At 73.4% G+C, this 54,402-nt stretch carries 55 protein-coding genes (2 of these 55 running past the window's edge); 30 read left to right on the forward strand and 25 right to left on the reverse strand.

The window, feature by feature from the left end; genetic code table 11:
* The 5 genes from ACK8OX_RS14240 to ACK8OX_RS14260 all read right to left on the reverse strand — a co-directional run.
* Nucleotides 1-1,179 carry the 5' portion of an ABC transporter substrate-binding protein gene (locus ACK8OX_RS14240; RefSeq protein ID WP_430664811.1) on the reverse strand. The gene continues 372 nt to the left of window position 1, outside the view, so 1,179 of the gene's 1,551 nt are visible here — the first part of the coding sequence; its start codon is at nucleotides 1,177-1,179; the stop codon falls past the left edge of the window.
* Nucleotides 1,180-1,273: 94 nt separating this feature from the next.
* A complete protein-coding gene (locus ACK8OX_RS14245; RefSeq protein ID WP_430664812.1) occupies nucleotides 1,274-2,800 on the reverse strand; it encodes a trimethylamine methyltransferase family protein in 1,527 nt (508 codons plus the stop codon).
* Nucleotides 2,797-3,789: a betaine--homocysteine S-methyltransferase gene (gene bmt, locus ACK8OX_RS14250; protein ID WP_430664813.1), complete on the reverse strand. Its 993-nt coding sequence runs from the start codon at nucleotides 3,787-3,789 to the stop codon at nucleotides 2,797-2,799. The genes ACK8OX_RS14245 and bmt overlap by 4 nt, the downstream gene beginning before the upstream one ends.
* A complete protein-coding gene (locus ACK8OX_RS14255; protein WP_430664814.1) occupies nucleotides 3,779-3,982 on the reverse strand; it encodes a DUF1289 domain-containing protein in 204 nt (67 codons plus the stop codon). Before ACK8OX_RS14255 ends, bmt begins: the two co-directional genes overlap by 11 nt.
* Nucleotides 3,979-6,396, reverse strand: coding sequence for a GcvT family protein (locus ACK8OX_RS14260; protein ID WP_430664815.1), 2,418 nt, complete (start codon nucleotides 6,394-6,396; stop codon nucleotides 3,979-3,981). The genes ACK8OX_RS14255 and ACK8OX_RS14260 overlap by 4 nt, the downstream gene beginning before the upstream one ends.
* Before the next feature lie 360 nt (nucleotides 6,397-6,756).
* Between ACK8OX_RS14260 and ACK8OX_RS14265 the strand changes: the two genes are divergently transcribed.
* The 6 genes from ACK8OX_RS14265 to ACK8OX_RS14290 all read left to right on the forward strand — a co-directional run bounded on the left by ACK8OX_RS14265 (nucleotide 6,757) and on the right by ACK8OX_RS14290 (nucleotide 13,003).
* Nucleotides 6,757-8,520: a ShlB/FhaC/HecB family hemolysin secretion/activation protein gene (locus ACK8OX_RS14265; protein ID WP_430664816.1), complete on the forward strand. Its 1,764-nt coding sequence runs from the start codon at nucleotides 6,757-6,759 to the stop codon at nucleotides 8,518-8,520.
* Nucleotides 8,521-8,612: 92 nt separating this feature from the next.
* Nucleotides 8,613-10,193 (forward strand): gamma-glutamyltransferase family protein, encoded by a 1,581-nt coding sequence (locus tag ACK8OX_RS14270; protein ID WP_430664818.1) that lies wholly within the window; start codon nucleotides 8,613-8,615, stop codon nucleotides 10,191-10,193.
* Entirely contained in the window at nucleotides 10,190-10,840 is a 651-nt protein-coding gene (locus tag ACK8OX_RS14275) for a GOLPH3/VPS74 family protein (RefSeq protein ID WP_430664819.1), read from the forward strand. The genes ACK8OX_RS14270 and ACK8OX_RS14275 overlap by 4 nt, the downstream gene beginning before the upstream one ends.
* 129 nt (nucleotides 10,841-10,969) lie before the next feature.
* A complete protein-coding gene (locus ACK8OX_RS14280; protein ID WP_430664820.1) occupies nucleotides 10,970-11,947 on the forward strand; it encodes a Bug family tripartite tricarboxylate transporter substrate binding protein in 978 nt (325 codons plus the stop codon).
* Between the two features lie 79 nt (nucleotides 11,948-12,026).
* Nucleotides 12,027-12,680 (forward strand): GOLPH3/VPS74 family protein, encoded by a 654-nt coding sequence (locus tag ACK8OX_RS14285; RefSeq protein WP_430664821.1) that lies wholly within the window; start codon nucleotides 12,027-12,029, stop codon nucleotides 12,678-12,680.
* Between the two features lie 170 nt (nucleotides 12,681-12,850).
* The gene (locus ACK8OX_RS14290) at nucleotides 12,851-13,003 is read left to right on the forward strand and encodes a hypothetical protein (protein ID WP_430664823.1); all 153 of its coding nucleotides are present in this window, start codon (nucleotides 12,851-12,853) and stop codon (nucleotides 13,001-13,003) included.
* Nucleotides 13,004-13,045: 42 nt separating this feature from the next.
* On the opposite strand, the gene argB is transcribed toward ACK8OX_RS14290, so the two are convergent.
* Genes argB through rpmH form a run of 6 tightly spaced genes read right to left on the reverse strand, consistent with a single transcriptional unit; the run spans nucleotide 13,046 to nucleotide 17,280 of the window.
* Entirely contained in the window at nucleotides 13,046-13,930 is an 885-nt protein-coding gene (argB, locus tag ACK8OX_RS14295) for an acetylglutamate kinase (RefSeq protein WP_430664824.1), read from the reverse strand.
* A gap of 52 nt (nucleotides 13,931-13,982) precedes the next feature.
* Nucleotides 13,983-14,648: a ribosome biogenesis GTP-binding protein YihA/YsxC gene (gene yihA, locus ACK8OX_RS14300; RefSeq protein WP_430664876.1), complete on the reverse strand. Its 666-nt coding sequence runs from the start codon at nucleotides 14,646-14,648 to the stop codon at nucleotides 13,983-13,985.
* The gene (gene yidC / locus ACK8OX_RS14305) at nucleotides 14,648-16,456 is read right to left on the reverse strand and encodes a membrane protein insertase YidC (protein ID WP_430664825.1); all 1,809 of its coding nucleotides are present in this window, start codon (nucleotides 16,454-16,456) and stop codon (nucleotides 14,648-14,650) included. Before yidC ends, yihA begins: the two co-directional genes overlap by 1 nt.
* On the reverse strand, nucleotides 16,456-16,767 hold the full coding sequence (yidD, locus tag ACK8OX_RS14310) for a membrane protein insertion efficiency factor YidD (protein ID WP_430664826.1): 312 nt from the start codon (nucleotides 16,765-16,767) through the stop codon (nucleotides 16,456-16,458). The genes yidC and yidD overlap by 1 nt, the downstream gene beginning before the upstream one ends.
* Nucleotides 16,764-17,120 carry a ribonuclease P protein component gene (gene rnpA, locus ACK8OX_RS14315; protein ID WP_430664828.1) on the reverse strand — a complete coding sequence of 119 codons (357 nt, stop codon included), beginning with the start codon at nucleotides 17,118-17,120 and terminating at the stop codon, nucleotides 16,764-16,766. The genes yidD and rnpA overlap by 4 nt, the downstream gene beginning before the upstream one ends.
* Before the next feature lie 25 nt (nucleotides 17,121-17,145).
* A complete protein-coding gene (gene rpmH, locus ACK8OX_RS14320; protein ID WP_230167414.1) occupies nucleotides 17,146-17,280 on the reverse strand; it encodes a 50S ribosomal protein L34 in 135 nt (44 codons plus the stop codon).
* 205 nt (nucleotides 17,281-17,485) lie between these two features.
* On the opposite strand from rpmH, the gene ACK8OX_RS14325 reads away from it, so the two are divergent.
* The 4 genes from ACK8OX_RS14325 (at nucleotide 17,486) to ACK8OX_RS14340 (ending at nucleotide 21,762) form a co-directional block, all read left to right on the forward strand.
* Nucleotides 17,486-18,925 (forward strand): dihydrolipoyl dehydrogenase family protein, encoded by a 1,440-nt coding sequence (locus ACK8OX_RS14325; protein ID WP_430664829.1) that lies wholly within the window; start codon nucleotides 17,486-17,488, stop codon nucleotides 18,923-18,925.
* Nucleotides 18,926-18,990: 65 nt separating this feature from the next.
* Nucleotides 18,991-19,785, forward strand: coding sequence for a 3-hydroxybutyrate dehydrogenase (locus ACK8OX_RS14330; protein WP_430664830.1), 795 nt, complete (start codon nucleotides 18,991-18,993; stop codon nucleotides 19,783-19,785).
* Nucleotides 19,786-19,822: 37 nt separating this feature from the next.
* Nucleotides 19,823-20,932, forward strand: a complete 1,110-nt coding sequence (locus ACK8OX_RS14335) for a patatin-like phospholipase family protein (RefSeq protein WP_430664831.1) — start codon at nucleotides 19,823-19,825, stop codon at nucleotides 20,930-20,932.
* 68 nt (nucleotides 20,933-21,000) lie between these two features.
* Nucleotides 21,001-21,762: a calcium-binding protein gene (locus tag ACK8OX_RS14340; protein ID WP_430664832.1), complete on the forward strand. Its 762-nt coding sequence runs from the start codon at nucleotides 21,001-21,003 to the stop codon at nucleotides 21,760-21,762.
* 40 nt (nucleotides 21,763-21,802) lie between these two features.
* On the opposite strand, the gene ACK8OX_RS14345 is transcribed toward ACK8OX_RS14340, so the two are convergent.
* From ACK8OX_RS14345 to ACK8OX_RS14360, 4 genes are read right to left on the reverse strand one after another with little or no spacing between them, the layout of a single operon-like run.
* Complete coding sequence (locus ACK8OX_RS14345; RefSeq protein ID WP_430664833.1) at nucleotides 21,803-22,228, reverse strand: DUF3293 domain-containing protein; 426 nt, start codon at nucleotides 22,226-22,228, stop codon at nucleotides 21,803-21,805.
* 26 nt (nucleotides 22,229-22,254) lie between these two features.
* Nucleotides 22,255-23,439 carry a class I SAM-dependent rRNA methyltransferase gene (locus ACK8OX_RS14350; RefSeq protein ID WP_430664834.1) on the reverse strand — a complete coding sequence of 395 codons (1,185 nt, stop codon included), beginning with the start codon at nucleotides 23,437-23,439 and terminating at the stop codon, nucleotides 22,255-22,257.
* 19 nt (nucleotides 23,440-23,458) lie between these two features.
* Complete coding sequence (locus ACK8OX_RS14355) at nucleotides 23,459-24,337, reverse strand: DMT family transporter (protein WP_430664835.1); 879 nt, start codon at nucleotides 24,335-24,337, stop codon at nucleotides 23,459-23,461.
* Nucleotides 24,334-25,122, reverse strand: a complete 789-nt coding sequence (locus tag ACK8OX_RS14360; RefSeq protein WP_430664836.1) for an aldolase — start codon at nucleotides 25,120-25,122, stop codon at nucleotides 24,334-24,336. Before ACK8OX_RS14360 ends, ACK8OX_RS14355 begins: the two co-directional genes overlap by 4 nt.
* A gap of 71 nt (nucleotides 25,123-25,193) precedes the next feature.
* Between ACK8OX_RS14360 and ACK8OX_RS14365 the strand changes: the two genes are divergently transcribed.
* Together ACK8OX_RS14365 and ACK8OX_RS14370 are read left to right on the forward strand one after the other, a co-directional pair.
* Nucleotides 25,194-25,763: a peroxidase-related enzyme gene (locus tag ACK8OX_RS14365; protein ID WP_430664837.1), complete on the forward strand. Its 570-nt coding sequence runs from the start codon at nucleotides 25,194-25,196 to the stop codon at nucleotides 25,761-25,763.
* 116 nt (nucleotides 25,764-25,879) lie between these two features.
* Nucleotides 25,880-27,427 (forward strand): hypothetical protein, encoded by a 1,548-nt coding sequence (locus ACK8OX_RS14370; protein ID WP_430664838.1) that lies wholly within the window; start codon nucleotides 25,880-25,882, stop codon nucleotides 27,425-27,427.
* Between the two features lie 42 nt (nucleotides 27,428-27,469).
* Here the strand turns inward: ACK8OX_RS14370 and ACK8OX_RS14375 are convergent, their stop codons facing one another.
* On the reverse strand, nucleotides 27,470-27,841 hold the full coding sequence (locus ACK8OX_RS14375) for a hypothetical protein (protein ID WP_430664839.1): 372 nt from the start codon (nucleotides 27,839-27,841) through the stop codon (nucleotides 27,470-27,472).
* A 131-nt stretch (nucleotides 27,842-27,972) separates the two neighbouring features.
* Nucleotides 27,973-28,722, reverse strand: coding sequence for a VIT1/CCC1 transporter family protein (locus tag ACK8OX_RS14380; protein ID WP_430664840.1), 750 nt, complete (start codon nucleotides 28,720-28,722; stop codon nucleotides 27,973-27,975).
* Between the two features lie 238 nt (nucleotides 28,723-28,960).
* Here ACK8OX_RS14380 and tkt point away from each other — a divergent pair, with 238 nt between their 5' ends.
* The 6 genes from tkt (at nucleotide 28,961) to ACK8OX_RS14410 (ending at nucleotide 34,711) form a co-directional block, all read left to right on the forward strand.
* Entirely contained in the window at nucleotides 28,961-30,907 is a 1,947-nt protein-coding gene (gene tkt / locus ACK8OX_RS14385) for a transketolase (RefSeq protein ID WP_430664842.1), read from the forward strand.
* Between the two features lie 32 nt (nucleotides 30,908-30,939).
* Nucleotides 30,940-31,980: a type I glyceraldehyde-3-phosphate dehydrogenase gene (gene gap, locus ACK8OX_RS14390; RefSeq protein WP_430664843.1), complete on the forward strand. Its 1,041-nt coding sequence runs from the start codon at nucleotides 30,940-30,942 to the stop codon at nucleotides 31,978-31,980.
* 93 nt (nucleotides 31,981-32,073) lie between these two features.
* Entirely contained in the window at nucleotides 32,074-33,273 is a 1,200-nt protein-coding gene (locus tag ACK8OX_RS14395; RefSeq protein ID WP_430664877.1) for a phosphoglycerate kinase, read from the forward strand.
* A 182-nt stretch (nucleotides 33,274-33,455) separates the two neighbouring features.
* Nucleotides 33,456-33,647, forward strand: coding sequence for a hypothetical protein (locus ACK8OX_RS14400; RefSeq protein ID WP_430664844.1), 192 nt, complete (start codon nucleotides 33,456-33,458; stop codon nucleotides 33,645-33,647).
* 108 nt (nucleotides 33,648-33,755) lie between these two features.
* Nucleotides 33,756-34,307: an NUDIX domain-containing protein gene (locus ACK8OX_RS14405; protein ID WP_430664845.1), complete on the forward strand. Its 552-nt coding sequence runs from the start codon at nucleotides 33,756-33,758 to the stop codon at nucleotides 34,305-34,307.
* On the forward strand, nucleotides 34,307-34,711 hold the full coding sequence (locus ACK8OX_RS14410) for a hypothetical protein (RefSeq protein WP_430664846.1): 405 nt from the start codon (nucleotides 34,307-34,309) through the stop codon (nucleotides 34,709-34,711). Before ACK8OX_RS14405 ends, ACK8OX_RS14410 begins: the two co-directional genes overlap by 1 nt.
* Here ACK8OX_RS14410 and ACK8OX_RS14415 read toward each other — a convergent pair.
* A complete protein-coding gene (locus tag ACK8OX_RS14415) occupies nucleotides 34,692-35,510 on the reverse strand; it encodes a creatininase family protein (protein ID WP_430664847.1) in 819 nt (272 codons plus the stop codon). The genes ACK8OX_RS14410 and ACK8OX_RS14415 overlap by 20 nt on opposite strands.
* A gap of 122 nt (nucleotides 35,511-35,632) precedes the next feature.
* On the opposite strand from ACK8OX_RS14415, the gene ACK8OX_RS14420 reads away from it, so the two are divergent.
* The 3 genes from ACK8OX_RS14420 to ACK8OX_RS14430 all read left to right on the forward strand — a co-directional run bounded on the left by ACK8OX_RS14420 (nucleotide 35,633) and on the right by ACK8OX_RS14430 (nucleotide 37,767).
* Complete coding sequence (locus tag ACK8OX_RS14420) at nucleotides 35,633-36,388, forward strand: SDR family oxidoreductase (protein ID WP_430664848.1); 756 nt, start codon at nucleotides 35,633-35,635, stop codon at nucleotides 36,386-36,388.
* 60 nt (nucleotides 36,389-36,448) lie between these two features.
* Nucleotides 36,449-37,420 (forward strand): Bug family tripartite tricarboxylate transporter substrate binding protein, encoded by a 972-nt coding sequence (locus ACK8OX_RS14425; protein ID WP_430664849.1) that lies wholly within the window; start codon nucleotides 36,449-36,451, stop codon nucleotides 37,418-37,420.
* Between the two features lie 68 nt (nucleotides 37,421-37,488).
* Nucleotides 37,489-37,767, forward strand: coding sequence for a hypothetical protein (locus ACK8OX_RS14430; protein WP_430664850.1), 279 nt, complete (start codon nucleotides 37,489-37,491; stop codon nucleotides 37,765-37,767).
* Between the two features lie 15 nt (nucleotides 37,768-37,782).
* Here the strand turns inward: ACK8OX_RS14430 and ftsY are convergent, their stop codons facing one another.
* The 3 genes from ftsY to dapF all read right to left on the reverse strand — a co-directional run bounded on the left by ftsY (nucleotide 37,783) and on the right by dapF (nucleotide 41,059).
* Nucleotides 37,783-38,682: a signal recognition particle-docking protein FtsY gene (gene ftsY, locus ACK8OX_RS14435; RefSeq protein ID WP_430664878.1), complete on the reverse strand. Its 900-nt coding sequence runs from the start codon at nucleotides 38,680-38,682 to the stop codon at nucleotides 37,783-37,785.
* 374 nt (nucleotides 38,683-39,056) lie between these two features.
* Nucleotides 39,057-40,238, reverse strand: coding sequence for a MiaB/RimO family radical SAM methylthiotransferase (locus tag ACK8OX_RS14440; RefSeq protein ID WP_430664851.1), 1,182 nt, complete (start codon nucleotides 40,236-40,238; stop codon nucleotides 39,057-39,059).
* On the reverse strand, nucleotides 40,235-41,059 hold the full coding sequence (gene dapF / locus ACK8OX_RS14445; protein ID WP_430664852.1) for a diaminopimelate epimerase: 825 nt from the start codon (nucleotides 41,057-41,059) through the stop codon (nucleotides 40,235-40,237). The genes ACK8OX_RS14440 and dapF overlap by 4 nt, the downstream gene beginning before the upstream one ends.
* 221 nt (nucleotides 41,060-41,280) lie before the next feature.
* Here dapF and ACK8OX_RS14450 point away from each other — a divergent pair, with 221 nt between their 5' ends.
* Nucleotides 41,281-42,249 carry an ATP-grasp domain-containing protein gene (locus tag ACK8OX_RS14450; RefSeq protein ID WP_430664853.1) on the forward strand — a complete coding sequence of 323 codons (969 nt, stop codon included), beginning with the start codon at nucleotides 41,281-41,283 and terminating at the stop codon, nucleotides 42,247-42,249.
* Between the two features lie 27 nt (nucleotides 42,250-42,276).
* On the opposite strand, the gene ACK8OX_RS14455 is transcribed toward ACK8OX_RS14450, so the two are convergent.
* Complete coding sequence (locus ACK8OX_RS14455) at nucleotides 42,277-42,486, reverse strand: hypothetical protein (RefSeq protein ID WP_430664854.1); 210 nt, start codon at nucleotides 42,484-42,486, stop codon at nucleotides 42,277-42,279.
* Nucleotides 42,487-42,738: 252 nt separating this feature from the next.
* Here ACK8OX_RS14455 and rpmI point away from each other — a divergent pair, with 252 nt between their 5' ends.
* From rpmI to pheT, 4 genes are all read left to right on the forward strand, one after another.
* A complete protein-coding gene (gene rpmI, locus ACK8OX_RS14460; RefSeq protein WP_430664855.1) occupies nucleotides 42,739-42,945 on the forward strand; it encodes a 50S ribosomal protein L35 in 207 nt (68 codons plus the stop codon).
* Between the two features lie 17 nt (nucleotides 42,946-42,962).
* Nucleotides 42,963-43,328: a 50S ribosomal protein L20 gene (rplT, locus tag ACK8OX_RS14465; protein ID WP_430664856.1), complete on the forward strand. Its 366-nt coding sequence runs from the start codon at nucleotides 42,963-42,965 to the stop codon at nucleotides 43,326-43,328.
* An 87-nt stretch (nucleotides 43,329-43,415) separates the two neighbouring features.
* Complete coding sequence (pheS, locus tag ACK8OX_RS14470; RefSeq protein WP_430664857.1) at nucleotides 43,416-44,501, forward strand: phenylalanine--tRNA ligase subunit alpha; 1,086 nt, start codon at nucleotides 43,416-43,418, stop codon at nucleotides 44,499-44,501.
* Between the two features lie 99 nt (nucleotides 44,502-44,600).
* Entirely contained in the window at nucleotides 44,601-47,099 is a 2,499-nt protein-coding gene (gene pheT, locus ACK8OX_RS14475; protein ID WP_430664858.1) for a phenylalanine--tRNA ligase subunit beta, read from the forward strand.
* Nucleotides 47,100-47,153: 54 nt separating this feature from the next.
* Here pheT and ACK8OX_RS14480 read toward each other — a convergent pair whose 3' ends face one another.
* On the reverse strand, nucleotides 47,154-47,594 hold the full coding sequence (locus ACK8OX_RS14480; protein ID WP_430664859.1) for a GNAT family N-acetyltransferase: 441 nt from the start codon (nucleotides 47,592-47,594) through the stop codon (nucleotides 47,154-47,156).
* A gap of 133 nt (nucleotides 47,595-47,727) precedes the next feature.
* Here ACK8OX_RS14480 and ACK8OX_RS14485 point away from each other — a divergent pair, with 133 nt between their 5' ends.
* The 3 genes from ACK8OX_RS14485 (at nucleotide 47,728) to lepA (ending at nucleotide 51,655) form a co-directional block, all read left to right on the forward strand.
* Nucleotides 47,728-48,462: a polysaccharide deacetylase family protein gene (locus ACK8OX_RS14485; protein WP_430664860.1), complete on the forward strand. Its 735-nt coding sequence runs from the start codon at nucleotides 47,728-47,730 to the stop codon at nucleotides 48,460-48,462.
* Between the two features lie 152 nt (nucleotides 48,463-48,614).
* Nucleotides 48,615-49,793: an MFS transporter gene (locus ACK8OX_RS14490; protein WP_430664862.1), complete on the forward strand. Its 1,179-nt coding sequence runs from the start codon at nucleotides 48,615-48,617 to the stop codon at nucleotides 49,791-49,793.
* Nucleotides 49,794-49,849: 56 nt separating this feature from the next.
* Nucleotides 49,850-51,655, forward strand: coding sequence for a translation elongation factor 4 (gene lepA, locus ACK8OX_RS14495; protein WP_430664864.1), 1,806 nt, complete (start codon nucleotides 49,850-49,852; stop codon nucleotides 51,653-51,655).
* 28 nt (nucleotides 51,656-51,683) lie between these two features.
* Here lepA and ACK8OX_RS14500 read toward each other — a convergent pair whose 3' ends face one another.
* The gene (locus ACK8OX_RS14500; RefSeq protein WP_430664865.1) at nucleotides 51,684-52,580 is read right to left on the reverse strand and encodes a serine/threonine-protein kinase; all 897 of its coding nucleotides are present in this window, start codon (nucleotides 52,578-52,580) and stop codon (nucleotides 51,684-51,686) included.
* A 323-nt stretch (nucleotides 52,581-52,903) separates the two neighbouring features.
* Between ACK8OX_RS14500 and ACK8OX_RS14505 the strand changes: the two genes are divergently transcribed.
* Nucleotides 52,904-53,899, forward strand: a complete 996-nt coding sequence (locus ACK8OX_RS14505) for a tripartite tricarboxylate transporter substrate binding protein BugD (RefSeq protein ID WP_430664866.1) — start codon at nucleotides 52,904-52,906, stop codon at nucleotides 53,897-53,899.
* A 54-nt stretch (nucleotides 53,900-53,953) separates the two neighbouring features.
* Here the strand turns inward: ACK8OX_RS14505 and add are convergent, their stop codons facing one another.
* Nucleotides 53,954-54,402 carry the 3' end of an adenosine deaminase gene (add, locus tag ACK8OX_RS14510; protein ID WP_430664867.1) on the reverse strand. 628 nt of this gene lie beyond the right edge of the window, so the window shows 449 of its 1,077 coding nt (coding positions 629-1,077); its start codon lies beyond the right edge, outside the window; its stop codon occupies nucleotides 53,954-53,956.

The following is a 54,402-nucleotide window of genomic DNA, read 5'->3' on the forward strand; positions in this document are numbered from 1 at the left end:
GCGCGCGTCGACCTCCACCGTCACGCCGATCTCGGCCAGCAGCGCGCGCGCCACCAGCGCCATGTTCTGGAAGGCGGGCTGGTTCAGCACCAGCAGCTTCACGCGCGGGTTCCGCACCCCCGCCTCCGCCAGCAGGCGCCGCGCCTCCGCCACGTTGCGGCGATAGACCGGCGCCTCCGCCCAGTGGCCGTCGACCGCCGGCGGCAGCAGCGTGTTGAGCCGCGGCGCGCGGCCGTTGTAGCCGGCGATCAGCATCTGGTCGACATCGAGGCCGAGGCGGATCGCCTGGCGCACGCGGATGTCGCTCAGCGGCGCCTTCTCCATGTTCATGCCGAGCCAGATGTACTGCAGCCCCGGCTGTTCGGAGATGGTGAGCCCCTGCACGCCCCGCAGCGGTTCCGCCACCGATGGCGGCAGCACCGCGAAGTCCAGCTCCCCGGCGCGGAGCGCGAGTTCGGTCGCGCGGTTGTCGGGGATGAAGCGCACCGCCACCTCGTTGAAGGCGGGGCGGGCGCCGGCATGGGCGGGGTTGGCGCGCAGCACCGCGCCCCGCTGCCGTTCCAGCGAGGCAAGCGCGTAGGGGCCGGAGCCGACCGGCCGCGTGTTGTGCTCGACGCCGCGCTGTTCCACCGCGCGGCGGCTGACAATGCAGCCCGAGACGTCGCCGATCGCGATGTTCATCAGCGAGGCATTGGGCCGCGACAGCACGATGCGCCCGGTGTGCTGCCCCGTGACCTCCACCCGTTCCAGCCCCGCCCAGTCGCCGCGATAGGGCGAGGGACGCGCGCCGGCCGCGGGTTCGAGGCCGATCCGCTCGAAGGAGAACTTCACGTCCTCCGCCGTCATCTCGCCGAAGCCGTCGGTGAACATCTGGCCGGGCTTCAGGCGGAAGTCGATCACCGTGGGGGAGGCCTGCGTCACCTCCGCCGCCGCGTCCAGCTCCAGCTCGCCCGAATTGGGCTTGTGGCGCAGCAGGCGCTGGTAGACGACGCGGATGATGTTGCCGTCATGCGGGCCGGTGCGGAACCCGGGATCGATGATCTCCGGGTCGCGCTCCACCCGCACGGCGATGGAGGAACGCGGCGCCGCCTGCGCGAGGGCCTGTCCCCCCGCGCCGGCCAGCCCGGCCGCGGCGGCCGCCCCCGCGAGAAGCCTGCGACGGTCGATCTCGATGGTCATCGGAAGCTCCTTCCCGGGTGCCGCGTCCTGGTCGCGCGACCTGTCGCGGCATGTCAACAAAGCCCGCGGCGGGGCCGGCCGCAAGGCCTTTCCCTCATCCGTCCAGGTCGCGGCGCCGGCGCGCGACGAAGTCGTCCAGCGCCTCCCTCACGGCGGGGTCGAGCGGCGGCGGCTCGTGCTGCGCAAGCGTGCGGTCCCATACCCCGGCTGCCCGCGCCGCGGCGTCCTTCGCGCCCGCGTCGCGCCAGTTCTCGTAGTTCGACCAGTCGCTCACGATCGGGCGCCAGAAGGCGGTCTCGTAGCGGGCCAGCGTGTGCGGCTCGCCGAAGAAGTGCCCGCCCGGCGGCACGGCGAGGATGGCGTCCACCGCCAGGTCGTCCTCGGTGAAGGTCGCAGGCCGCAGCATCCGCGCCCAGGCGCGCAGCATCTCCGCGTCCAGCACCACCTTCTCGAAGGAGGCCGCGAGCCCCCCTTCCAGCCAGCCCGCCGCGTGGTTGACCAGGTGGCTGTGCGACATGACCGACGCCCAGAGCGAGAACCCCGTCTCCCACGCCGCCTGCGCGTCCGGCGCGGGGGAGGCGCAGACGGCCGAGGAGCGGAACGGGATGCGAAGCGCGCGGGCGATCTGCGCGCCCCCCAGCGTGGCGTGGACGTATTCCGGCGTGCCGAAGGCGGGCGACCCCGTGCGCATGTCGACATTCGAGGTGAAGCCGCCCAGCACCGCGGGGCAGCCCGGGCGGATCATCTGCACCAGCGCGATGATGCCCATCGCCTCCGCCGTCTGCTGCGCCAGTGCGCCGGCCAGCGTCACGGGCGCCATGGCGCCCATCAGCGTGAAGGGCGTGATGACCACGCACTGCCCGTGCGCCGCCATGGTCATGATGTTGTCGAGGATCTCCTCATCCACCCGCCGCGGGGAATTCACGTTGGTCACGGTCATCAGCGTCGGGCGCGCGGCCAGGCCCTCCGGCGTGGTGCCGTGCTCGATCGCCGACATCGCGATCGCGTCCTCGGCCTGCACCAGCCCGACGCCGCGCGCGGCCCAGACGATGTCGCTGCATTCGGCATGGGCGCGGTACATCTCGAGGTGGCGAACCGGCACCGGCTGGTCCACCGGTTCGGTCACCACGCCGCCCTGCCAGTGCAGCACGCCGAGCGTGTGGGTGACCTTCAGGATGGCCCTGAAATCGTCGAGCGTGCCGTAGCGCCGGCCGCCGGCGAGGCTGGTGACGTGCGGCGTGCCGTTGACCGGGCCGAAATTCACCACGCGCCCGCCGACATGCAGGTGGCGCGCCGGGTTGCGGGCATGCAGCACGAATTCGGACGGCGCCTTGCCGCAATGCTCCGCCACCACCTCCCGCCCGAGGCGCACCATCCCCGTCGCCTCGTCCACCGCCGCGCCGCCGCGGCGGTAGATCTCCCGCGCGCGGGCCGAGCGGATCTCGAGCCCGCCTTCCTCGAGGATGCGCCAGGCGGCGCCGAGGATGCGCGCCAATTGCTCCGCGTCGAGGATCTCGACCGGTGCCCAGGGGTTCTCGAGCCTCGGCAGCGGCTCGTTGGTGGCGCCGGTGCGGTTGCGCGCCGGGCGTTCGCGCCGGCGCTGCGGCGTGGTCTCGCTCATCCGCCCCTCCTGCGGCCCTGCCGCTTCTCCCCGCCCGCATTCGGCGGCTGCACCAGCGGGCCGAGCGCGGCCACGATGGCCGCGAGGTCGGGCGGCGCGTTGCCGGCGCGGTGGTCGTCCACCGCGCGGCGCATCGCGGCAAGATGCGCGGGCGAGGTGCCGCAGCACCCGCCGACGATCCGCGCCCCCGCGTCGATCGCGAGATGGGCGTAGACCTCCATCGTCCGCGGCGTGCCCGAATAGACCACGCGGTCGCCCTGCACCACGGGGATGCCCGCATTGGCCTTGGCGATGACCGGCAACGCCGCCCCGCCCCCCGCGATGCCGAGGAGCGAGGCGACGAGGTCCGACGCGCCGACGCCGCAATTGGCGCCGATCGCCAGCGGCGGCACGGGCAAGGCGGCGGCGAAGGCCGCGAAGGCTTCCGGCGTCAGGCCCATCATGGTGCGCCCGGCGGTGTCGAAGCTGGCGGTCAGCGTCCAGGGCATCCCCGTTCGGGCGGCCGCGGTGGCGGCGGCCCGCATCTCCTCCGGCGCCGACATCGTCTCGACCCAGGCGAGGTCGGCGCCGCCCTCCCGCAGGCCCTCCATCTGCTCGGCGAAGACCCCGGCCGCCTCCTCCTCGGTCAGCGGGCCGAGGGGGGCGAGCAGGTCGCCCGTCGGGCCGACCGAGCCCGCGACCGCCACGCGCCGGCCGGACGCATCCGCCACCTCCCGCGCCAGGCTCGCCGCGATCCGGTTCAGCTCCCGCGCGCGGTGCTGCATCCCGTGCAGCATCAGGCGCCGCGCATTGGCGCCGAAGCTGTTGGTGAGGATGATGTCGGCCCCGGCCCCGACGAAGGCGCGGTGCAGCGCGCGGATGCGGTCGGGGTGCGCGTCGAGCCACAGTTCCGGCGCATCGCCGTTGGCGAGGCCCATCTCGAACAGGTTGGTCCCGGTCGCGCCGTCGGCCAGCAGCACGCGGCCCCCGGCCAGGAGCTCAGCGAGCATGGCGTCGTCCTCCCCTCGTCGCGCGGCTGGTCATGGCCCGCAGCCGCGCCGGCAGCAGCGCGACCAGCGCCGCGCGCGCAGCCTCGTCCATGGCGAGCCAGGCGCCGATCTCCTCGCCGCTGCGGCCGCAGCCGATGCACCAGCCCGTCACAGGGTCCAGCACGCAGGTCCCGATGCAGGGGCTCGGCGTCATGCGCGCAGCCGCAGGCCGTCCGGGTCGTGCAGCGCCCGCGCGGTGACCACGGCGCGGCAGTTCTCGCCCAGGATGTCGATGGCGAAGACCTCGCCGTCCCGCGCCAGCGCGGCGGGCAGGTAGCCCACCGCCAGGCTCCGTCCCACCCAGTGGCCGTAGCCGCCGGAGGTGACGTGGCCCACCGGCCGGCCGTCCTTCAGCACCACCTCGTAGCCCACCACGTCGGCATGCGGCGCATCGACCGCGAAGGTGACGAAGCGGCGCGCGGGCCCCTTCTCGCGCTCGGCCAGCGCCGCGGCGCGGCCGGTGAAGTCCGCCTCCTTCGCGAAGTCCACGAAGGCGTCGAGCCCCGTCTCGCCCGGCGTGTAGTCGGGGCGGAAGTCCCGGTTGAAGCTGCCGTAGTTCTTCTCGAGCCGCAGCGAGGAGATGGCGCGGCCGCCGTACAGCGCCATGCCGAATTCCTCGCCGGCCGCGACCAGGTCCTCGAACAGCTGCAGCTGGTAGTCCGGCGTCACCCAGATCTCGTAGCCCAGCTCCCCGGTGAAGCCCGCGCGCTGGACCAGCGCGGGGGACATGCCGACCGCCATCTCCTTCACCGCGAAGAAGCGGAAGGCGTCGTTCGACACGTCCGCGGACGCGACCTTCGCCAGCACGTCGCGCGACCGCGGGCCGGACAGCGCGAAGCCGGTCAGGGTGGAGCAGGCGCTGCGGACGAAGACGTCCTCCGGCGGGCGCTGGCGCCAGAACCAGCGCATGTGGAAGGCCTCCGCGAAGCCCGACCCGACGATCAGGTAGCGGTCCTCGGCGATGCAGGCGATCGAGAGGTCGCCCATGATGCGCCCCGCCTCGTTCAGCATCGGCGCGATCGCCATGCGGCCGGGACGCGGGATGCGGCAGGCGAAGACGCGGTCCAGCCAGCGCCGGGCGCCGCGGCCGGTCACCTCGTATTTCGCGTAGTTCGAGGTCTCGTACAGCCCGACATTCGTCCGCACCGCGTGGCATTCCGCGCGCACATGCGGGAAGGCGTTGGACCGGCGATAGGTCGGCTCCTCCACCGGCTCGACGCCGGGCGGGGCGAACCACAGCGCGTTCTCCAGCCCGAAATTCGCGCCGAACACCGCGCCGCGTTCCCGCAGCCGGTCGTAGACGGGCGTGCGGCGGAAGGGGCGGGCCGCCGGCATCTCCTCGTTCGGGTAGGCGAGCCGGAAGCGGCGGCGGTAGTTCTCCTCGGTCTTGATGCGCGTGTAGCGCGGCGTCGCGAAGGCGCCGAAACGGGCGGCATCCATCGCCAGCACGTCCTGCCCGGGGTCGCCCCGGTCCATCCAGCGCGACAGCACCAGCCCGATGCCGCCGCCCTGGCTGAAGCCGGCCATCACGCCGCAGGCCAGCCAGTAGTTCGGCAGCCCCTTCACCGGCCCGACCAGCGGGTTGCCGTCGGGCGCGAAGGTGAAGGGCCCGTTGATGACCTTCCGCAGCCCGACCTTCGCCAGCGCCGGGAAGTGCCGGAACCCCCGCTCCAGCTCCGGCGAGATGCGTTCCAGGTCGTTGGGCAGGAGCTGGCTGTGGAAGTCGTCCGGCGTGCCGTCCACCGCCCAGGGCACGCTCGCCTGCTCGTAGGTGCCGAGCAGCACGCCCTGCCCTTCCTGGCGCAGGTAGATCTCGCCGGTGAAGTCGCTGGTGTTGATGATCTCCCGCTCGCGCCCAGCCAGTTCGGGCACGGGGTCGGTGACGATGTAGTGGTGCTCGAAGGCGAGCAGCGGGACCGTCAGCCCCACCATCCGGCCCACTTCCCGCGCCCAGAGCCCGCCGGCATTCACCACGTGCTCGGCATGGATGGTGCCCTTCGGCGTCGCCACGTCCCAGGTGCCGTCCGCGCGCTGGGTCAGCGCGGTCACCTTGGTGTGGCGCTGCACCTCCGCGCCCATCGCGCGGGCGGCGGCGACATAGGCCTGGGTGACCAGCCAGGGGTCCACATGGCCGCCATCCTCGCGCCACAGCGCGCCCTTGAAGAATTCCTCCGCGATCAGCGGGTTGTTCTTCTTCGCCTCGGAGACCGGGATCAGCTCGGTCTGCATGCCGAGGTAGCGCGCCCGGCTGTGGATCAGCTTCAGGAAGTCCATCTGGCCGTCGCTGGCCGCCAGGTAGAAGCCGCCATTGTGGTGGATGCCGCAGGACTGGCCGGTCGCCGCCTCCAGCTCCCGGTACAGGTCGAAGGTGTATTTCTGCAGGCGGGAGACGTTGGCATCGGAGTTCAGCGTGGTCACGCCCCCCGCCGCATGCCAGGTGGAGCCCGAGGTCAGCTCGTCCTTGTCGAGCAGCAGCAGGTCCGTCCAGCCGATCTTCGCCAGGTGGTACAGGACGGAGCAGCCGACGACGCCCCCCCCGATGATGACGGCGCGCGCGTGGGTCTTCATGCGGATTCCCGTGACTTGGCGGGGGGCGGCACGGCACGCCGGGCGGCGGCCTGCGGCAGGGAACGGGCAGGGCCCGCGGGAAGGGCTGCGCCGGGGGCGGGGTGCCGCGGCGTGGCGTGCCGTGCCCGGCCCCGGCCGGGACGGCCGCTCGGTGCCGTCCAGCCGGGGCGCGAGCCGGGAAAGGGGCCGGCGTCACGCTCCATCACTTCGCCCATCAGTTTGCAGGGTCCCACCCTGTCGCGCGGCGCGGGCCCTGTCCATGGTGGGGGGCCGCACAGGGGCGCCGCCCCCGCCCCGCTGCGTTGACGGAACGGGCCGGATTTCTCCATCCTGGGTTGCGAATCGAAGATCAGGGGCGGCGTGGCGCAAGGGGTGCAGGGGCGGCTTGGCGGGTGGTGGCGCGCCCTGGCCGCGTCCGGCGTGCTGGCCCTGTTTCCCCATCCGCTGCGCAGCCAGCCCCTGCCGCCGCAGCCAGGGCTGGTCGGGCGCATCGCCCCGGCGGAGCCGCCTGCCCTCGCCCCCGCGCTGCGCCCGCCGGAGCCCCTGCCCCTCACCGGCCCCGGCGAGGGGCGGATGGTCGCGCTGGGTGCGGTGGAGGTCGCGGGCAGCACCGCCCTGCCCGCCGCGGCGCTGCGCGCGTTGGTCGCGCCGCTGGCCGGCGCCACCGTCCCGCTGTCCCGGATCGAGCAGGCGCGCCTGGCCGTGCTGCACGCGCACCGGCAGGCCGGCTTCCCCTATGTCGCGGTCGCCGCCGCGCTGGTGCCGCAGCCCGATGCCCCGCCCGCCCTGCTGCTGCGCGTGACGGAGGCGGCGATCGCCGCCATCGTCATCGAAGGCGAGCCCGTCGGCCCGGCCGAGGCGCAGGCGCGCCGGTTCCTGGCCCCGCTGGTCGGGCTGCGCCCGATCCCGAATGCCGCGTTGGAACGCGCGCTGCTGCTCGCCTCCGACATCCCCGGCATCGCCGCACAGGGCGTGCTGCGGCCGGTGGCGGGGGAGCCGGGGGCCTTGCAGCTGTCCGTCCGGCTGACGCGCCGGCCCGTGACCGGCTACCTCCAGCTCGACAACCGCGGCCATGCCGCGACGGGCGCGTGGCAGGCGCTCGGCCTCGTGCAGTTCAACGCCTTCACCGCGGCCGCCGAGCGGACCGAGATCGCGCTGGTGCAGACCGACGGCAACGGCCAGGGCTTCGTGCAGGCGACGGAGGAGCTGTTCCTCGGCGCCTCCGGCCTTCGGCTGCGGGCCTGGGCGGGCGCGGGCCGCGCCGCGCCGGGTTCGCCGCTCTCCGCCCTCGGCTATGCGGGGGAGACGCGGGTGGCGGGCCTTGCGCTGGTCCATCCGCTGATCCGCAGCCGCCCGCTGAACCTGACCCTCACCGCCGGGATCGATGCCTTCGAGAGCGCGGTGGAGGCGCGCGGCGGGCCCGGCCTGCCGCGCCTGCGGCAGAGCCGGGACGCGGTGCGCGCGCTGCGGATCGGGGCGGAGGCGGCGGTGCTGGATGGCTGGGCCGGCCTCGCCCCCGCCGCGGCGACCACCACCTTCGCGCTGCGGCTGCATCGCGGCATCGAGGCCTTCGGCGCGAGCGACGGGGCGGCGGGCACCACCGCGCGGCTAGGCAGCGACTTCGGCTTCGCACGTCTGACCGCGGAGGCGACCCGGCTGCAGCCCATCGCGGCGACCGCCGATGGCTGGCTGCTGGCCGCGCAGGCGGTGCTGGCGGGGCAATGGAGTGCCGACATCCTGCCGCCGGCGGAGAAGTTCTACCTCGGCGGAAACCGGCTCGGCCGCGGCTTCCATGCGGGGCAGGTCGCCGGCGACGGCGCGCTGGCGGCGTCGGCCGAGTTGCAGCTGGGCCGGCAGTTCGACCTGGCGATCGGCGCCGCGCCGGCGCTGCGGCTCGGCACCCAGTTCTACCTGTTCCGCGACGAGGGGCGCGCGGAGGACAATGGGCCGGGCGGCGCGGTGCGCCGGCTTGCCTCCTTCGGCGGCGGGCTGCGGCTGCAGGTCGAGGAGCGGGTGCAGATCGACATGGAGGCGGTGCGCCGCATCACCCGCACGCCGGACGGGGCGGGCGTGGCGCGGCTGGAGGAGGATACGGTCTACGCCCGCCTGCTGCTGCGCTTCTGAACCCCCCGCCTGCGCGGCCCGGGCCCCGGGGGGGCGCATCTCGGCGCGGTCTGGTGCATCATCCCCGCGGCAGAAGAAGAAGGCCCGTCCGCATGTCCCCCAGCTACACGCCGCCCCCCTTCACCACGCAGCACTGGCAGGTCGCGAAGCCTGCCGCGCGGGGCCGGCGGGGCATGGTGGCAAGCCAGTCCCGCGCCGCGGCGGAGGCGGGGGTCGCCATCCTGGAGGCCGGCGGCAACGCGGCCGACGCCGCGGTCGGCATGGCCTTCGCGCTGGCGGCGATGGAGCCGTGGAATTCCGGCCTCGGCGGCATCGGCTTCGCGCAGGTCGCGGCGCCGGGCAGGCCCGCGCAGACCGTCGATTTCGGCCCCGTCTCGCCCGGCGCGCTGGATGCTGCCGCCTTCCCGATGACCGGGCGGATGAAGCAGGACCTGTTCTCCTGGCCCGAGGTCGAGGGCGACCGCAACATCCACGGCCCGCTGAGCTTCGTCATCCCCTCCGCCGTCGCCGGCTATGCCGCGCTGCACGAGGCGCATGGCCGGCTGCCGGTGGCCGAGGTGCTGGCCCCCGCCGTCGCGCTGGCGCGGCGCGGGCTCGCGCAGGACTGGTACACCACGTTGAAGGTCGCGAATGCCGCGGCGACGCTGCGGCTCTACCCCGAATCGGCGCGCATCTACCTGCCCGGCGGCCTGCCGCCGGTCGCGCCCTACCAGGGCACGCCGGGCTTCCTGCGCCTCGGCGCCCTGTCCGACACGCTGGAGAGGCTGGCCCGCGCCGGGCTGCGCGACTTCTACGAGGGCGAGGTCGCGGGGGCGATCGCCGCCGATGTGCGGGAGATGGGGGGCGTGCTCTCCGCCGCCGACCTCGCGGGGTGCCGCGCGCGGCTGCTGCCCGCCGTCTCCGTGCCCTGGCGCGGGCGCGTGCTGCACCTGTCGAACGGGCTGACCGCGACGCCCACCTTCCGCCGCGTCGCGGAGATGATGGAGGGCGCCGACTGGTCGGGCGACGCGCCGGGCACCGCCTGGCACCTGGCCTTCGCGCGCGCCATGCAGGCGGCCTATGCCGAACGCCTCGCCGGCCTCGGCGACGCCGAGCCGAAGGCGGCGGAATCCTGCACCACCCACCTGACCGTCTGCGACGCGGACGGGATGATGGTGGCGATGACGACCACGCTGCTGTCGAGCATGGGCAGCCGCGTCGTGCTGCCGCGGTCGGGCGTGCTGATGAACAACGGCGTCATGTGGTTCGACCCGCGGCCGGGCACGCCGAACGCGATCGGGCCGGGGAAGCGGCCGCTGACCAACATGTCGCCGGTGATCGCGACCGATGCGCGCGGCGTCCCGGCGATGGCGCTCGGCGCCTCCGGCGGGCGGCGCATCCTGGCGGCGGTGTTCCAGATGCTGGCGCTGACCGCGGGCTTCGGGATGGACCCGGAAGTGGCGGCGCATTTCCCCCGCATCGATGTCAGCGGGCCGGAGGGCGTGACCGCCGACCGCCGCCTGCCGCAGCCGACGCTCGATGCGCTCGCCGCCCTCGGCGGGGTCGAGGTGGTGGAACACGCGGTGCTGCCGGTGAACTTCGCCTGCCCGAACCTCATCGCCATCGACGCCGACGGCGCGCGCTGCGGCGTCACCGACGTGATGTCGCCCTGGTCGGCGGCGCTGGCGCAGTGACGGCGGCGCCCTCGCTCGCCGAGGAGATCGTCCTCCTCTCGCTCGACGACGAGACCGGGCGGCCGGTCGGGCGCGGCGGCATGGCGCCGGACCTGGCGCTGGCCGGCGCGCTGCTGATGGACCTGGCGCTGGCCGGGCGCATCGACACCGACCGGGACCGGGTGGTGGTGGCCGGCACCGACCCCACCGGCGATGGCGCGGCGGATTCCGTGCTCGCCCTCATCGCGGCGCCGGGCGCGCCGGGCGATGCGCGGGGGCTGATCCACCTCCTCGCGCGGGACGCGCCGCGTCTGCGGGACGCGCTGCTGGACCGCCTGGTGGCGCGCGGGGTGCTGGCGCGCGTCGAGGGGCGGGTGCTCTGGGTCTTCGCCGACCGGCGCCACCCGAAGGCGGAGGGCCGCGCCGAGGCCGCCGATGCCCGCGCGCGGCTGCGGGCGATGCTGCTGGAGGAGGACCTGCCCGAGCCGCGCGACGCGCTGCTGCTGGGCCTGGCGCGGGCGGCGGGGCTGCTGCCGCTGATCTTCGCGGCGGAGGAACTGCGGCGCGTGCAGGACTGGCTGGACCTCGTGACGCGGATCGAGAGCCTGAACCGCTCGCTCGGCGCCGCGGTGGCGGATGTGCGGGCGGCGCGGATCGGCGGGGGCTGAAGGCCGCGGACGGCGGCACGCGGGTTGCACAGGACAGGTGCAGCGGGGCTGATCCGCACGCAGGGCCGGGGCACGGTGCCCCGGAAACGTGCAGACGGCACCCCGTCGTGACCTCCGGGAGTGCAACAGATGCTGAACCGCCGCCACCTCCTCGGCCTCGCCGCAGCGGGCCTTGCCGCCCCCTCCCTCGCCCGCGCCCAGGCCGCCTGGCCGAACCGGTCGATCCGTCTGATCGCGCAGTTCCCGCCGGGCGGGCTGGTGGACACCGTATCGCGCCTCATGGCGCCGATGCTGGCGCAGGCGCTCGGCCAGGGTGTGGTGGTGGAGAACCGGCCCGGCGCTGGCGGGCTGATCGGCACCGATGTCGTCGCCAAGGCACCGGCGGATGGGTACACGCTGCTGGTCAGCCACGCCTCGGTTCATGTCTACGCCACGGCGACGCGGCCGACCCTGCCCTTCGACCCGATCGCCGACTTCACGCACATGGTCCACCTGGTCGAGGCGGCGAACGTGCTGCTGGTGCGCAGCAACTCGCCCTTCCAGACGCTCGACCAGTATGTGACGGCGGCGCGCACGCGCCCGGTGCGGTTCGGCTCCTCCGGCATCGGCTCGGCGCCGCACCTGCTGGGCGCGATGCTGTCGGCCGAGGCGGCGGCACCGAATCTCGACCACATCCCTTATGCCGGCAGCGCGCCGGCCATGCAGGACCTGCTGGCGAACAACATCGAATCCATGGTGGACCCCATCACCACCAACGTGCAGCAGATCCGCGACGGCAGCCTGCGCGCGCTTGCCGTCTCCTCGCCGCAGCGCCTGCCGGCCTTCCCCGACATCCCGACCTTCGCGGAGCTCGGCTACGCGAAGCTGACCTCCTCGCAATGGCTCGGCCTCTCGGCACCGAAGAACCTGCCGGCGCCGATCGCGGAGCGGCTGACGGCGATCGTGCCGCCGATGCTTCAGCGGCCGGAGCTGATGGCCCGCTTCTCCGACCTGCAGACCCTGCCGCGCAGCCCGGCGCCGACGGGGAGCGATTTCGTGGCGCTGATGCGCGAGGAGATCCGCGCCTGGACCACGGTGGCCCGCCAGTTCAACATCGTGGTGAGCTGAGGCGCCGCGGCCGGTTGCGGGGCGGCCTCGCGCCCGCCCCAATTCCCTGGCAGCTTCCCCGCCGGACTGGGGGGACCGCATGGGACTGACGATGCCGGAGGAGATCATGCTCCTCCTCCTCGACGACGAGACCGGGAAGCCTGTGGGCCTTCCCGGCCCCGCGGGAGACCTGGCGCTGGCCGGCGCCGTCCTGATGGAGCTGGCGCTGGCCGCGCGGATCGACACCGACCTCGATTCTCTGGCGGTGGTCGAGACCCGGCCGCTGGGCGACCCGCTGCTGGACGAGGTGCTGTCGCGCCTGGCCGCCCCGGGCGCGCCCCGCACCAGCCGCCGCTGGATCCAGGAGATCGCGAAGGGCGCCGCGGCGCTGCGGGGCCAGGTGACGGACCGCCTGGTCGCCCGCGGCGTGCTGCGCCGGGTCGAGGACCGCTTCCTCTGGGTCTTTCCCGAACGCCGTTACCCGAAGGCCGAAGGCGGCGCCGAGACGGAGGCGGTGCGCGCGCGGCTGCGCGGCGTGCTGCTCCACGACGACATCCCCGACCCGCGCGACGCCCTGCTGATCGGGCTGGCGCGCGCGACCGGGCTGGTGCCCCTGCTGCTCTCGGCCGAGGAGGCAGCGCGCGTCGCGGCCCGGGTCGAGCAGGTCGCGATGCTCGAGGAACTCTCCCGCTCGCTCAGCGCGGCGACGCGGGATGTCTATGCGGCGCTGCTGCGCCAGGGCGCGGTGCACTGATCCGCGGCGGAACGCCCGGCGGCGGTGCGGACGGCCCATCCCGACCGTGAGGCGGGCGCCCACGGCGCCCTATGGCAGCGCGCGCCCGCCTGCCGCATGATGGGGCGTGCGGACCGTGCCGGGACGCCGCCAATTTCGTGAGGATCTCGATGCGGAAGCCGAATTACAGCATGGAACGCAAGGACCGCGACCGCGCCAAGCAGGCCAAGGCCGCGGCGAAGCTGGAGAAGCGCGCCCAGAAGAACGCCGAGGGACAGGACGGCGCGGCGCCGGAAGCCGGGGCGGAAGGCGCCCCCACGGATCGCCCTCGGGAAGACGGCTGAGGCCGGCCCGGCGGCGGCGCCGCCCGCCGCCGGCACCCGCCTTCAGGCGCGGATCAGCGTTCCCGCGCCGGCGCCGGTGAACAGTTCCAGCAGCACCGCATGCGGCACGCGGCCATCGAGGATCACCGCGCCCTTCACGCCGCGTTCCACCGCGTAGATGCAGGTCTCGACCTTCGGGATCATCCCGCCCGAGATCCAGCCCTCCGCGATGCCGCGCCTCACCTCGGCCACCGTCATCTCGGGGATCAGCGCGCCATCGGGGCCGAGCACGCCGCGCACATCGGTCAGCATCAACAGCCGTTCGGCTTCCAGCGCGCCCGCGATGGCGCCCGCGACCGTGTCGGCGTTGATGTTGTAGGTCTGCCCGTCCGCGCCGACGCCGACGGGCGAGACCACGGGGACGATGTCGGCGCCGATCAGCAGGCGCAGGATCTTCGGGTTGATCACCTCCGGCTCCCCCACGAAGCCGAGATCGACCTCCTGCATCTCGCCGGTGGCCTCGTCCCTGACGCGGCGCGTGACCTTCCGCGCGCGCACCAGCCCGCCATCCTTGCCGGAGATGCCGACCGCCATCGCGCCCGCGCGGGTGATGGCTTCCGCCACCTGCTTGTTGACCGGGCCGGCCAGGACCATCTCGACCACGTCGAGCATCTCGGCATCCGTCACGCGCAGGCCCTGGACGAAGCTGGACTTGACGTTCAGCCGCTTCAGCATGGCGTTGATCTGCGGGCCGCCGCCATGCACCACCACGGGGTTCACGCCCACCTGCTCCAGCAGCGCGATGTCGCGGCCGAAGCGCAGGGCCGTCTCCTCCTCGCCCATCGCGTGGCCGCCGTATTTCACAACCACGGTCTGGTCGTCGTAGCGCTTCAGGAAGGGCAGCGCGCCGGCGAGGATCGCCATCTGGTCGAGCGCGTCGTCGGTCATCGCATGGCGTCCCCTGGGTCGCCTGCGCGGATAGGGTCGGCGCGCGGCCCGGTCAAGCCACCGACAGGGCGGCGATCTCGGCGCGCAGTTCGGGGATGCCCTGCCCCGTCTCGCTGCTGGTGACCAGCACCAGCGGATGCGCCGCGGTGCGCTTGCGGATCAGCGCCTGCACCTCCGCCAGGCGCTTCGCAAGCTGCGGCGGCTTCACCGCATCGGCCTTGGTCAGCACGACCTGGTAGGCGACCGCGGCTTCGGCCAGCAGGTCCATCGCGGCGCGGTCGGCGGGCTTGGTCTCCACCCGGCAGTCCATCAGCAGCAGCACCCGCCGCAGCGTCGGGCGGCCGCGCAGGAAGTCGAACATCAGGCCCTGCCAGTCCGCCTTCACCGCCTTCGGCGCCTGGGCGAAGCCGTAGCCCGGCATGTCCACGATGGTCAGCCGCCCGTCGTCGAGGTCGAAGAAGTTCAGCTGCTGCGTCCGCCCCGGCGTGTGGCTGACGCGCGCCAGCGCCTTCTGCCCCGTCAGCGCGTTGAGCAGGCTGGACTTGCCGACATTGGACCGGCCGCAGAGCGCGATTTCCGGCCCGCCGATGGGTGGCAGCTGGTCGATCCGCTGCGCGGCGAAGAAGAAGCGGCAGGGCCGCGCGAAGAGCAGCCGCCCCGCCTCGATCAGCGCGGCGCGCTCCTCCTCCGTCCCCGCCTCGGCCAGGCCGCCGGGGATCACCCCTTCTTCGCCTTCGCGGGCTTGGGCGGCGCGACATAGGTGCCGGCCTTCACCTGCCGTTCCCGGTCGAGCCGCATGATCCAGTACTGCTGCGCGATCGACAGCAGGTTGTTCCAGGTCCAGTAGATCACCAGCCCCGCCGGGAAGCTTGCCAGCATGAAGGTGAAGATCAGCGGCATCCAGGCGAAGATCTTCGCCTGGATCGGGTCCGGCGGCGTCGGGTTCAGCTTGAACTGCAGGAACATCGTGATGCCCATCAGGATGGCCCAGACAGGCATGTGCAGCAGGTTCGAGATCTGCATCGGGTCGAAGGGAAGCAGGCCGAACAGGTTGAACAGGTTGGTCGGATCCATGGCCGACAGGTCGCGGATCCAGCCGAAGAAGGGCGCGTGGCGCATCTCGATGGTGACGAACAGCACCTTGTAGAGCGCGAAGAAGACCGGGATCTGGATGAGGATCGGCAGGCAGCCCGAGGCGGGGTTGATCTTCTCCGTCCGGTACAGCGCCATCATCTCCTGCTGCGCCTTGGCGGGGTCGTCCTTGTACCGCTCCCGGATCTCCGTCATCTTCGGCGCCATGGTCTTCATGCGCGCCATAGACTTGTAGGCCTTGTTGGCCAGCGGGAAGAACAGGATCTTGAGGCCGAGCGTGAACAGCAGGATCGCCACGCCGAAATTGCCCGTCGCCGTGCCCAGGAAGTGCAGGACGTGGAAGAAGGGCTTGGTCAGGAAGTAGAACCAGCCGAAGTCGATCGCCTTGTCGAAGTCGGCGATGCCGTAGCGGTCGGAGTAGCCGTCGAGCAGGCTGACCTCCTTCGACCCGGCATAGAGCCGGGTGGCCAGGGCACCTTCCCCGCCCGGCGCCACGGTCAGCGCGGCCGGGGCCGCCATGTCCACCTGCCAGCGGTCCTGCCCGCCGTCGCCGACATGGCGGTAGGCGGTGCGGACGCGCGTCGACTGGTCCACCGGCGTCAGCGCGGCGAGCCAGTACTTATCGGTGAAGCCGGCCCAGCCGCCCGCGCTCTCCGTCTCGAAGGCGGCGCCGCGGCGCTTCTCGGCCTCGGACTTCGCGTCCTTGTAGGTCCACTCCACCAGGCGTCCGTCGAGCACGCCGACGAAGCCCTCGTGCAGGATGTAGAAGCCGGCGACCTGCGGCGTCGTCTCGCGTCGGATGCGGGCCCAGGGCAGCACCTGCACCGGGGCCGCGCCGCGGTTCACCACCACCTGCCGCGCGGTCACCATGTAGTCCGCGTCGAGTTCGAGCTGGATGCGGAATTCCTGGCCCTGGCCGTTGTCCCAGCGCAGCGTCACCGCCCGGCCGGGCGCGAGCGGCCCGCCTTCCGCGGTCCAGTCCGTGTCCTGGTCCGGCACGCGGGTCGTGCCGTCTGCCGCGGTCCAGCCCCATTGCGCGAAATAGGGATGCGGGTTGCTGCGGGGCGCGAGCAGCCGCACGGGGGGGGAATTGCGGTCCACCGTCTCGCGGTGCTGCGTCAGCACCAGGTCGTCGAGCCGCGCGCCGCGCAGGTTGAGCGTCCCGGCCAGGCGCGGGTTTTCCACCCCCACGCGCTGTTCGGGGCCGCGCGGGGCGGCCTGCGCCGAAGCCTCGGCCGGGGCGGCGGCGGTGCCGGTCGCGGCCGGGGCGGCGGGGACCGGCACTGCGGGCGCGGGGGTGGCGGCCTGCTGGGCGATGCGCGCCTGTTCGGCGCGCTGGCGCTCCGCCTCCCGCGCCGGGCGGTTCCACAGGTCGAAGAGCAGCAGGATGCCGATCGACAGCGCGATCGCGGCGATGAGGCGCTTCTGGTCCATCACGGGATGGTCTGGCCTTTCGGCCCGGCTGCGCCGGCGGCGCGCGGGCTATGGCTGGCGGGGAAGGGCGCCCCGCCGGCGGGCGGGGCTGGGGGGGGCACCGGGTCGTATCCGCCCGGGTGCCAGGGATTGCAGCGCAGGATGCGCCGGCCGGTCAGCCAGCTGCCGCGCAGCGCGCCATGGGCGGCGATGGCTTCCAGCCCGTAGGCGCTGCAATGCGGCTCGAACCGGCAGTTGCAGCCGATGACGCCGCGCAGCGTGTAGCGATAGGCGTGGATGGCGCCACGGAGGATGTGCTGCGCGGGGGTCATTCCGCGCGGTCGGGGATGGCGATCCCCGCCTGCTTCATCGCGCCGCGCAGGTCGCCCATCAACGTGCGGAAGTCGCGCCCCGCCGTCGCGTCGCGCCCGATCAGCACTAGGTCGTAGCCCGCCACCCGCCCGTCGCCCAGCAGCAGGCGCGCGGCTTCGCGCAGGCGCCGCTTGGTGCGGTTGCGGACCACCGCGTTGCCGACCTTCTTGGTGACGGTGAAGCCGACGCGCAGCGCCTGCCCCGGCTGCGGCAGCGCCTGCAGCACGAGCCCCGGACGCGCCACCTTCTGTCCACGGGCGGCAGCGCGCTGGAACTCGCGGCGCTGGGTCAGACGCGGCGGGCGCGCCGGCACGGCACGGGACTCGCCCGCCAAGCCGTCAGGCGGACAGGCGCTTGCGGCCCTTCGCGCGGCGGTTCGCCAGCACGTTGCGGCCGCCGACCGTCGCGGTGCGGGCGCGGAAGCCATGGCGGCGCTTCCGGACGAGCTTCGAAGGCTGGTAGGTACGCTTCACGACACACTCCCGCGGGGTCTGGACTGCCGGGGCCGGCCGGGGGACACAACCCCGACGGCCGGCCACCGGCCAACCTAAACAGATCGCCGGCGGCAGGCATGGGGTGACCCCCAGGGCATGCCCCGGCGAAGAGCCGGACGTATAGGGATGCCCCCGCCCGGCCGTCAACCTTGGCGGGGCGCCGATCGGAGTGACGGAACCTCTCATGCCCGATTTCGACCTGGTGGTGATCGGCGCCGGCGCGGCCGGCCTCTCCGCCGCATCGCTTTCCGCCGCGCTCGGCCTGCGGGTCGCGCTGGTGGAACGCGGCGCGATGGGGGGGGACTGCCTGAATTCCGGCTGCGTGCCGTCGAAGGCGCTGCTCGCCGCCGCCCATGCCGCCGCGGCAGCGCGGAAGGCCGGGCGCTTCGGCCTGCGCCTGCCGCCGCCCGAGATCGACTGGCAGGCCGTCCGCGCCCATGTCCGCGGCACCATCGGCCACATCGCCCCCACCGATTCGGAAGCCCGCTTCCGCGGCATGGGGGTGGAGGTGATCCGCGCCTCGGCCCATTTCACCGCGCCCGACGAGGTGGAGGCCGGCGGCCGACGCCTCACCTTCCGACGCTGCGTCATCGCCGCCGGCTCCTCCGCCCTCGTGCCGGACATCCCCGGCCTCGGCCCCGTGCCCTGGCTGACCAACGAGACGCTCTTCGACCTGGAGGAGCCGCCCGGCCACCTGATCATCCTCGGCGGCGGGCCGGTCGGGCTGGAGATGGCGCAGGCCCATGCCAGGCTGGGCTGCCTGGTGACGGTGATCGAGGCCGGGCGCATCGCCGGGCGCGACGACCCGGAGATGGCGGACGGGCTGCGCCGGGCGCTGGCGCGCGACGGCGTGACGGTGCTGGAAGGCGCCACGCTGGCGCGCGTGGAACCCGCCCCCCCGCCGGAAGGCGGGCCCGGCCTGACGGCGGTGCTGGCGGATGACCGGCGGATCGGCGGCACGCATCTGCTTCTGGCGGTGGGCCGGGTGCCGCGGCTGCGCGGGCTTGACCTGGAGGCGGGCGGCATCGCAGCCACGCCGCGCGGCATCGCCACCGATGCGGGGCTGCGTTCCACCACCAACCGCCGCGTCTGGGCGGCGGGAGACATCGCCGACCCCGCCGGGATCGGGCCACGCGCCTTCACCCATGTCTGTTCCCAGCATGCCGGCGTGCTGGCGCGGCGGATGCTGTTCCGCCTGCCGGCGAAGGTGGACTACGCCGCCCTGCCCCGCGTCACCTACACCGACCCCGAACTCGCCCAGATCGGCATGACGGAGGAGGAGGCGCGCGCCGCGGGCCACGATGTCCGCATCCTGCGCTTCCCGGTGCCGGAGACCGACCGCGCGGTCGCGGAAGCGGTGGGGGACGGGTTGGTGAAGCTGGTGGCCACGCCGTCGGGCCGGCTTCTCGGCGCCGGCATCCTCGCGCCACATGCGGGGGAGATGGCGGGCACCTTCGCGCTGATGATCGCGCGCGGGATGAAGCTTTCGGCCCTGGCGGGGCTGGTGCTGCCCTATCCCACCCTGGCGGAGGCCGCGAAGCGCGCGGCGGGCGATTTCTACGCGCCGAAGCTGCTGTCCACATTCTCGAAACGTCTCGTCGGCTTGCTCAACCGGCTGCCCTGAGCAACCTTTCGGGCCGCAACGGCTTTGCTGCACCGCGGCACGGGGCAGCCAGGGAAGGACGACGCATGGGCAAGACGCTGGAGGGCCGCACGGCCCTCGTCACCGGCTCCACCTCCGGCATCGGGCTGGCCATCGCGCTCGGCTTCGCCGGGGCCGGGGCGAAGGTCATGCTGAACGGCTTCGGCCGGCCGGAGGACATCGCGAAGGCGCGCGCGGCGGTCGGCGCGGCGATGGGCGGGGGCGACGCCCCCTATTCGCCGGCCGACATGGCGAAGCCGGCCGAGGTGAAGGCGATGGTCGCGGCCTGCCAGGCGGAACTCGGCGGCTGCGACATCCTGGTGAACAACGCCGGCGTGCAGCATGTCTCGCCCGTGCAGGACTTCCCGGAGGAGCAGTGGGACCGCATCGTCGCGATCAACCTCTCCTCCAACTTCCACGCCATCAAGGCGGCGCTGCCGGCGATGCTGGCGAAGGGCTTCGGGCGCATCATCAACGTCTCCTCCGCCCACGGCCTGGTCGCCAGCCCATTCAAGACCGCCTACGTCGCCGCCAAGCATGGCGTCATGGGGCTGACCAAGTCCGTCGCGCTGGAAGTGGCGCGCACCGGCGTCACCGCCAACGCCATCTGCCCCGGCTTCGTCCGCACTCCGCTGGCCGAGGCGCAGGTGAAGCCGCTGGCCGAAAAGCACGGCGTCAACGAGGAGAAGGCGCTGACCGACTTCCTGCTGGAACGCCAGCCGACCAAGAAGTGGGTCGAGGTGGAGGAGATCGCGCAGGCGGCGCTGTACCTCGCCGGCCCCAACAGCGGCAGCATCAACGGCACCGCCATCAGCGTCGACGGCGGCTGGGTGGCGCAGTGATGCCGCCGCGCCGCGCCGCCGCGCCCGAAGACGCCGCATGATCGAGGACGAGTTCCGGCGCGAGGCGGCCGACACGCTCTCCAACGGCAGCAGCGCGTCGCCCGTCGCGCGCCCCGCCGTGGCGCGGCCGGCGACCCGGCGCATCAACCTCGCGCTCCAGGGCGGCGGCACGCATGGCGCCTTCACCTGGGGCGTGCTCGACCGCCTGCTGGAGGAGGAGCGGCTGGAGTTCGAGGCCGTCTCCGGCACCTCCGCGGGCGCCGTCAACGCCGCCGTCTTCGTGCAGGGCCTCTGCGAGGGCGGGCGCGAGGGCGCGCGCGCCGCGCTCGACCGGCTGTGGCGCGACGCGGCGGCGCGGCTTGCCGTCTCGCCCCTGCAGAACACGCCGTGGGAGAAGGCGATCTGGGGCCACGACCTCACCTGGTCGATCGCCTACCAGACCTTCGAGACGATGACGCGCATCCTCTCGCCCTACCAGATCAACCCGACGCCCTATGACTGGAACCCGCTGCGCGCCGTGCTGGAAGGCCAGGTGGACCCCGCGATCCTGCGCAGCACCAAGGGGCCGAAGCTCTACATCTCCGCCACCTCCGTCCGCACCGGCAAGCCGCGGGTGTTCAGCAAGGAGGAGGTGACGGTGGACGTCATCCTCGCTTCCGCCTGCCTGCCGCAGTTCTTCAAGGCGGTGGAGATCGACGGCGAGCCCTTCTGGGATGGCGGCTACCTCGGCAACCCGGCGCTCTGGCCGCTCTACGAACAGGGCGGCGCGCCGGACATCATGCTGGTGCAGCTGAACCCGACGGTGCGCGACGAGCTGCCGACGCATCCGACCGACATCACCAACCGCCTGAACGAGATCAGCTTCAACGCCAGCCTGATGGCGGAGATGCGCGCGATCGACTTCGTGCAGCGCCTGCTCGATGCCGGGCGGCTGGAACAGCCGCGCTACCGCCGGCTGTTCCTGCACATGATCGAGGACGAGGAGCGGATGCGCCAGTTCAAGCTCTCCACCAAGCTGAACGGCGACTGGGACTTCCTCTCGACCCTGCGCCGCTACGGGCGGGAAGCGGCGGACAGGTGGCTGGCGGCCCATTTCGACAAGCTCGGCCGCGAGAGCACGGTGGACATCCGGGAGCGTTTCCTCTGAACCCGCCCGGCCATAGGGGCGGGCGCTTCCGGCCATCGGCGATTCCTGTTTCGGCATCGTAGCGGGCCGTGGCAGAACCCTCCCACCGCGGCATGCGGCACGAGGAGGATGGGATGGGCACGAAGCAGGCGATCGGGATCGACGAGCTGAGCCGGGTGACCGGGGGCACGCAGAACAACTCCAACAACGACAGCCTGGCGGGCGACAGCCTGGGCAACTTCCTCGACGGCGGGAACAGCCAGGACACGATCGACGGCCGCGCGGGCAACGACGTGCTGCTGGGCGGCGAGGGCGACGACAAGATCCGCGGTGGCGAGGGGAGCGACGTGGTCTATGCCGGCACCGGCCAGGACACGGTCTTCGGCAACGCCGGCGACGACGAGCTGAACGCCGATGGCGGCGACGACCGCATCTTCGGCGGCGGCGGCCACGACCTGATCGAGGGCGGGCAGGGCCACGACGTCATCCACTGGGCGCCGGGCGAGGGCAACGACACCGTCAATGGCGGGGCCGACGGCGACACGCTGGTGCTGAACTTCTCCGGCGAGGGGAATCTCGACAGGCAGTTCGGGATCGGCTCGGACGACCCGAAGGCGATGGAGAAGGCGCTGGAGGCGCTGCTGGGCCGCATCGTGCTGGACCCCGGCTCGGCGCAGCCCAGGATCGAGAACGGCGTCATCAACCTGACCGGCGTGAGCGGCGTGATCGACCTGGGGCCGAAGGGCCTCGGCACCGGCGAGCTGATCCGCTTCTCCACGCTCGAGAAGCTGCAGATCGACCTCACCCCGCGGCAGGCCGACAGCTTCGGCGCGGACCGCCCGGGGGCATGAGGCGAGGGCCGGCGCGGCGGCTTCCGCGCCGGCCCCTGCCCTACCGCTCCTCCCGCCGGGTCCGCGCATCCACGCCGGTCGCGGCGCGGGGCGCGGCGAGCCCGAGGATGATGCGAACCGGCTTCCCGACGGCGACCGCCACCAGCGCGTGCTGCCGGAAGCGCCGCGCCAGCACGGCGATCCGCCGCGGGTCGCCGGCCAGCAGCAGGTGGCGTTCCGCCCAGCCGTGGCCGCTGCCCCAGCCCTCGGCCAGGATGCGGCCGCGCGCGGCGCCCCGCAGGCGGTCCAGCATCCGGTCGTTCCAGCCGCGCGGCATCTTGCGGCTGTAGGGGTTCCAGGCGGTGACGAAGGCGGCGCGCCGCACGCCCCCCGCCCGCAGCAGGGCATCGAGCGCGGGGCTGCGCGCGCCGATATGCGCGACGATCCCCCCCGCCTCGTAATCGGTGCGCGCATAGGCGGCGCGCATGGTCGCGGACAGCCGCGGCCGCCGCATCAGTCGAGCGCCAGGAGCTGGCCCTTGAGGTAGGCGCTCTCGGGCAGGGCGGGATGCACGGGATGGTCGGGGCCGGCGCCGGTGGTGGCGAGGATCCGCGCCTCGCGCCGCGCGCGGTGGACGCCCCAGGCCACCGCCTCGACGAAGTCCGGCACGCCGACATGGTGCGAGCAGGACGCGATGAAGAGGATGCCGCCCGGCGCGGTGACCGAGGCCGCGAGCCGCGCCAGCTTGGCGTAGCCCCGCAGCGCGGCGGGGATGTCCTTGCGGGTCTTGGCGAAGGCGGGCGGGTCCGCCACCACCACCTCGAAGCGGCGGCCGGAAGCAGCCATGCGTTCCAGGTGCTCCAGCGCCTCGGCCTTCAGCGGCGTGATGCGCCCTGCCAGGCCCGCGCCGGCCGCGGCCTGGGTGGCGAGGTCGAGCGCGTGCTCCGACCGGTCGAGCAGCGTCACCTCCCGCGCGCCCGCCCGCGCGGCGGCGAGGCCGAAGCCGCCCAGATGGCAGAAGGCGTCGAGCACCGTGCGCCCTGCCGCCATCCGCGCCACCAGCGCGCGGTTCGGGCGCTGGTCGAAGAACCAGCCGGTCTTCTGCCCGCCGAGCAGGTCGACGGGGAAGGACAGCCCCGCCTCCTCGACCGTCGCGGTGCCGTCGGTGCCGTGCAGGGGCGCGACGCCCTCCTCCAGCCCTTCCAGCCTGCGGACGGCGGAATCGTTGCGCGCGACGACGACGCGCGGCGCTAACAGGTCGCGCAGCGCCGCCAGGATGTCGGGGATGGCGCGGTCCATCCCGGCGGTGTTGGCCTGCAGCGCCACGGCATCGCCGTAGCGGTCGATCACCAGGCCGGGCAGGCCATCGGCCTCAGCATGGACCAGGCGGTAGAAGGGTGCGTCGAACAGGCGGTCGCGCAGCGCCAGGCAGGCGGCGAGCTTCGCGCGGAACCAGCCGGCGTCGCAGGGGGCGGCGGGGTCCGCATCCAGGCGGCGCGCGGCGATCAGGCTGTGCGGGTTGAAATGCCAGGCGCCGTGCCGCACGCCGTCGTCGCCTTCCAGCCGCACGACCGTGCCGGGCGGCAGGGCGCGCAGCGCCGGCGTCATCGCCACCTCGTTGGAGAAGGCCCAGGGGTGCCCCGCCTTCACGCGGCGGTCGGCGCCGGGGTTGAGGCGGATCAGCGGTCGGTCTGTCATCGCCGGAGCTATGCCAAGTCTAGCCGCGCACCGCCAGCAGGACGCCGCCGGCGGTCAGCGACAGCGCCAGCACTTCCCGCAGGCCCAGCGGCTCGCCCAGGAAGGCGGCGGCGGCCAGCACGCCCACCACCGGCGTCAGCAGCGTGCCCATGGATGCCGCGGAGGCCGGCAGACGCCGCAGCGCCCCGAACCAGGCGAGGTAGCAGAGCCCGAGCGGCCCGACCCCGCCATAGGCCAGCAGCCCCCAGCCGAGCGGCGAGATCGCCGCGGGGTCCGGCCGTTCCACCAGCAGCGCCGCGACCAGCAGCGGCGCGCAGCCCACCACCATCTGCCAGGCGGTGCCCGAGGTCGGCGGCAGGCCGAGCGGCCAGCGCTTGGTCACCACGGTGCCGAGCGAGAACAGGATGGCCGCCGTCAGCGCGATGCCCACCCCCGGCAGCTTCGCCACCCCCACATCGACGCCCCGCCCGAGCACCAGCACCGCCAGCCCGCCGAGCCCGAGCGCCAGCGCCCCGAGGCGGCGCCGCGTCATCCGTTCCCCGAGCAGCGCCCAGGCGAGGACGGAGGCCCAGACCGGCATGGTGTAGCAGACGATCGTCGCCTCCCCCGCCGCCAGCCACAGCAGCGAGAAGGAGGCGAGCCCCATCCAGGCCGTGACGTTGAGCGCCGAGACGAGGCAGAGCCGCGGCCAGAGCGCGCGGGGCACGACGAGCGATTCGCGCCGCGCCAGCGCGATCCCGACCAGCAGCGCGAAGCCGATGGCGGCGCAGGCCACGCGCATGGTGAAGGGCGGCACCTCCTCCAGCAGCAGCTTCATCGCCGGCCAGTTGAAGCCCCAGCCGCAGACGGTCGCGAGCAGCAGCAGCAGGCCCCGCGGGTCGGGGCGGGCGGGCGTCAATCGGCGAAGTCCGGCTCGTCCCGCGCCAGGATGCGCTTGATGCTTTCAAGGTGCAGGCGTGCGCTCTCTCGGTCGCCCTCGCGCATCTGCAGGTAGGTCTTCATCGCCATCTCGTGCGGCACCGGCTTCAGCGGCCGGCCGGTGGACAGCGCAAGGCGCTGCGCCTCCGCCGCGCGCTCCAGGTAGTAGAGGTCGTCCCAGGCCTCGGCGGCGGTGGGGCCGCACACCATCACGCCGTGATTCCGCATGAAGACGATGTCGGCATCCCCGATCGAGGCCGCGATGCGGTCGCCCTCGTCGGTGTCGAGGGCGAGGCCGTTGTAGTGGTCGTCCACCACCGTCCGTCCGTAGAACTTCAGCGCCGTCTGCCCCGCCCATGCCAGCGGCGGGCCTTCCAGCATGGCCAGCGCGGTGGCGTTCGGCATGTGCGTGTGGAAGCAGGCCCGCGCGCGCGGGACGTTCCGGTGGACGCGGGCATGGATGAAGAAGGCGGTGGCTTCCGGCACGCCCTCCCCCGCCACGACGTTGCCGGCGAAGTCGCAGACCAGCAGGCGCGATGCCGTGACCTCGGCGAAGGCCCAGCCATAGGGGTTCACCAGGAACAGGTCGTCCCGCCCCGGCACCACCAGGGAGAAGTGGTTGCAGATCCCCTCGTGCAGGCCGAGCCGGGCGGCCATGCGGAAACAGGCAGCCAGGTCGATGCGCGCCTGTCGGACGGCTTCCGAATCCAGCGCGGAATTGCGAAGCAGGGCGGGAGCCGCGGGCTCCCCGAGGGCATGGGCCATGGTCTTGCTCTCCCGGATCTCTCGCCCCGATGATTCGCAGGCCGGCGTCCCGCCGGCAAGGAGCGCAGCGCATGTCCGACCCGATCTCCGCCTTCCCCGTGCCGGACCTGGCCGCCATGCCCGAGGATGTCCGCGCGCGCATCCTGGCGGTGCAGGAGAAATCCGGCTTCATCCCCAACATCTTCCTTGCACTCGCCTGGCGGCCGGAGGAGTTCCGCGCCTTCATGGCCTATCACGACGCGCTGATGGGCAAGCGCGACGGGCTGACGGCGGCGGAGCGCGAGGCGATCGTCGTCGCGATCTCCATCGGCAACCAGTGCCAGTACTGCGTCGTCGCGCATGGCGCGATCCTGCGGGTCCGCGCGAAGGACCCGGCGATGAGCGAGCTGGTGGCGGCGAACTGGCGGAAGGCAAGCCTGACCCCGCGGCTGCGCGCCATCCTGGCCTATGCCACGAAGGTCGCCACCCAGTCCCACCTGGTCACGGCCGAGGACCGGAAGGCGCTGCTGGATGCCGGGCTGACGCAGGACGAGCTTTGGGATGCCGGCGCCATCGCCGCCTTCTTCTCCATGTCCAACCGGCTGGCCAACAGCATCGACCTGAAGCCCAACCCCGAGTTCCAGGCGATCGGGCGGGGATGAGCACGGAGGCGGGGGACGGCGCGCCGCTCATCCCGGCCGTGTGAGCACGCGCAACTGTCACATGAGGCCGGGCGCGGTTTCGGGCATGACCGGGGGCAACGAAACCGGGGACCCCGATGAACCAGATCCTGTCCTGGCCGCGTGCGGCGCTGGCCTCGCTCGCCATCCTGCTGCTGCTGGCCGTCATCGGATGGAGCATCGCCTTCAGCCGCGGCGGCACGATCAGCGAGACCGCCACGCGGCTGCGCGCGGCGGAGACCGGGCGGAGCGAGCTGGACCGCACGCTGGCGCAGGAACGCCAGGCGAATGGCGAACTCGCCACCATCCGCCAGCGCGCGACGCAGGCCGAGCAGGCCCGCACCCAGGCCGAGGCCGCGGCGCAGCGCCTGCGGGCCGAGGCGCAGGCGGCGGAGACGCAGCTGGCCGCCCTGCGCGGCCAGGTGGCCGAGCAGGAGGCGGCGCTGCAACGCTCCCACGCGGCGGCGACGGCCGCGCGGGAGGCGATCGCCACCGCGGAGCAGCAGGGCCAGGCGCTGCGCCAGCGCGGCGAGGAACTCGGCCGCGGCGTGGCGGAGACGGAGGCGCGGCTGGCCGCGCTCCGGCAGGAGACGGGAGCCGCCGAGGCGGCGCTGGCCGAGCGGCAGGAGGCGATCCGCCAGGCGGAAGCCGCCCAGGCCCGCGCCGCCGCCGCGCGCGATTCGACGGCCGAGGCGGTGCGCACGCTGGAAGGCCGCAGCGCCGAACTCGCCGCCGGCATCCAGGCCGCCGAGGCGCGGCTGGCGCAGATCGGCGCCGAGACGGGCCGCGCGCAGGAAGGGCTGACGGGGCGCGAGGCGGCGCTGGCCCAGGCCGAGCAGCGGCTGCGCGGCCTCAACGACCGGATCGCCCTGGCCGAGGCCGACCTGGCCACCCGCCGCGGCGCGCTGGGCGAGGTGGAGGCGCGGCAGCTCCAGGCCGCGCGCGCGGTGGAGGAGGCGACCGCGCGGCTCGCCGCCGCGCAGGCCGAGCAGACGCGCCTTGCCGCGGCCGCCGCGCAGGGCGAGGGCCGACTCGGCCAGGTGCGCGCCGCGGTGGCGCAGGCCGAGGCGCTCCTTGCGGAGCGCGTGTCCGCGGTCGAACGCGGGACGGCGGAGTTGCAGCGCCTCGCCGCCGCGCGGGACGAGCTGGCGCGCGTCGCCCAGGCGGCCGAGGCGCGGGTGCAGGAGGTCGCGGCCCGCGGCGCGGCGGCGGAGCAGGCTCTTCAGGCCCTGGCGCGGCAGGTGGCGGAAGGCGAGCAGCGCCTTGTCGCGCTGCGGCAGGAAGCGGAAGGTGCTGGCGGCGCGCTGGCCGAACGCCGGCAGGCCGCGGCGCAGGCGGGGCAGCAGGTGGCCGCCCTGGCCGAGGAACGGCGCCGCGCCGAAGCTGCGCTGGCCGAAAGCCGCCGCGCGCAGGAACAGGCGAGCGCGGAGGCCGCCGAGGCCGCGCGCCGGGCCGAGGCGGCCCGGGCCGAGGCCCGCGCGGTGCAGGAACAGCTGGCCGGTCGCGTGCAGGCCGCCGAATCGCGCCTCTCCGAGGTGCAGACGGCGGTGCGCCAGGGCGAGGCGCAGCTGCTCCAGCTCCGCCAGCAGATCGCCGAGGCGGAGCGCCGCGTGCTGGAGCGGCCCGCACCGGCGCCGGCGAACTGATCCGACGCTCTCCGGGGCGGCATCCCGCCCCGGAGGGACGCGTCACTCGGTCACGAAGCGGGTCTGGCCGGCCTGGCGGTTCCAGAACAGCGTGATGCGCGAGATGCTGCACAGGTTCGCGCGCATGAACTGCGACTGGTCGCCGTCGTCATAGACGACCTTGATGTCCCACAGGCATTCGCGGCTGCCGCCGGGGAAGCGGATGTCGAAGGTGCGGCCGTTCGGCAGGACATTGGCGCCGAGCAGGTCGCGCCCCCAGTTCGGGCTGCTGGACGGGCCGACATAGATCTCGTTGATCTGGTAGCCGGTGCGGTTCACCAGGGTGAAGTCCTGCTGGCCCTGGGCCTGGACGCTGCCGGCGGTACCGAGCGCGAGGGGAAGTGCCGCGAGGGCGGCGAGGAGGTTGCGGCGCATATGGTGGTCTCCGGTCGCGCACGGGCCACGGCCGGCGATCGGCGGGGCGGAATGGGGCGCGCGGCGAAGGATGCGCCGAAACAAGTTGATGAAACCAGTCCAGACCTTCAATCGTTGCGCGAATACCGGTGTCAGTGGCCGAAAAGCGACGCCACGAGATAGGCCACCACCGCGGCCGCTCCGCCCACTGCCAGCGTCTGCACCGCGCCCCGCAGCGGCGGCAGGCCGGTCGCCCTCGCCTTCAGCCAGCCGAAGCCGAGCAGCGCCAGCCCCGTCAGCGTGGAGGACAGCGCCAGCGCCGGGCCGGTGCTGCTGAACACCATGTAGGGCACGAGCGGGATCAGCCCGCCCACCACATAGGCGCCGCCGATCGTCGCGGCCGAGGTCGCGGCCCGGTTCGGGTCGGGCTCCGACAGGTCCAGCTCGAAGCGCATCATGAAGTCGACCCACTTCTTGCGGTCGGACGCGATGGCTTCCACCGCCTGGCGCAGCACCTCGCCGCGCACGCCGTAGCGGTGGAGGATGGCCGCGACCTCCCATTTCTCCCGGTCGGGGTAGAGATCGCTCTCCTCCTCCTCGCGCCGGCGCTCGGCCGCGTAGTGGTCGGCCTCGGTGCGGGCGGCGAGGTAGCCGCCGAGGCCCATGGCCACGCAGCCCGCCGCGATCTCCGCCAGGCCTGCGGTCACGATCAGCGGATTGGCCGCGACGGCGCCGGACAGCGCGGCGGCCAGCGCGAAGGGCACGGTCAGCCCATCCGCGGTGCCGATGACCAGGTCGCGCACCAGCGCGTTCTGGGTGAAGTGCTTCTCCTCATGCGGCGGGCCGGGCGGCATGGGGGGCAGCCCGTCACGGGGCGCCTCGGCGAGGGGGCTCTCCTGCATCGCACGGAGACTAGCGGGGCGCCCGGCGCCGCGCCACCGCCCGTCCCCGCCCTGCGCCGCGCGCTGGCTTGTTCCCGGCGCGGGTTGTCCGGGGGCCGCCCCGCCTCTATAGCGGCGGCGCCGAGAGGACCCCGTTTTGGCCACCACCGAACCCGATACCCAGCCCCGCACGGAGCCCACGCCCGCCCAGGCGCTCCAGGCCCGGTTGCTCGCCCGCCCCGCGTCCGAGGAACGCCGGATGGCCGACGCCATCCGCGCGCTTGCGATCGATGCGGTGGAGGCGGCGAAATCCGGCCATCCCGGCATGCCGATGGGCATGGCGGATGTCGCGACCGTGCTGTTCGGGCGCTTCCTGAAATACGACGCGGCCGACCCGCGCTGGCCCGACCGCGACCGCTTCGTGCTGTCGGCCGGGCACGGGTCCATGCTGCTCTATGCCCTGCTGCACCTGACCGGGCAGGCCGGCATGGGGATCGAGGAGATCCGGCGCTTCCGCCAGCTCCACTCCCCCGCCGCGGGCCATCCGGAATACGGCGAGCATCCGGGAATCGAGACGACGACCGGGCCGCTCGGCCAGGGCATCTCCACCGCGGTCGGCATGGCGCTGGCCGAGCGGATGCTGGCGGCGCGCTTCGGCAAGTCGCTGGTGGACCACCGCACCTGGGTCATCGCGTCCGACGGCGACCTGCAGGAGGGGATCAGCCACGAGGCCGCCTCGATCGCCGGGCACCTGAAGCTCGACCGGCTCTGCGTGCTTTGGGACGACAACTCCATCTCGATCGACGGCGACACGGCGCTGTCCTTCACGGATGACACGCTGAAGCGCTTCTCGGCCTATGGCTGGGCGGTGCGGCGGGTGGACGGGCACGACCATGACGAGGTGGCGGCCGCGCTGTCCTGGGCGATGCGGAACCGCAAGCCGACGCTGATCGCCTGCCGCACCATCATCGGCTTCTCCTCTCCCAACAAAGCGGGCACGGCGGCCAGCCACGGCGCGCCGCTCGGTCCCGCCGAGGCCGCCGCCGCCAAGGCGGCGATGGGCTGGAACCACCCGCCCTTCGAGGTGCCGGAAGGCCTCAAGGAACGCTGGGAAGCCGCCGGCCGCCGCGGCGCCGGCACCCGCCGGTCCTGGCTGAAGCGCCTGGCGCGGCACCCGCAGAAGGACGAATTCGACCGCGCCATCGCCGGCCGCCTGCCGGAATCCTGGCACGAGAGGCTGGCGGAACTGCGCGCGGGCCATGCGGAGGCGAAGCCGAAGGTCGCGACGCGCATCGCCTCGCAGCGCGCGCTCGAGGCGCTGGTGCCGGCGGTGCCGGAGATGGTGGGCGGCTCGGCCGACCTCACCGGCTCCAACAACACCAACGTCAAGGGCATCCCGGCGATCTCGCCCGGCAACTATGCCGGCCGCTACGTCCACTGGGGCGTGCGGGAGCACGGCATGGCGGCCGCGATGAACGGGATGGCGCTGCATGGCGGCATCATCCCCTATTCCGGCACCTTCCTGATCTTCGCCGACTACCTGCGCCCGGCGCTGCGGCTTGCGGCGCTGATGCGCCAGCGCGTGATCCATGTGCTGACGCATGACAGCATCGGCCTCGGCGAGGACGGGCCGACGCACCAGCCGGTCGAGACGCTCGCCTCGCTCCGCGCCATGCCGAACCTGTTCGTGTTCCGCCCGGCGGATGCGATGGAGACGGCGGAATGCTGGGAACTGGCGGTGAAGCGCGCCGATGGCCCTTCGGTGCTGGCGCTGTCGCGGCAGAACCTGCCGGCGCTGCGGGCCGAGGCGGGCGAGAACCGCTGCGCCCGCGGCGGCTACGTGCTGGCCGAGGCGTCCGGCGAACGCCGCGCCACGCTGGTCGCCACCGGGTCCGAGGTGTCGCTGGCCATGACCGCCCGCGCGGCGCTGGAGGCGGAGGGCGTCCCGACCGCGGTGGTGTCGCTGCCCTGCTGGGAACTTTTCACCGCGCAGGACGAAGGATACCGCGCGGGGGTGCTGGGTTCCGCGCTGCGCGTGGGGATCGAGGCCGCCGGCCCGATGGGCTGGGAACGCTGGACCGGCCCCGACGGCATTTTCATCGGGATGCAGGGCTTCGGCGCCAGCGCGCCGGCCGATGACCTGTTCCGGCATTTCGGGATCACGCCGGACGCCGTGGCGGCGGCGGTGAAGAAGCGCCTTGGCTGACGTGTAGAGAAGACGGGAAGGGGAAGACGGACATGGCCGTGAAGGTCGCCATCAACGGGTTCGGGCGCATCGGTCGCCTAGTGCTGCGCGCGATGATCGAGAGCGGGCGCAGCGACGTCGAATGCGTCGCGATCAACGACCTCGGCAGCGTGGAGGCGAACGCCCACCTGTTCCGCTACGACAGCGTCCATGGCCGCTTCCCGGGCGAGGTGCGGGTGGAGGGCGACAGCCTGCTCATCTCGGCCAATGGCCGGACCTATGCGCCCATCAAGGTGACGGCCGAGCGCGACCCGACGAAGCTGCCCTGGCAGGGGGTGGATGTCGCGGCGGAATGCACCGGCATCTTCACCAACTCCGACAAGGCCGCGCTGCTGCTGCAGGCCGGCGCGCGCAAGGTGCTGGTCAGCGCGCCCGTGACCTGGGCGGAGGCGCATGCGGACGCGACCGCGCAGGCCACCATCGTCTACGGCGTGAACCACAGGATCCTGAAGCCGTCGCACCAGATCGTCTCCAACGCGTCCTGCACCACCAACTGCCTCGCGCCCGTGGCGAAGGTCCTGCACGAGAAGTGGGGCATCGCGCGCGGCTACATGGTGACGATCCACGCCTATACCGGCGACCAGAACACGGTCGACACGCTGCACAAGGACCTGCACCGCGCCCGCGCGGCCGCGGTCAGCGCCATCCCGACCAGCACGGGCGCGGCGAAGGCGGTGGGCCTGGTGCTGCCGGAGCTGAAGGGCAAGCTGGACGGCACCGCCATCCGCATCCCCACGCCGAACGTCTCGCTCATATCGCTCGACGTGAACCTGAACACGCCGGGCGTCACGAAGGAGATGGTGAACGCGGCGATGAAGGAAGCGGCCGAGGGCGAGCTGAAGGGCATCCTCGGCTACAACACCGCGCCGCTGGTCAGCATCGACTTCAACCACGACGCCCATTCCTCCACCTTCGATGCGACGCAGACGCAGGTGGTGGACGGCGCGCTGGTGCGCGTGATGGCGTGGTACGACAACGAATGGGGCTTCTCCAACCGCATGTCGGACACCGCGGCGCTGCTCGGAAGCCTCTGAGCCTCCCGCGTCCCCTGCCCTGCCCTCCCCCACCCGCGGGGGAGGGTCATCGAGGGGCGGGGAGGGTTTCCATCGCATATGGACGAGATCCCCATGGCCCGCTTCCGCACCCTCGACGACCTCGACCCGCGCGGACGGCGCGTGCTGCTGCGCGCCGACCTCAACGTGCCGGTGCGCGACGGGGCGATCACCGACCGCACCCGCATCGAACGCCTCTGCCCCACCATCCGCGAGCTGGCCGAGAAGGGTGCGCGCGTCGTCGTCTGCTCGCATTTCGACCGCCCCAAGGGCCGCCGCGTGCCGGAGATGTCGCTGAAGCCGATGGTGGAGGCGCTGTCGGCCGCCCTCGGCCGCCCCGTCGCCTGGGCCGATGACTGCATCGGGCCGGAGGCGGAAGCCGCAGTGGCGCGGCTGGCCGATGGCGATGTGCTGCTGCTCGAGAACACGCGCTACCATGCGGGCGAGGAGAAGAACGACCCCGCCCTGGCCGCGGGGCTCGCCAGGCTCGCGGATGCCTATGTCAACGACGCCTTCTCCGCCGCCCACCGCGCCCATGCCTCGACGGAAGGCGTGGCACGGCTGCTGCCGGCCCATGCCGGGCGGCTGATGGAGGCGGAGCTGAAGGCGCTCGACGCCGCCCTCGGCAACCCCGCCCGGCCGGTGGTCGCGATCGTCGGCGGCGCCAAGGTCTCCACCAAGCTCGACCTGCTCGGCAACCTCACCTCCAAGGTGAATGTGCTGGTGATCGGCGGCGCGATGGCCAACACCTTCCTCGCCGCGCAGGGCCACCCGATGGGCCGGTCCCTGCAGGAGGCGGAGATGCACGACACCGCCCGCGCCATCCTGGAGCAGGCGCAGAAGGTCGGCTGCGAGATCGTGCTTCCGGTGGACCTGGTCTGCGCGGCCGAGTTCAAGCCGCATCCCGACACCCGCACCGTCAACGTGGACCGCGTGCCGGAAGGGATGATGGCCCTCGATGTCGGGCCGGACACGGTGGCGATGGTCGAATCGCGGCTGCGCCAGGCCTCCACCCTTGTCTGGAACGGCCCCTTCGGCGCCTTCGAGACGCCGCCCTTCGATGCCGCGACCGTCGCCGTCGCGCAGTCCGTCGCGGCGATGACGGCCTCCGCCGGGCTGAAGTCGATCGCGGGCGGCGGCGACACGGTGGCGGCGCTACGCCATGCCGGGGTGGCGGAACGGATGACCTACGTCTCGACCGCCGGCGGCGCATTCCTGGAATGGCTGGAGGGCAAGACCCTGCCGGGCGTGGCGGCGCTGGAGGCGGCGGCATAGGAGGCGCGCCGGACGCGCGCCGCCATTCAGATTTCCGGAACAATTGTGGTGGTTGCCACCACAGGTTGCTTGAAGGTTAACGTGGCCCGGGCGCAAGCTGCGGCATGCGCCCGATCCGGCCCGTCACCGCCCCGCGTGAGCGATTCAGTAGCCGTTCAGATTTACGGCCTATGGTCGTCCGCATGATCAGCCTCAACTCGCTCGCCGCCTTCACGGCGGAGGTCTCGCGGGCCCAGGGCCCGGCCCAGGCGCGCGCCGCCTCCAGCGCGCCGCAGCCCGGCAACCCCACCGCGCCGGATCGCCGGCTGGATGCGCTGCCGCCGCCCCCCGCCGGCCCGATGCCGCGGGGCTCGCTGCTCGACCTCCGGGTCTGACGTGACGGCGCGGGCGGGATGCGCGGGCCGCAGGCCTTGCCCAGCCCGCCGCAAGCTCGTGATGCGAAGCGCCTTGCGGCGACGCCGCGCCCGCCCCACCCTGGGGCCATGTCCGCCTCCAGCCATTTCATCCGCCGCATCCCCGAAGGCGAGGATCGCGAGCGCCTGACCTGTGCCGAATGCGGCTACATCGCCTACGAGAATCCGAAGATCGTCACCGGCTCCGTCGTCTCCGTCGACGGCCGCATCCTGCTCTGCCGCCGCGCGATCAACCCGCGCGCGGGCTTCTGGACCATCCCCGCCGGCTACATGGAACTCGGCGAGACGGTGGAGGAAGCGGCCAAGCGGGAGGCGCGGGAGGAAGCCTGCGCCGAGCTCGCGCTCGACGGCATCCTCGCCGTCTACTCCATCGCGCGCATCGGCCAGGTGCAGGTGCTGTTCCGCGCCACCCTCGCCCGCCCCGGATTCGCGGCCGGCGCGGAAAGCCTGGAGGTGCGGCTGTTCTCCTGGGACGAAATCCCGTGGGAAGACCTCGCCTTCCCCTCGGTCCATTGGGTATTGAAGGCTTGGCGCGAGGCGGGCCAAGGTCCGCTCGGCGCGCCGCGCACCAACCCGCCGGAGGACCTGCGGGGCATCCGGCCATTGGCGGAGGGCGTCTGATGCGGGCCTTGCTGACGCTGCCGATTCTGCTGCTCGGCCTGGGGCCCGTCCCCGGCGCGGCCGCCCAGGACCGCCCTGTGGCGGCGAACCAGGCCCAGGGCGGCGGCGGCGGCGGCGCCCGCATCCCGCGCCTCCGCAAGACCACCACCGAGCCCTTCCAGCTCGGCGCCCCCGCCACGGCGCCGCGGGTGCGCAGCGACCTCGCCCCGGTGCCCAACCGCAGCATCGAGGCGCCGCGCGACCGCTTCAGCAGCTACCACAACCCGACGCTGGAGCCGATGCTGCTGCCGCCCGAACGCCGCCCCGGCGTGACCTTCGGGCGCGAGCACCTGCGCGAGACCGGGCCCGACCGCCCCTTCGACATGGTGGTGCCCGGCGCGCGGCTCAGGATACCGATCCAATAGGATCGGGCGGCTGCGTCCCCGCCCGGTCCACCCGCCAAACCGGGTCCGGCGCCTGCCACAGCGCGCGGTCGCGCAGCATCCGCGCGAGCCCCGCCGCCATCCCCTCGAAGATCGCCCTGCCCTTCTCGGCGGTCGCCGCCCGCGGGTCGCCGCGCACGCCCGTCACCGGCGCGCGTTCGGCGAAGGACCAGAAGCGCGTCGCCGCCGCGTCGCCGGCCGAGAAGCCGCCGGGGGAGATGGTGTTCGCGATCTCCGCCTGCCGCACCTGGCCGGGGGCGAGGTGCAGCCACAGGCTCGTCTCCGCCTCGCACGCATGCTGCATGCCGGGCTGTGCCGTCAGCGCCGCGCGCAGCCCCTCCGGGTCGAGCTTCGTGACGGTGGTGGTGACCACGGGGATGCCGAATTCATGCGCCATCTCGCGCGAGGCGACGGCCAGCGGCTCGATGTTGCCGCCATGCGAGTTCAGCAGGAACAGCCGCCGGAAGCCGTCCGCCAGGATGGACCGCGCGACGCAGCGCAGCACGCCCGCGAAGGTGGCGTAGTCCAGGCTGATCGTGCCGCCGAAGGGGAAGTGGTGTTCCGAAAGGCCGGTCCACATCGGCGGCAGCACCACGGCCGGGACATCGGCCGCGAGTTCCGCGCCGCGCACGGCGACGGCATGGCCGATGAAGCTGTCGGTCCAGACCGGCAGGTGCGGCCCGTGCTGTTCCAGGCTGCCGACCGGCAGCACCACCACGGCGTCGCGCGTCGCCAGGTCGCGCAGTTCCGGCGCGGTCAGGCGTTCCCAGCGGGTTTCCATCCCTCTCGTCTCCTCATGGCTGCGCCGAGGCTCGGCGCGGCACCGTCCGGCGTCAACCGCGCCGCCTTGCGGCGGGCGGCGCGGGTCGCGACACTGCGCGCCGCACACACGGGATTCGCGGGATGGATCTGGGGCTGAAGGGGCGCCGCGCGCTGGTGACGGGGGCGAGCCAGGGCATCGGCCGCGCGGTGGCGCGCGCGCTCGCGCTCGAAGGCGCGCGCGTGGCCGGCGCGGCGCGGCGGGCGGAGGATGTGGCGGCGCTGGCCGCCGCCGTCGCGGCCGAGGGCGGGGCGGAGATCGTCCCCCTCGCCGCCGACCTGATGGCCCCCGGCGCGCCGGTGGCGCTGGCCGCGGCGGCGGAAGCCGCGCTCGGTGGCGTGGACATCCTGGTCAATGCCGCGGGCGGCAGCCGGCCGCTGGCGTTCGACGCCCCGCGGGAGGCGTGGGACGAGGGGATGGAGCTGAACTTCCACCGCCTGCGCGAGCTGACCCATGCGCTGGTGCCCGGGATGCGCGCGCGCGGCTGGGGGCGCATCGTCAACTTCACCGGCACGTCGGAACCGCGGATCATCAACGCCGCCTTCGCCGCGAAGGCCGCGGTGCATGTCTGGTCCAAGGGGCTCTCGCGGGAGGTTGCGGCGGATGGCGTGACCATCAACTGCCTCCAGCCCGGCCGCATCCGCAGCGAGCAGATCGCGAGGCGCTACCCGACGCCGGAGGCGGAGCGTGAGTTCGCCGAGGCCGAGATCCCGGCGCTGCGCTTCGGCGAGCCCGGGGAGATCGCCGACCTTGCCGTCTTCCTCGCCAGCGCGCGCGCGGCCTATGTGACCGGCACCGTGATCCCGGTGGACGGGGGGATGAGCCGCTTTGCGTTCTGACCGCGCGCGCCGGGGACGGCGACGAGGACCGAAGAAGAAAAGACCGGGAGAGAGACCGCCATGCATCGCCGCACGTTGTTCGCCGCCCTCGCCGCGCCGGCGCTGTTCCCCGCCGCGGGGCGCGCGCAGGGGACCTGGCCCGACCGGCCGATCCGCTTCGTCGTGCCCTTTGCGCCCGGCGGCACCACGGACATCATGGCGCGCGTGCTCGCGCCCCGCATGACCGCGGGGCTCGGCGTCTCCGTCGTGGTGGAGAACCGCGGCGGCGCGGGCGGGACCGTCGGGCACGAGATCGTGGTGCGTGCGCCGGCCGATGGCTACACCATCATGCTCGGCCATATCGGCACGCTCGGCGTGAACCCGAGCCTCTATCCCCGGCTCTCCTTCGACCCGGTGGAGGGCGTGGCGCCGGTCTCGATGGTGGCGCTGGTGCCGAACATCCTGGCGGTGCATCCGCGCGTGCCGGCGCGCAACCTGCAGGAACTCCTGGCCATCGCGCGGCAGCGGCCGGGCGAGCTCACCTACGGCTCGGCCGGCAACGGCAGCGCGGCGCATATCGCGGCCGCCGCGCTCGGCCATGCGGCGGGGGTGGACTGGACGCATGTGCCCTATCGCGGCAGCGGGCCGATGGCGAACGACCTGGTGGCGGGGCAGATCGACTTCACCATGACCGGCGGGACGGTGGTGATGCCGCTGGTGCGCGACGGACGGCTGCGCGCGCTCGGCGTCTCCTCCGCGCAGCGGATGCGCGCGGCGCCCGAGATCCCGACCATCGCCGAACAGGGTGTGCCGGGGTTCGAGACGACGCAGTGGTACTGCGTGGTCACCACCGCCGGCGTGCCCGCGCCCGTCATCGCGCGGCTGAATGCGGAGGTCCGCCGCGCCATGACCGACGCCGAGGTGCAGGCGAGGCTTGCCGCGGAAGGCGCGGAGGCCGCGCCCGGCACGCCGGAGGAGCTCGGCCGCACCATCCGCGCCGAGGTGGCGCGCTGGGCCGATGTGGTGCGGCGGACGGGGATGCGGGCGGAGTGACCGCGCCCCACCCTCGCAGCGGGACCGCCTTGCGTTACGCTATCGCACCATCTGGACTGGAGAGTCCCATGCGCACCCCTGTCCTGTTCCTCGCGGCGATGCTGGCCGCTGGCGGCGCGGCAGCGGCGCCGGCCGTCCCGCCCCTGCCTGCCACGTCGGGCTTCGAGCAGGTGCGCAGCGGCAGCACACATGTCCGCGGGCATGTCACCCGGGGCGGAACCTATGTGCCGCCGCATGCGCGCACGGCGCCGAACCGCAGCCGGACGGACAACTGGTCGTCCCGCGGGAACATCAATCCCCGCACCGGGGAACGCGGGACGCAGAACCCCTTCGCGCTGCGCCGCTGAACGCCACGCGCCGCGTCAGCCCAGGCCCACCAGCCCGCGGGCGAAGTCCCGCGCGGTGAAGGGGCGCAGGTCGTCGGCCTTCTCGCCCACGCCCACCATGTGGACCGGCAGCCCGATCTCCTGCGCCAGCGCCACCACGACGCCGCCCTTGGCGCTGCCGTCGAGCTTCGTCACCGCGAGGCCGCTGACCTCCACCATCTCCTTGAAGATGCGGACCTGGCTGATCGCGTTCTGGCCGGTGGTGGCATCCAGCGTCAGCAGCACCGAATGCGGCGTCGCGGGGTCGAGCTTGCGGATCACGCGGATGATCTTCCGCAGCTCCTCCATCAGCGCGGCCTTGTTGTGCAGCCGCCCAGCGGTGTCGATCAGCAGCACGTCAATGCCCTCGGCCCGCGCCCGCGCCAGCGCGTCATGCGCGAGGCCCGCGGCATCGGCGCCCATCTTCGCGGGCGCCACCACCGGGCAGCCGGTGCGCTCGCCCCAGATCTGCAGCTGCTCCACCGCCGCGGCGCGGAAGGTATCGCCGGCGGCGAACATCACCTTCAGCCCCTGCCGGCGATACTGCTGGCCGAGCTTGGCGATGGTGGTGGTCTTGCCGGTGCCGTTCACGCCCACCACCAGCACGACATGCGGCGCGTGCCGCGGCTCGATCTCCATCGGGCGCGCGACGGGGGCCAGGATCTCCGCGACGGCGTCGGCCAGCGCGGCCTTCACCTCCTCGTCGGTGACCTCCTTGCCGAAGCGGGTGCGGCGGAAGCCCTCCACGATGCGGCGCGCGGCGGGCACGCCGAGATCGGCGGCGATCAGCGTCTCCTCCAGCTCCTCCAGCGCCTCATCGTCCAGGCGGCGCTTGCGGAAGACGGTGGTGATGGCGTCCGTCAGCCGCGCCGTCGAACGCGACAGCCCGGCCTTCAGGCGGGAGAACCAGCCTGTCTTCTGCTCGGGCTCGGGCGCGGGCTCGGGCTCGGGCGCCGGGGGGCGTTCGGGCGCGGGCGGCGGCTCGGGCTCGGTGCCGGCCAGCGCCTCCTCGACCGCCGCATGGTCGTCGGCCGGGCGCGTCTTGGGCAGGGCGGGCGGGGCTGGCGGTGCCGGGGGTGGCGCGGCGGGGGGCGGATCGTCGAAGGGCTCGGTCGGCGTCGCGAAGGGCGGCGGCGCATTCGGGTCCGGCAGGATCGGCAGCACCGGCGGCACCGGCACCACCCCGGGATCGACCACCGGCGCCGCGGGCTGCGGCTGCGAGGTGTCGCGGCCGCGCAGGCGGTCCCAGAGTCCCTTGAGCGCCATCGCTTCTACACCCGCTCCACGATCAGGCCGTCGTCATCCGCGCCAACGGCACGCATCCCGGCGAGTTCGCCCGCGCCGGGGCCGGGCCCGCGCAGCCGGACCGGCACGAACTGCTCCGTATGGCCCCGCCCGCCGCGTTCGACCAGCACCGATTCCACCCGGCCGAGCCGGCCGTCATAGAGCCGCCGGGCCGCGCGCCGCCCGGCCTCCCGCAGCCGCGCCGCCCTCTCCCGCCGCACCGCCACCGGCAGCGCGGGCATCCGGGCGGCCGCCGTGCCCGGCCGTTCGGAATAGGGGAAGACGTGCAGGAAGGAGAGGTCGCAGGCCTCCACCAGGTCCAGCAGCTGCGCCAGGTGGTCCTCCGTCTCGGTCGGAAAGCCGGCGATGAGGTCCGCGCCGAAGGCCATCTCCGGCCGCAGGGCGCGGGCGCGGCGGCAGAGCGCGAGGACATCGGCCCGCAGGTGCCGCCGCCGCATCCGCTTCAGCACCAGGTCGGCGCCATGCTGCACCGACAGGTGCAGGTGCGGCATCAGCCGCGGCTCCTCCGCGACCAGGCGCCACAGATCCTCGTCCATCCCGACGGGGTCGAGCGAGGACAGCCGCAACCGCGCCAGGCCGGGGACCGCCGCCAGCAGGCGCCGCGCCATCTGGCCCAGCCGCGGCGCGCCCGGCAGGTCCGCCCCGTAGCTCGCGATGTCGACGCCGGTCAGCACCACCTCGCGACAGCCGGCCTCGACCAGCGCGCGCGCGCGTTCCGCCACCAGCCCCATCGGCACGGAACGCGACGGGCCGCGGCCCTGGGGGATGACGCAGAAGGTGCAGCGGTGGTCGCAGCCATTCTGCACCGCGAGGAAGGCGCGCGTGCGGGCGGCGGCCGGGGCCGGCGCCGCCCCGCCGCCCCAGCTTGCCGGGTCCAGCTTCGCGGCATTCGGGATCACCCGCGCCACGCCGGGCAGAGATGCCCAGGCGGCGGGCGCGATTTCCGCCGCGCAGCCGGTCACCAGGATCGGGCGGCCGGGCTTCTCCCGCACCGCGCGGCGGATGGCCTGGCGGGCCTGCGCCTCGGCCTCCGCGGTGACGGCGCAGGTGTTCACAACCAGCACGTCCCGCGTCCCGGCCAGGGCGCGCATGCCCTCCGCCTCGGTCGCGTTCAGCCGGCAGCCGAAGCTGATGGCCTCCGCCGTCATCCGAAGGCCGAAAGGTCCAGCTCGCCATGGAAGGAGGTGGCGACCGGGCCGGTCATCAGCACGTGCCCGTCCTCCCGCCATTCCATCCCGAGCGGCCCGCCCGGCAGTTCCACCACGGCGCGGCGGCCGGTCAGGCCGCGGCGGGCGGCGTTGACGATGGTGGCGCAGGCGCCAGACCCGCAGGCCAGCGTCATGCCCGCCCCGCGTTCCCACATCACCAGGCGGATGCGGTCGGGCGCGAGGACCTGCGCGAAGCCGATATTGGCGCGGTCGGGGAACAGCGGGTCGCGTTCCAGCCGCGGCCCGATCTCCGCCACCGGGATCGCGTCGAGGTCCTCCACGAAGAAGGTCGCGTGCGGGTTGCCCATGGAGCAGGCGGCGGGGTCGGCGACGGGGCCGAGCGCGATGGGCAGGTGCAGCGTGTCCACCTCCCGCGCCAGCGGCACCTCCCGCCAGCCGGTGCGCGCCGGGCCCATGTCGGCGCGCCAGAGCCCGCCGGGCAGGCGTTCCACCGGCAGGTCGCCGGCGACCGTGCGGACCACCACGCGGTCGGCGCCGAGTTCGTCGGCGACGAGGGAGGCGATGCAGCGCGTGGCGTTGCCGCAGGCCCCGGCCTCGGACCCGTCGGGGTTGCGGATGCGCATGAAGACATTGGCACCCGGCCCCGGCGGCTCGAGCACGATGAACTGGTCGCAGCCGATGCCGAAATGCCGGTCGGAGACGCCCCGCGCGACGGCGGGCGTGACCGGCAGGGGATGGTCGCGGGCGTCGAGCACGACGAAGTCGTTCCCGAGGCCGTGCATCTTGCGGAAGGCGGTCATGGCGGTGGCGATATAGCGCCTGACCGGCGCGGGCGGAAACGCCGCCGCGGCGCCCGGCGCGGCGTCCGGCCTCCGCGGGAGGCGGAGTTTGCCGGGCGAAACCGGCGCAGGGAGGAACATTCTCGAAATCCCGCAGCACAATGAGTGGAATTTCTTTCCATTGCAGCGATTTCGGTGCCTCCGTAGAAAATTCGTCCAACACTCACCCCCGGGGGCACCGCATGTCGAAGGTCCATGTCATCCACGAGAACGACGCCTGGGTGGAGCCGCTGCGCGCGGCCTTCGACGCCGTCGGCACGCCCTATGAGGAGTGGTTCCTCGACACCGGCCTGCTCGACCTGACGCGGCCGCCGCCGGAAGGCGTCTTCTACAACCGGATGAGCGCCTCGTCGCACACGCGGGGCCACATCTACGCCCCCGAATATGCCGGCGCGGTGATCGAGATGCTGGAACGCCACGGCCGCAGCCTGGTGAACGGGCGCCGCGCGCTGCAGCTTGAGCTGTCCAAGGTGGCGCAGTACCAGGCGCTCGCCCTGCACGGCATCCCGACGCCGGCGACCATCGCCGTGGTGGGGCGGGAGAACATCCCCGACGCCGCGGCGAAGCTCGGCTATCCGGTGATCCTGAAGCACAACCGCGCCGGCAAGGGGCTTGGCGTGCAGCTGGTCCGCAGCGCGGCGGGGCTGGAGGAGGCGCTGGCGGCGCTGGCGGTGACCGCCGACCCCGAGGCGCATCCGCGCGACGGCATCTGGCTGGTGCAGCGCTATGTCGAGGCGCCGGAGCCCTTCATCACCCGCGCCGAATTCGTGGGCGGGCGCTTCCTCTACGCCGTGCGGGTCGACACCTCCGAGGGCTTCCGCCTCTGCCCCGCCGATGCCTGCGAGGGGGAGATCGGGGAGGTCTGCCCGGCGGTCGCGCCGGCGCAGAAGTTCCGCATCCTGGACGGCTTCACCCATCCGCTGCTGCACCGGATGGAAGCCTTCCTGCTGGCCAACGGCGTGGGCGTGGGCGCCATCGAGTTCATCACGGACCGGACGGGCGCGACCTTCGCCTACGACGTCAACACCAACACCAACTACAACGCCGAGGCCGAGCGCGCGGCCGGCCGCCGCGGGGCGCAGACCGGGATGGGCGCCATCGCCGCCCACCTGACCGCGCTGCTGCGGCGGGAAGGGCGGGCCGCGGCCTGACGCGGGCGGGGCGGGGCGGCGGCCGGGCTACCGGTTCGCCGCCTTGTGGGTGCCGACATTCTCGTGCCACTCCACCGGCATCCCGTCCCAGCTGGCGATCTGCTTCCCCGGCCATTTGCGGCGGGTGAAGACGCGGAAGCCCTCGGCCGTCGCCTCGACATAGCCGGTCTTGCCGTCCGTCAGGCGCAGGTGCCGGGCCAGCGCCTCGGCCTGTTCCTGCATGTAGCTGTCGCTCATCGGTCCGCTCCTGGCCGCGCATGGGCCGATGCGGGGCCCAACGCGGGGCAATGTGGGGCCGTTGCGCGGCCGGCGCCACCATCCGCGCGGGACGGGCGGCTTGCCATCGGGCGCGCCGGCCGCTACACACCCGCCCCTTGCCGCGCCGGGCTTCCTGGACATGCCCGGCCGGTTGCGTCCCCGCCGCATGGTGCGGCCCCCGGTCTCGTCGCCGGGGCGCAAGGTGGGACGGACTGACCCGAGGAGGGCCAAATGTCCAAGATGAAGACGAAGTCGAGCGCGAAGAAGCGCTTCCGACTGACCGCCAGCGGCCTGGTCAAGGCCGGCGCCGGCAACAAGCGCCACTGCCTGACCGCCAAGACCACCACCATGAAGCGCCAGAACCGCGGCATGTTCGTCCTCGACAAGCAGGACGGCGACACGGTGAAGCAGTGGCTTCCCTACGGTCTGAGCCGCTGAGCGAGGGGGTCTAGAACATGGCACGCGTCAAGCGGGGCGTCACGAAGCACGCCCGCCACAAGAAGGTCCTGAAGCTCGCCGAGGGCTATGTCGGCCGGTCGTCGACCGCCTATCGCCCCGCGCTGGAGCGGGTCGAGAAGGCGCTGCAATACGCCTACCGCGACCGCCGCAACAAGAAGCGCGAGTTCCGCGGCCTGTGGATCCAGCGGATCAACGCCGCGGTGCGCGAGCACGGCCTGACCTATTCCCGTTTCATGGCGGGCATCAAGGCGGCCAACATCGAGATCGACCGCAAGGTGCTGGCGGCGCTGGCCTTCGACGACGCGGCGGGCTTCGCCGCCATCGTCGAGAAGGCGAAGGGCGCCCTCCCCGCGCAGGCCTGAGCCCTTCCGGGCGCCGGCTCCATCGACCAGACGAGGGCCGCTCCCGCCAGGGGGCGGCCCTTTCCTTATCCGGGACAGAGCGGATCCATGAGTGACGACCTCGCGGCGCTGCGCGCCGAGACCGAAGCGGCCCTCGCCGCCGCGCCCGACCTGCGGGCGCTGGATGCGGTGCGGGTGGCCGTGCTCGGCAAGTCCGGCAGCCTCTCCGGCCTGCTGAAGGGCCTCGGCCAGGTGCCGGCGGAACACCGCAAGGAACGCGGCGCCGCGCTGAACCGCCTGAAGGGCGAGATCGAGGCGCTGCTGGACACCCGGCGCACCGCGCTCGACGCCGCGGCGCTGGACGCCCGCCTGCGGGCGGAGCGCGCCGACGTCTCCCTCCCGCCCCGCCCCTTCGCGCCCGGCACGGCGGCCGATGGCGGCATCCACCCGATCAGCCGCACGGTCGAGGAACTCACCGCCATCTTCGGCGCGATGGGCTTCAAGGTGGTCGAAGGCCCGGACATCGAGAGCGACTGGCACAATTTCGGCGCGCTCAACATCCCGGACCACCACCCGGCGCGGCAGGACCACGACACCTTCTACATGCCCGGCACCGACCCGGCCGGCCACCGGCGCGTGCTGCGGACCCAGACCAGCCCGCTGCAGATCCGCACCATGCTGGCCGAACCGCCGCCCATCCGCATCATCGCGCCCGGCCGCACCTACCGCGCCGACCACGACGCGACGCACAGCCCGATGTTCCACCAGGTGGAGGGGCTGGTGATCGACCGCGGCATCACGCTCGGCCACCTCAAGGGCTGCCTCATCGACTTCCTGCGCGCCTTCTTCGGCATTTCCGACCTGCCGGTGCGCTTCCGCTCCTCCTACTTCCCCTTCACCGAACCCTCGATGGAGGTGGATATCGGCTGGAACCGCAGGACGGGCGAGCTCGGCGGCGGCGGCGACTGGCTGGAGATCCTGGGCAGCGGCATGGTCCACCCGAAGGTGCTGGCCAATTGCGGCATCGACCCGCGGGAATGGCAGGGCTTCGCCTTCGGCATGGGGATCGAGCGCATCACCATGCTGAAGCACGGCATGCCGGACCTGCGCCCCTTCTACGAATGCGACCTGCGCTGGCTGCGCCACTACGCGGCGGACCCGCTGGCGCCCGCGTCGCTGCACGAAGGCATCTAGCATGCGCGCTGCACGGATCGGCACCGCCCTTCGCGGATGCGGCCGCAACGCAACCGCCGCCCACCCGATTCGGCACGACGCGCCTGGGAACATCGAAGAATGAAGTTCACCCTGTCCTGGCTGCGCGAGCATCTCGACACCGAGGCGCCGCTCGACCGCATCGCCGCCACCCTGTCCGCCATCGGCATCGAGGTGGAGGGCATCGAGGACCGCGCCGCGGCGCTGGCGGAATTCCGCATCGCCCGTGTGGTGGAAGCGGTGCAGCACCCGAATGCCGACCGGCTGCGCGCGCTGCGCGTGGATCTCGGCGACGGGCGCGAATACTCGGTGGTCTGCGGCGCGCCGAATGCCCGCACCGGCCTGGTCGGCGTCGCCGCCCTGCCCGGCGCCTTCATCCCCGGCACCGGCATCACGCTGAAGGTCGGCGAGATCCGCGGCGTGAAGTCCGAGGCCATGATGCTCTCCTTCCGGGAGATGGGGCTGGGCGAGGATCACACCGGCATCGTGGAACTGCCGCCGGATGCGCCGGTGGGCGCGCGCTACGTGGACCATGCCGGGCTCGGCGACCCGGTGATCGAGATCAAGGTCACGCCGAACCGCGGCGACGCGCTGAGCGTCCGCGGCATCGCGCGGGACCTGGCGGCGGCCGGCCTCGGCACGCTGAAGCCGTGGGAGGTCGCGCCCGTCGCGCCCGCCTATCCGTCGCCGCTGCAATGGCGCATCGAGGACCCGCGCGCCTGCACCCGGGTGCTGGGCCGCGCGGTGCGGGGCCTGAGGAACGGCCCCTCGCCGAAGTGGCTCCAGGACCGGCTGACGGCGATCGGGCTGCGGCCGATCAACGCGCTGGTGGACGTGACGAACTTCTTCACCTTCGCCGTCGGCCGCCCGCTGCACGTCTTCGATGTCGCGAAGGTCGTCGGCGGCACGCTGTCGATGCGGATGGCGAAGCCGGGCGAGGAACTCGCGGCGCTGAACGGCCGGACCTACGCGCTGACGGAGGAGGACGGCGTCATCGCCGATGCCGAACGCGTGGAGGCGCTGGGCGGCGTGATCGGCGGGGAGCATTCGGGCTGCGACGAGGGCACCACCGAATGCTTCATCGAATGCGCGCTGTTCGACCCCGTCCGCATCGCGCTGTCCGGCCGGCGGCACGACATCCGCACCGATGCGCGGTCCCGCTTCGAGCGCGGCGTCGATCCCTCCCTGCTGCCCAAGGCGCTGGACGCCGCGACGCGGATGATCCTCGACCTGTGCGGGGGCGAGGCGTCCGAGGTCTCGGCCGCCGGCGAGGAGCCGATGTGGCAGCGCCAGGCGACGCTGCGCTTCGCCCGGGTACGGGATCTCGGCGGACTCGACCTGCCGGCGGAGCAGGTGGTGGAACGCCTCAGCCGCCTCGGCTTCTGCCCCGTCGCGCAGGACGGGGCCTCGGTCACCGTCGCCGTGCCGCCCTGGCGCAACGATGTCGCGGCCGGCGGCGCGCGGGGCTATCCGGCGCCGGGCGTGCTGGCGCAGGACCCCTCCCTGCCCGGGGACCGCGCCCGGGCCGCCGCCGAGGGCTGCGCGGCGATCGAGCCGGAATGCGACCTGGTGGAGGAGGCGCTTCGCCTCGGCGGGCTGGATGCGGTGCCCGCCGTGTCGCTGCCCGTCGCCTCCGCCGTCCCGCGCCCGGCGCTGACGCCGAAGCAGGCCCGTGCGGCGCTGGCGCGGCGCGTGCTGGCCGCGCGCGGGATGCAGGACTGCGTGACCTACGGCTTCCTGTCGCGCGACCAGGCGGCGCTGTTCGGCGACACGCCGGCGGCGCTGCGGCTCGAGAACCCGATCGCCTCCGACCTCGACCAGATGCGCCCGACGCCGGTCGCATCGCTGGCCATGGCGGCGGCGCGCAACGCGGCGCGCGGCTTCGGCGACGTGGCGCTGGCCGAGATCGGCGGCGCCTATCGCGACCCCGCCGCCGGCAGCAGCCAGCTTGCCGTCGCGGCGGGCCTCCGCGCGGGGATGACCGCGCCGAACTGGGCGGCGCCGGCGCGGGCGGTGGACTGGCTTGACGCCAAGGGCGACGCGCTGGCGGTGCTCGCCGCGCTCGGCGTGCCGATGGCGGCGGTGCAGGTGGCGGCGGAGGCGCCGGGCTTCTACCATCCCGGCCGGTCCGGCGTGCTGCGCCAGGGGCCGAAGACCGTGCTGGCCACCTTCGGGGAGTTGCACCCGAGGACCCGCGCCGCGCTCGACCTCGCCGGCCCGGCGGTCGCCTTCGAGGTGTTCCTCGATGCGGTCGCCGAGCCGAAGAAGCGCAAGAAGGGCGCGCCGGACCTGCCGGCCTTCCAGCCGCTGCGCCGCGACTTCGCCTTCCTGGTGGATGAGGGCGTCGCCACAGAGGCGCTGCTGCGGGCCGCGCGCGGCGCCGACAAGGCGCTGGTCGCCGATGTCGCGCTGTTCGACCGCTATGCGGGCGACAGGCTGCCGGAGGGCAAGGTGAGCCTCGCGCTCCAGGTCACGCTGCAGCCGCGCGAGCGCACCCTGACCGATGCGGAGATCGAGGCCGCCGGCCAGAAGATCGTCGCGGCGGTCACGAAGGCGACCGGGGCGGTGTTGCGGGGGTAGCCGCGGGTCCTGCCCCGCCCGCCCATCGGGGCGGGGCGGCGGCCCCGTGCGCCGTCACGCCAGGCGCTTGCGGAGGAAGCTGCGCACCTGCCCTGGCGGGTAGTCCGTCAGGGCGCCGAATTCCTCGTAGCCCTGGGCGAGGTAGAAGGCCCTTGCCTGGAAGGTGTCGAGCCAGGCGGAGTGGCAGCCGCGCGCGCGGGCTTCCGCCTCCGCCCGGGCCAGCATGACGCGGCCGAGGCCCTGGCCGCGCCGATCCTCCGCCACCCAGACCGCCTCCACGAACATCCATTGCCAGGACAGCGTGGCGGCCAGGCCCGCCACCAGCACGCCCGCCGCGTCCTCCACCCTCAGCGCGAAGCGGCGGCGGTCCAGCGGGACGGTCCGGTCATGGAAGGCGAGGATCCCCTCCAGCAGCGCGGCGCGCAGCTCGGCCGGCGGCGCCTCGGTCAGGTCGAGGCGCAGGCCGGCGGGAAGCAAGGTGGTCTCGGCTGCCATGGTCCCGCCCCGTCTGGTGCCCCTGCCCGCCGCCATGATAGCGGAGGTTGCGCCGCGGCCGATGCCCGGCCCCGGACCCAAGCCCCCCATGTGCCTCGCCTGCCCGCCGCGCGCCATCACCCCCCGCCGGGCCGTGCTCGCAGCCGTCCTGCTCGCGCCCCCCGCCCTCGCGGCGCCGCCCTCGGTCGAGCCGCTGGTCGAGCCGCGGATGCGCCTGGCGCAGCGGCCGGCGGGGGAACTGCCCGTCGCCCTCACTCTCGATGCCTGCGGCGGCGGCTTCGACCCGCGCATCGCGCAGTTGCTGGTGGAGCTGCGCATCCCGGCGACGATCTTCGCGACCGAGCTCTGGCTGCGCCGCAACGCCGCGGCGCTGGCCCTGCTGGCGGCACATCCCGCGCTGTTCGGCATCGAGAACCATGGCGCGCAGCACATCCCCCCCGTGCTCGGCCACCGCAGCGTCTTCGGGCTGCAGGCCGCCGGCGACATCGAGGCGGTCCGGCGGGAGGTGCGGCAGGGCGCCGCCGCCATCGAGGCCGCGACCGGCACCGCCCCGCGCTGGTACCGCGGCGCCACCGCCTGCTACAGCGCCGCGGCGCTGCCGGAGATCGCGCGGATGGGCTTCGGCATCGCCGGCTATTCGCTGAACGGCGATGCCGGCGCGTCGCTGCCCGCCGCCGCCGCGGCGGCGCGGATCGCCTCCGCGCGGGCCGGCGACGTCATCCTCGCGCATGTCAACCACCCCGACCGGGCCGCCGGGGCCGGCGTGGCCGCGGGCCTGCGGGACCTGCACCGGCGCGGGGCGCGCTTCCTCCGGCTCGACCGGCTGGGGCCGGCGGACCTCGCCTATGCCGGAGCGGTGCCGGCCTGATCCGCGCCGGCCCCGGCCATCACCATACAGGGCACGCCGAAGCCGGGCGTCTCCTCGCGGCGAGAGATCCTAAACCACAAGGCTAACCATCGACCTTGCCCCGTCCGCAATCAGGCGCCACGCTCCGGCCCGGCGAAGGGGACGGGGGCGGCATGACCGGCGGGAATGGCGGCAAGCCGCGGCACCTGGCGGTGCTGTGCCTGGCGGTGGTGCTGTGCCTGTCGGTCTGGTTCGCGGGCACGGCAGCGGTGCCGGCGCTACTGGCGGAGGGGCTGGTCACGCCCGGACGCGCGGCCTGGCTGACGACGGCGGTGCAACTGGGCTTCGTCGCGGGCACCCTCGTCTCGGCGGTGCTGTCGCTGGCGGACCGGCGGGATCCGCGGCGGCTGTTCCTGGCCTGCGGGCTGCTGGCCGCGGCGGCGACGCTGGCACAGGTGCTGGTCCCGCCGTCGGGCGGCGCGGCGCTGGCGCTGCGCTTCGTCGCGGGGGCGGCGATGGCGGGGGTCTATCCGGTCGGCATGAAGCTGGCGGCAAGCTGGGCGCGCGGCGACCTCGGCCTGCTGATCGGCTTGCTGGTGGGGGCGGTCACGCTGGGCTCGGCGCTGCCGCATCTGGTGCCGGGGCTGCTGGGCGGCATCGGCTGGCAGGCCGCCTATCTCGGCGCGGGGGTGCTGGCGGTGGCCGGGGGGCTGCTGATCCTGGCCTTCCGGCCGGGTCCGTTGCTGGGCAGCCGGCCGCCTTTCCGGCCCGCGCAGGCGCTGGAGGCCTGGCGGAACCGTGGCCTTCGCCTCGCCAATCTCGGCTATCTCGGCCACATGTGGGAACTGTATGCCATGTGGGCCTGGGTGGGGCTGTTCCTGGCCGGCGTGCTGGGTGGCGCGGCCGGGCCCTGGGTCTTCGTGGTGGTGGCGTCGGGCAGCCTGGGCTGCGTGGCGGCGGGGCTGGTGGCGGACCGGTGGAACCGCGCCTCGGCCGCGGCCGCCTGCATGGTGGTCTCGGGCGGCTGCGCGCTGCTGGTCGGGCCGGCGGCCGCCTTCGGCCCGGCGGTGGTGCTGGGCCTCGCGCTGGTCTGGGGCTTCGCGGTGGTGGCGGATTCGGCGCAGTTCTCGGCCTGCGTCGTCACCCTCTCGCCACCCGACTACGTGGGAACCATGCTGACGGTGCAGACCAGCCTGGGCTTCCTGCTGACGGCGCTGACCATCGGCATCGTGCCGGGGGCGGTGGCGTGGCTGGGCTGGGACTGGGCCTTCGCCCTGCTGGCGCCGGGGCCGCTGCTGGGCGCCGTCGCGATGTGGCGGCTGCGCCCGCTGCTGCCCGCCCCGGCGCGCTGAACGCTTTCCCTTCCGCCCCGCAACCCCTATGTGAGCCTGGAATCCACGGGCCGATCATGACCGACGTACCCCTCGACCGCATCCGCAACTTCTCGATCATCGCGCATATCGACCATGGCAAGTCGACGCTGGCCGACCGGTTGATCCAGACCACCGGCACGGTGGCGCTGCGCGACATGAAGGAACAGCTCCTCGACAACATGGAGCTGGAGCGCGAGCGCGGCATCACCATCAAGGCGCAGACCGTCCGGCTGAGCTACCAGGCCAAGGACGGGCTGACCTACACGCTGAACCTCATGGACACGCCCGGCCATGTGGACTTCGCCTATGAGGTCAGCCGCAGCCTCGCTGCCTGCGAGGGGTCGCTGCTGGTCGTCGACGCCTCCCAGGGGGTCGAGGCGCAGACGCTGGCCAATGTCTACCAGGCGATCGACGCCAGCCACGAGATCGTGCCGGTCCTCAACAAGATCGACCTTCCCGCGGCCGAGCCCGACCGCGTGAAGCAGCAGATCGAGGACGTGATCGGCCTCGACGCCTCCGACGCGGTGATGATCAGCGCCAAGACGGGACTGAACATCGAAGGTGTGCTGGAGGCGATCGTGACCCGCCTGCCCGCGCCGAAGGGCGACGTGGCCGCCACCACCAAGGCGCTGCTGGTCGACAGCTGGTACGACGCCTATCTCGGCGTCGTCGTGCTGGTGCGCGTGAAGGACGGCGAGCTGCGGAAGGGCCAGCGCATCCGCATGATGTCGAACGGCTCGACCCACACGATCGAGCAGGTGGGCGTCTTCACGCCGAAGATGGTGCCGGTGGACCGGCTGAGCCCGGGCGAGATGGGCTTCGTCACCGCGGCCATCAAGACGGTGGCCGACACCAATGTCGGCGATACCATTACCGACGACCGCAACCCCGCGGCCGAGCCCCTGCCGGGCTTCAAGCCTTCCATCCCCGTCGTCTGGTGCGGGCTCTACCCCGTGGATGCGGACGACTTCGAGAAGCTGCGCGAATCGCTCGCCAAGCTCCGCCTGAACGACGCGAGCTTCCACTACGAGCCCGAGACGTCGGCCGCGCTGGGCTTCGGCTACCGCTGCGGCTTCCTCGGGCTGCTCCACCTGGAGATCATCCAGGAGAGGCTGTCGCGCGAATTCGACCTCGACCTGATCGCGACCGCGCCGTCCGTCGTCTACCGGATCCGCAAGACCAACGGCGAGGAGATGGAGCTGCACAACCCGGCCGACATGCCGGACGGCAGCGTGATCGACACCATCGACGAGCCCTGGATCAAGGCGACGATCATGGTGCCGGACGACTATCTCGGCCCGGTGCTGACGCTCTGCAACGAGCGCCGCGGGCGGCAGGTGGAGCTGACCTATGTCGGCAACCGCGCGATGGCGGTCTACCGCCTGCCGCTGAACGAGGTGGTGTTCGACTTCTACGACCGCCTGAAGTCGGTCAGCCGCGGCTATGCCAGCTTCGACTACCAGCAGGACGGCTACGAGGAAGGCGACCTCGTGAAGATCTCCATCCTGGTGAACGCGGAGCCGGTGGACGCGCTGTCCTTCATGGCCCACCGCTCCGCCGCCGATCGCCGCGGCCGGTCGATCTGCGAGAAGCTGAAGGAGCTGATCCCCCGCCAGCTGTTCAAGATCCCGATCCAGGCCGCGATCGGCAGCCGCGTCATCGCGCGGGAGACGATCAGCGCCCTGTCGAAGGACGTCACCGCCAAGTGCTACGGCGGCGACATCAGCCGCAAGCGCAAGCTCCTCGAGAAGCAGAAGGAGGGCAAGAAGCGCATGCGGCAGTTCGGCAAGGTGGAAATCCCGCAGAGCGCCTTCATCGCCGCGCTCAAGATGGACGCCTGAGAACAGCGGGCATCGCGCCCGCCGGCCCTCAGGCCGACTGGCGCGCCAGTTCCAGCGTGGCGTCCTCCGGCAGGTCCCGCCCCGCGGCGGGGCGCCCGCCTGCCATCGCACCAAGCACCCCGCGCAGCGCCGCGGCCATGGCGTCGGCATCTGGGAAGCGGTTGTCCCGGTGCTTCGCCAGCGCGGTGTCCACCACTGCGGCAAGGCCCGGCGGCAGCCCCGGCGCCAGTTCCGCCAGGGCGGGCGTGGGGCGGTTCACGATGGCATGGGTCAGGGCGAAGAAGTCGGAGGGCGGGCGGAAGGGGTGCCGTCCCGCCAGCAATTCGAACAGGATGACGCCGCTGGCCCAGATGTCGGCGCGCTTGTCCGCCTCCTCGCCACGCAGCTGTTCGGGCGACATGTAGGCGGGCGTGCCGGCCAGGGTGCCGACCTGCGTCAGGTCGCTCGCCGCGGTGCGGGCGATGCCGAAATCGACCAGCTTCGGCCTGCCCGGCCCCGGGCGTTCGTCGATCGCGAGGAGGATGTTGGCCGGCTTCACGTCGCGATGCACCACGCCGCGCGCATGGGCATGGGCCAGGCCGTCGAGCAGTTCCGCGACGAGGCCCACCGCCTCCTCCGCCGCGATGCCGCCGCGGCGCATCGCGGCCGCCAGCGGCTCGCCGATCACCAGTTCCATGACGATGTAGAACAGGTCGTCCTGCATCCCCGCGTCATGGACCGCGACGATGTTGCCGTGCGACAGGCGGCCGGCGACCTGTGCCTCGCGCGTCATGCGCGCGCGTTCCTCCTCCCCGACCGCGCCGCGCATCACCTTCACCGCGACCAGGCGGCCGAGCCGCCGGTCGATCGCCTCCGCCACCACGCCGGAGGCGCCGCGCCCGATGATTTCGCGCAGTTCGTAGCGGTCGGCGATCAGGTCGCGCATCGCAATCCCACCCCTGTGGCCGTCCTGGGCCGGTCCGCCCGCGTGCCGCCGGAAACCGGGCCGGTTGCACCGCGGCAGCCGCCGGCGCGTGCCCTGCCCTGCGCCAGGACCCGGTGCCCCGGCAGCCTAGGTGCCATCGCTTGCCGCGGGGTGAACGTGGCACGCCTGCGGTGGTCCGGCGGCAGCGGGCCCGATCGAATCGTCATTGGTGGTGCGAAAGGAACTGGATCGCCGGGGCGGGTTGACCTAGATCGGTCACACACCGGCGGGCCTGCCCGACACGGGCGGGCCCGCACCGGACACGATTGGGAGACGCTGTTCACATGATCCGTTTCGGCAAGCGCGCCCTGTTGGGCGCGGCCGCGGCCGCGGTCCTGGCCGCACCGCTCGCCGCGCCCGCCCTGGCGCAGGGCCAGTTCCCGACCCGCCCCATCACCATGATCATCCCCTTCGCCGCCGGCGGCCCGACCGACACGGTGGGCCGCCTGGTCGCGCAGGTGATGGGCCAGGACCTCGGCCAGACCGTGGTGGTGGAGAATGTCGGGGGCGCGGGCGGCACGCTCGGCGCGCAGCGCGTGGCGCAGGCGCGGCCGGACGGCTACACGGTGCTGCTGCACCACATCGGCATGGCCACCACGCCCAGCCTCTACCGGCGCCTGGCCTACGACCCCATCAACGGCTTCGAACCGCTCGGCCTGGTGACCGAGGTGCCGATGACGCTGGTGGCCCGGCGCAACTTCCCCGCGAACAACCTCCAGGAACTGGTGGCGGTGGTCCGGCGGGAACGCGACAAGCTGAACTACGCCAATGCCGGCATCGGCGCGGCGAGCCACCTGTGCGGCCTGCTGTTCATGAAGGCGGTGGATGCGCCGATGACCACGGTGCCCTATCGCGGCACCGGCCCCGCCATGAACGACCTGGTGGCGGGCACGGTGGACCTGATGTGCGACCAGACCACCAACACGACCGAGCAGATCCGCGCCGGCACCATCCGCGGCTTCGCCGCCACCACGCGGGAGCGGGTCGCCTCCCTCCCCGACCTGCCGACGGCGGCCGAGGCCGGGCTGCCCGGCTTCGAGGTCAGCGTGTGGCACGGGCTCTACGCGCCGCGGGCAACCCCCGCACCGGTGCTGGAGCGCCTGAACCGCGCCCTTGTCGCCGCCCTGCGGGACGAGAATCTCGGCCGCCGCTTCGCCGAGCTCGGCACCGCGCCGGTGCCGGTGGAGCGCGCGACCCCGGCGGTCCACCGCACCTTCTGGCAGGAGGACATCGCCAAGTGGCGTCCCCTGATCCAGGCGGCCGGCCAATACGCCGACTGACGTCCCCCACCCTCCCCCGCGGCCGCGGGGGAGGGTCCGCGCGGCGCCGGCGGCTCAGCGCCGGGTCACCGCCAGGTCCACCGCCCGGTCCCCCGGGTCCAATTCCGCCTCCAGCGCGTCCAGCATCGCGACGAAGCCGGCTTCCAGCACGGCCTTCCGCGCCTCCGGCAGCCAGCTTGCCCGCAGGCCCGCCAGGCTGAGCCGCCGCGCCTCCGCCACGCCCCAGCCGAGATCGGCGAAGACCGTCCGCCAGCCATGCCCCATGGTGGTGCCGAAGATCGCCGGGTCATCGGTGCAGAGCGAGATGTCGAGCCCGGCCTCGAACATCGCGCGGATGCGCTGCCGCCGCGGGGCACGGTTCCCCGGCAGGCCGGACCAGCTCGCCGCGGTGAAGTGGACGCCCTCGCGCACCGCGCGGGCCACCACCGCCGGGTCGGCCAGGATGTTGTAGCCGTGGTCCAGGCGGTCGCATCCCAGCGCGTCGCGGCAATGGCTGAAATGGG

Origin of the sequence: Falsiroseomonas sp. CW058 (assembly GCF_050563535.1) — a bacterium.
Lineage (GTDB): Bacteria > Pseudomonadota > Alphaproteobacteria > Acetobacterales > Acetobacteraceae > Falsiroseomonas.

Coding starts and splice junctions, on each gene's coding strand:
- ACK8OX_RS14255 (WP_430664814.1), bottom strand. CDS start 3,982: ATGACGCCGAGCCCCTGCATCGGGACCTGCGTGCTGGACCCTGTGACG.
- ACK8OX_RS14360 (WP_430664836.1), bottom strand. CDS start 25,122: ATGGCCCATGCCCTCGGGGAGCCCGCGGCTCCCGCCCTGCTTCGCAAT.
- ACK8OX_RS14350 (WP_430664834.1), bottom strand. CDS start 23,439: ATGACAGACCGACCGCTGATCCGCCTCAACCCCGGCGCCGACCGCCGC.
- ACK8OX_RS14415 (WP_430664847.1), bottom strand. CDS start 35,510: ATGGAAACCCGCTGGGAACGCCTGACCGCGCCGGAACTGCGCGACCTG.
- pheT (WP_430664858.1), top strand. CDS start 44,601: ATGAAGTTCACCCTGTCCTGGCTGCGCGAGCATCTCGACACCGAGGCG.
- ACK8OX_RS14490 (WP_430664862.1), top strand. CDS start 48,615: ATGACCGGCGGGAATGGCGGCAAGCCGCGGCACCTGGCGGTGCTGTGC.
- ACK8OX_RS14345 (WP_430664833.1), bottom strand. CDS start 22,228: ATGCGCGCCGCCTATGCGCGCACCGATTACGAGGCGGGGGGGATCGTC.
- ACK8OX_RS14245 (WP_430664812.1), bottom strand. CDS start 2,800: ATGAGCGAGACCACGCCGCAGCGCCGGCGCGAACGCCCGGCGCGCAAC.
- ACK8OX_RS14410 (WP_430664846.1), top strand. CDS start 34,307: ATGCGGGCCTTGCTGACGCTGCCGATTCTGCTGCTCGGCCTGGGGCCC.
- dapF (WP_430664852.1), bottom strand. CDS start 41,059: ATGACCGCCTTCCGCAAGATGCACGGCCTCGGGAACGACTTCGTCGTG.
- ACK8OX_RS14270 (WP_430664818.1), top strand. CDS start 8,613: ATGTCCCCCAGCTACACGCCGCCCCCCTTCACCACGCAGCACTGGCAG.
- rplT (WP_430664856.1), top strand. CDS start 42,963: ATGGCACGCGTCAAGCGGGGCGTCACGAAGCACGCCCGCCACAAGAAG.
- ACK8OX_RS14455 (WP_430664854.1), bottom strand. CDS start 42,486: ATGAGCGACAGCTACATGCAGGAACAGGCCGAGGCGCTGGCCCGGCAC.
- ACK8OX_RS14335 (WP_430664831.1), top strand. CDS start 19,823: ATGATCGAGGACGAGTTCCGGCGCGAGGCGGCCGACACGCTCTCCAAC.
- ACK8OX_RS14280 (WP_430664820.1), top strand. CDS start 10,970: ATGCTGAACCGCCGCCACCTCCTCGGCCTCGCCGCAGCGGGCCTTGCC.
- ACK8OX_RS14430 (WP_430664850.1), top strand. CDS start 37,489: ATGCGCACCCCTGTCCTGTTCCTCGCGGCGATGCTGGCCGCTGGCGGC.
- argB (WP_430664824.1), bottom strand. CDS start 13,930: ATGACCGACGACGCGCTCGACCAGATGGCGATCCTCGCCGGCGCGCTG.
- rpmI (WP_430664855.1), top strand. CDS start 42,739: ATGTCCAAGATGAAGACGAAGTCGAGCGCGAAGAAGCGCTTCCGACTG.
- ACK8OX_RS14395 (WP_430664877.1), top strand. CDS start 32,074: ATGGCCCGCTTCCGCACCCTCGACGACCTCGACCCGCGCGGACGGCGC.
- ACK8OX_RS14400 (WP_430664844.1), top strand. CDS start 33,456: ATGATCAGCCTCAACTCGCTCGCCGCCTTCACGGCGGAGGTCTCGCGG.
- ACK8OX_RS14425 (WP_430664849.1), top strand. CDS start 36,449: ATGCATCGCCGCACGTTGTTCGCCGCCCTCGCCGCGCCGGCGCTGTTC.
- ACK8OX_RS14480 (WP_430664859.1), bottom strand. CDS start 47,594: ATGGCAGCCGAGACCACCTTGCTTCCCGCCGGCCTGCGCCTCGACCTG.
- ACK8OX_RS14370 (WP_430664838.1), top strand. CDS start 25,880: ATGAACCAGATCCTGTCCTGGCCGCGTGCGGCGCTGGCCTCGCTCGCC.
- ACK8OX_RS14365 (WP_430664837.1), top strand. CDS start 25,194: ATGTCCGACCCGATCTCCGCCTTCCCCGTGCCGGACCTGGCCGCCATG.
- ACK8OX_RS14290 (WP_430664823.1), top strand. CDS start 12,851: ATGGAACGCAAGGACCGCGACCGCGCCAAGCAGGCCAAGGCCGCGGCG.
- ACK8OX_RS14330 (WP_430664830.1), top strand. CDS start 18,991: ATGGGCAAGACGCTGGAGGGCCGCACGGCCCTCGTCACCGGCTCCACC.
- ACK8OX_RS14505 (WP_430664866.1), top strand. CDS start 52,904: ATGATCCGTTTCGGCAAGCGCGCCCTGTTGGGCGCGGCCGCGGCCGCG.
- ACK8OX_RS14375 (WP_430664839.1), bottom strand. CDS start 27,841: ATGCGCCGCAACCTCCTCGCCGCCCTCGCGGCACTTCCCCTCGCGCTC.
- ACK8OX_RS14260 (WP_430664815.1), bottom strand. CDS start 6,396: ATGAAGACCCACGCGCGCGCCGTCATCATCGGGGGGGGCGTCGTCGGC.
- bmt (WP_430664813.1), bottom strand. CDS start 3,789: ATGCTCGCTGAGCTCCTGGCCGGGGGCCGCGTGCTGCTGGCCGACGGC.
- pheS (WP_430664857.1), top strand. CDS start 43,416: ATGAGTGACGACCTCGCGGCGCTGCGCGCCGAGACCGAAGCGGCCCTC.
- yidD (WP_430664826.1), bottom strand. CDS start 16,767: ATGACCCCCGCGCAGCACATCCTCCGTGGCGCCATCCACGCCTATCGC.
- ACK8OX_RS14440 (WP_430664851.1), bottom strand. CDS start 40,238: ATGACGGCGGAGGCCATCAGCTTCGGCTGCCGGCTGAACGCGACCGAG.
- tkt (WP_430664842.1), top strand. CDS start 28,961: ATGGCCGACGCCATCCGCGCGCTTGCGATCGATGCGGTGGAGGCGGCG.
- gap (WP_430664843.1), top strand. CDS start 30,940: ATGGCCGTGAAGGTCGCCATCAACGGGTTCGGGCGCATCGGTCGCCTA.
- ACK8OX_RS14285 (WP_430664821.1), top strand. CDS start 12,027: ATGGGACTGACGATGCCGGAGGAGATCATGCTCCTCCTCCTCGACGAC.
- ACK8OX_RS14325 (WP_430664829.1), top strand. CDS start 17,486: ATGCCCGATTTCGACCTGGTGGTGATCGGCGCCGGCGCGGCCGGCCTC.
- ACK8OX_RS14380 (WP_430664840.1), bottom strand. CDS start 28,722: ATGCAGGAGAGCCCCCTCGCCGAGGCGCCCCGTGACGGGCTGCCCCCC.
- ACK8OX_RS14405 (WP_430664845.1), top strand. CDS start 33,756: ATGTCCGCCTCCAGCCATTTCATCCGCCGCATCCCCGAAGGCGAGGAT.
- yidC (WP_430664825.1), bottom strand. CDS start 16,456: ATGGACCAGAAGCGCCTCATCGCCGCGATCGCGCTGTCGATCGGCATC.
- ACK8OX_RS14420 (WP_430664848.1), top strand. CDS start 35,633: ATGGATCTGGGGCTGAAGGGGCGCCGCGCGCTGGTGACGGGGGCGAGC.
- lepA (WP_430664864.1), top strand. CDS start 49,850: ATGACCGACGTACCCCTCGACCGCATCCGCAACTTCTCGATCATCGCG.
- ACK8OX_RS14500 (WP_430664865.1), bottom strand. CDS start 52,580: ATGCGCGACCTGATCGCCGACCGCTACGAACTGCGCGAAATCATCGGG.
- ACK8OX_RS14450 (WP_430664853.1), top strand. CDS start 41,281: ATGTCGAAGGTCCATGTCATCCACGAGAACGACGCCTGGGTGGAGCCG.